53 protein-coding genes, 1 other RNA gene, 1 pseudogene and 2 riboswitches (1 of these 57 cut by a window edge) are annotated in these 57,671 nt (G+C 33.0%); of the genes and pseudogenes, 8 read left to right on the top strand and 47 right to left on the bottom strand.

What is annotated here, in order from left to right; all coding sequences use genetic code 11:
• The 7 genes and pseudogenes from HMPREF0072_RS07725 to HMPREF0072_RS07690 form a co-directional block, all read right to left on the bottom strand.
• Positions 1-497 carry the 5' portion of a DEAD/DEAH box helicase gene (locus HMPREF0072_RS07725; protein WP_004828910.1) on the bottom strand. 2,602 nt of this gene lie to the left of the window's left edge, so the window shows 497 of its 3,099 coding nt (coding positions 1-497); the start codon lies at positions 495-497; its stop codon lies beyond the left edge, outside the window.
• Positions 491-1,315 (bottom strand): Hachiman antiphage defense system protein HamA, encoded by an 825-nt coding sequence (locus HMPREF0072_RS07720; RefSeq protein ID WP_039931243.1) that lies wholly within the window; start codon positions 1,313-1,315, stop codon positions 491-493. The genes HMPREF0072_RS07725 and HMPREF0072_RS07720 overlap by 7 nt, the downstream gene beginning before the upstream one ends.
• A 12-nt stretch (positions 1,316-1,327) precedes the next feature.
• Positions 1,328-2,605, bottom strand: a complete 1,278-nt coding sequence (locus HMPREF0072_RS07715; protein ID WP_039931242.1) for an AbiJ-related protein — start codon at positions 2,603-2,605, stop codon at positions 1,328-1,330.
• A 390-nt stretch (positions 2,606-2,995) separates the two neighbouring features.
• Positions 2,996-3,358 (bottom strand): annotated as a pseudogene (locus HMPREF0072_RS07710) (nucleotidyl transferase AbiEii/AbiGii toxin family protein); the annotation flags it as partial.
• Between the two features lie 375 nt (positions 3,359-3,733).
• Complete coding sequence (locus HMPREF0072_RS07700; protein WP_004828900.1) at positions 3,734-4,321, bottom strand: type IV toxin-antitoxin system AbiEi family antitoxin domain-containing protein; 588 nt, start codon at positions 4,319-4,321, stop codon at positions 3,734-3,736.
• Between the two features lie 314 nt (positions 4,322-4,635).
• Positions 4,636-6,006 carry a 23S rRNA (uracil(1939)-C(5))-methyltransferase RlmD gene (gene rlmD, locus HMPREF0072_RS07695; protein ID WP_004828898.1) on the bottom strand — a complete coding sequence of 457 codons (1,371 nt, stop codon included), beginning with the start codon at positions 6,004-6,006 and terminating at the stop codon, positions 4,636-4,638.
• A complete protein-coding gene (locus HMPREF0072_RS07690; RefSeq protein WP_004828896.1) occupies positions 5,987-8,326 on the bottom strand; it encodes an ATP-dependent DNA helicase in 2,340 nt (779 codons plus the stop codon). The genes rlmD and HMPREF0072_RS07690 overlap by 20 nt, the downstream gene beginning before the upstream one ends.
• Positions 8,327-8,382: 56 nt before the next feature.
• Between HMPREF0072_RS07690 and HMPREF0072_RS07685 the strand changes: the two genes are divergently transcribed.
• Positions 8,383-9,135: a nitroreductase family protein gene (locus HMPREF0072_RS07685; protein WP_004828894.1), complete on the top strand. Its 753-nt coding sequence runs from the start codon at positions 8,383-8,385 to the stop codon at positions 9,133-9,135.
• Positions 9,136-9,173: 38 nt separating this feature from the next.
• A riboswitch (THF riboswitch) is annotated at positions 9,174-9,259 on the top strand.
• A gap of 21 nt (positions 9,260-9,280) precedes the next feature.
• Positions 9,281-9,796 carry a folate family ECF transporter S component gene (locus HMPREF0072_RS07680; protein ID WP_004828893.1) on the top strand — a complete coding sequence of 172 codons (516 nt, stop codon included), beginning with the start codon at positions 9,281-9,283 and terminating at the stop codon, positions 9,794-9,796.
• Between the two features lie 109 nt (positions 9,797-9,905).
• On the opposite strand, the gene HMPREF0072_RS07675 is transcribed toward HMPREF0072_RS07680, so the two are convergent.
• Entirely contained in the window at positions 9,906-10,607 is a 702-nt protein-coding gene (locus tag HMPREF0072_RS07675; RefSeq protein ID WP_004828891.1) for a class I SAM-dependent DNA methyltransferase, read from the bottom strand.
• Positions 10,608-10,676: 69 nt separating this feature from the next.
• Positions 10,677-10,764, bottom strand: a riboswitch (TPP riboswitch).
• Positions 10,765-10,848: 84 nt separating this feature from the next.
• On the opposite strand from HMPREF0072_RS07675, the gene tenA reads away from it, so the two are divergent.
• A complete protein-coding gene (tenA, locus tag HMPREF0072_RS07670) occupies positions 10,849-11,517 on the top strand; it encodes a thiaminase II (RefSeq protein ID WP_004828889.1) in 669 nt (222 codons plus the stop codon).
• Positions 11,518-11,575: 58 nt separating this feature from the next.
• Here the strand turns inward: tenA and HMPREF0072_RS07665 are convergent, their stop codons facing one another.
• The 9 genes from HMPREF0072_RS07665 to HMPREF0072_RS07625 all read right to left on the bottom strand — a co-directional run bounded on the left by HMPREF0072_RS07665 (position 11,576) and on the right by HMPREF0072_RS07625 (position 21,488).
• Positions 11,576-12,079, bottom strand: a complete 504-nt coding sequence (locus HMPREF0072_RS07665) for a nucleoside 2-deoxyribosyltransferase (RefSeq protein WP_004828887.1) — start codon at positions 12,077-12,079, stop codon at positions 11,576-11,578.
• A gap of 9 nt (positions 12,080-12,088) precedes the next feature.
• Positions 12,089-12,919: a TPM domain-containing protein gene (locus HMPREF0072_RS07660; protein WP_004828886.1), complete on the bottom strand. Its 831-nt coding sequence runs from the start codon at positions 12,917-12,919 to the stop codon at positions 12,089-12,091.
• Between the two features lie 31 nt (positions 12,920-12,950).
• Positions 12,951-13,538: a LemA family protein gene (locus tag HMPREF0072_RS07655; protein ID WP_004828884.1), complete on the bottom strand. Its 588-nt coding sequence runs from the start codon at positions 13,536-13,538 to the stop codon at positions 12,951-12,953.
• A 24-nt stretch (positions 13,539-13,562) separates the two neighbouring features.
• Positions 13,563-14,063 (bottom strand): anaerobic ribonucleoside-triphosphate reductase activating protein, encoded by a 501-nt coding sequence (nrdG, locus tag HMPREF0072_RS07650; protein ID WP_004828882.1) that lies wholly within the window; start codon positions 14,061-14,063, stop codon positions 13,563-13,565.
• A complete protein-coding gene (gene nrdD, locus HMPREF0072_RS07645) occupies positions 14,060-16,180 on the bottom strand; it encodes an anaerobic ribonucleoside-triphosphate reductase (RefSeq protein WP_004828880.1) in 2,121 nt (706 codons plus the stop codon). The genes nrdG and nrdD overlap by 4 nt, the downstream gene beginning before the upstream one ends.
• Before the next feature lie 187 nt (positions 16,181-16,367).
• Positions 16,368-18,944 (bottom strand): ATP-dependent chaperone ClpB, encoded by a 2,577-nt coding sequence (gene clpB / locus HMPREF0072_RS07640; protein ID WP_004828878.1) that lies wholly within the window; start codon positions 18,942-18,944, stop codon positions 16,368-16,370.
• Position 18,945: 1 nt separating this feature from the next.
• Positions 18,946-19,875, bottom strand: coding sequence for a J domain-containing protein (locus HMPREF0072_RS07635; RefSeq protein WP_037328555.1), 930 nt, complete (start codon positions 19,873-19,875; stop codon positions 18,946-18,948).
• A 183-nt stretch (positions 19,876-20,058) separates the two neighbouring features.
• Positions 20,059-20,577 carry an adenine phosphoribosyltransferase gene (locus HMPREF0072_RS07630; protein ID WP_004828873.1) on the bottom strand — a complete coding sequence of 173 codons (519 nt, stop codon included), beginning with the start codon at positions 20,575-20,577 and terminating at the stop codon, positions 20,059-20,061.
• Between the two features lie 38 nt (positions 20,578-20,615).
• Complete coding sequence (locus HMPREF0072_RS07625; RefSeq protein WP_037328557.1) at positions 20,616-21,488, bottom strand: LCP family protein; 873 nt, start codon at positions 21,486-21,488, stop codon at positions 20,616-20,618.
• An 86-nt stretch (positions 21,489-21,574) separates the two neighbouring features.
• Here HMPREF0072_RS07625 and HMPREF0072_RS07620 point away from each other — a divergent pair, with 86 nt between their 5' ends.
• From HMPREF0072_RS07620 to scfB, 3 genes are all read left to right on the top strand, one after another.
• The gene (locus tag HMPREF0072_RS07620) at positions 21,575-22,927 is read left to right on the top strand and encodes an aminotransferase class V-fold PLP-dependent enzyme (protein WP_004828871.1); all 1,353 of its coding nucleotides are present in this window, start codon (positions 21,575-21,577) and stop codon (positions 22,925-22,927) included.
• 45 nt (positions 22,928-22,972) lie between these two features.
• Positions 22,973-23,125 (top strand): six-cysteine ranthipeptide SCIFF, encoded by a 153-nt coding sequence (gene scfA, locus HMPREF0072_RS07615; RefSeq protein ID WP_004828870.1) that lies wholly within the window; start codon positions 22,973-22,975, stop codon positions 23,123-23,125.
• Positions 23,126-23,243: 118 nt separating this feature from the next.
• On the top strand, positions 23,244-24,626 hold the full coding sequence (scfB, locus tag HMPREF0072_RS07610; RefSeq protein ID WP_039931241.1) for a thioether cross-link-forming SCIFF peptide maturase: 1,383 nt from the start codon (positions 23,244-23,246) through the stop codon (positions 24,624-24,626).
• Between the two features lie 34 nt (positions 24,627-24,660).
• Here the strand turns inward: scfB and HMPREF0072_RS07605 are convergent, their stop codons facing one another.
• The 21 genes from HMPREF0072_RS07605 to HMPREF0072_RS07505 all read right to left on the bottom strand — a co-directional run bounded on the left by HMPREF0072_RS07605 (position 24,661) and on the right by HMPREF0072_RS07505 (position 45,577).
• A complete protein-coding gene (locus tag HMPREF0072_RS07605) occupies positions 24,661-25,290 on the bottom strand; it encodes an amidophosphoribosyltransferase (protein WP_039931239.1) in 630 nt (209 codons plus the stop codon).
• Positions 25,280-27,436 carry an SF1B family DNA helicase RecD2 gene (recD2, locus tag HMPREF0072_RS07600; RefSeq protein WP_004828867.1) on the bottom strand — a complete coding sequence of 719 codons (2,157 nt, stop codon included), beginning with the start codon at positions 27,434-27,436 and terminating at the stop codon, positions 25,280-25,282. The genes HMPREF0072_RS07605 and recD2 overlap by 11 nt, the downstream gene beginning before the upstream one ends.
• Positions 27,437-27,438: 2 nt before the next feature.
• Positions 27,439-28,716: a UDP-N-acetylglucosamine 1-carboxyvinyltransferase gene (murA, locus tag HMPREF0072_RS07595; protein WP_004828866.1), complete on the bottom strand. Its 1,278-nt coding sequence runs from the start codon at positions 28,714-28,716 to the stop codon at positions 27,439-27,441.
• 9 nt (positions 28,717-28,725) lie between these two features.
• On the bottom strand, positions 28,726-29,355 hold the full coding sequence (gene upp, locus HMPREF0072_RS07590; protein WP_004828865.1) for a uracil phosphoribosyltransferase: 630 nt from the start codon (positions 29,353-29,355) through the stop codon (positions 28,726-28,728).
• Positions 29,356-29,366: 11 nt separating this feature from the next.
• On the bottom strand, positions 29,367-30,401 hold the full coding sequence (locus HMPREF0072_RS07585; protein WP_004828864.1) for an L-threonylcarbamoyladenylate synthase: 1,035 nt from the start codon (positions 30,399-30,401) through the stop codon (positions 29,367-29,369).
• A gap of 9 nt (positions 30,402-30,410) precedes the next feature.
• Positions 30,411-31,340: a cation diffusion facilitator family transporter gene (locus HMPREF0072_RS07580; RefSeq protein ID WP_004828863.1), complete on the bottom strand. Its 930-nt coding sequence runs from the start codon at positions 31,338-31,340 to the stop codon at positions 30,411-30,413.
• Positions 31,341-32,417, bottom strand: coding sequence for a peptide chain release factor 1 (gene prfA, locus HMPREF0072_RS07575; RefSeq protein ID WP_004828862.1), 1,077 nt, complete (start codon positions 32,415-32,417; stop codon positions 31,341-31,343).
• Between the two features lie 3 nt (positions 32,418-32,420).
• The gene (gene prmC, locus HMPREF0072_RS07570) at positions 32,421-33,215 is read right to left on the bottom strand and encodes a peptide chain release factor N(5)-glutamine methyltransferase (RefSeq protein WP_004828861.1); all 795 of its coding nucleotides are present in this window, start codon (positions 33,213-33,215) and stop codon (positions 32,421-32,423) included.
• Positions 33,216-33,267: 52 nt separating this feature from the next.
• Positions 33,268-33,471, bottom strand: a complete 204-nt coding sequence (rpmE, locus tag HMPREF0072_RS07565; RefSeq protein ID WP_004828860.1) for a 50S ribosomal protein L31 — start codon at positions 33,469-33,471, stop codon at positions 33,268-33,270.
• A gap of 66 nt (positions 33,472-33,537) precedes the next feature.
• Positions 33,538-34,845: a transcription termination factor Rho gene (gene rho / locus HMPREF0072_RS07560; protein ID WP_004828859.1), complete on the bottom strand. Its 1,308-nt coding sequence runs from the start codon at positions 34,843-34,845 to the stop codon at positions 33,538-33,540.
• A 46-nt stretch (positions 34,846-34,891) separates the two neighbouring features.
• Complete coding sequence (gene fba / locus HMPREF0072_RS07555; RefSeq protein WP_004828858.1) at positions 34,892-35,755, bottom strand: class II fructose-1,6-bisphosphate aldolase; 864 nt, start codon at positions 35,753-35,755, stop codon at positions 34,892-34,894.
• A gap of 61 nt (positions 35,756-35,816) precedes the next feature.
• Positions 35,817-37,529, bottom strand: coding sequence for a proline--tRNA ligase (locus HMPREF0072_RS07550; protein WP_039931236.1), 1,713 nt, complete (start codon positions 37,527-37,529; stop codon positions 35,817-35,819).
• Positions 37,529-39,622 carry a Tex-like N-terminal domain-containing protein gene (locus tag HMPREF0072_RS07545; protein WP_004828856.1) on the bottom strand — a complete coding sequence of 698 codons (2,094 nt, stop codon included), beginning with the start codon at positions 39,620-39,622 and terminating at the stop codon, positions 37,529-37,531. Before HMPREF0072_RS07545 ends, HMPREF0072_RS07550 begins: the two co-directional genes overlap by 1 nt.
• Before the next feature lie 7 nt (positions 39,623-39,629).
• On the bottom strand, positions 39,630-40,379 hold the full coding sequence (locus tag HMPREF0072_RS07540) for a TraX family protein (RefSeq protein WP_004828855.1): 750 nt from the start codon (positions 40,377-40,379) through the stop codon (positions 39,630-39,632).
• Positions 40,380-41,537 carry a hypothetical protein gene (locus HMPREF0072_RS07535; RefSeq protein ID WP_004828854.1) on the bottom strand — a complete coding sequence of 386 codons (1,158 nt, stop codon included), beginning with the start codon at positions 41,535-41,537 and terminating at the stop codon, positions 40,380-40,382.
• Between the two features lie 438 nt (positions 41,538-41,975).
• On the bottom strand, positions 41,976-42,149 hold the full coding sequence (fdxA, locus tag HMPREF0072_RS07530) for a 4Fe-4S ferredoxin (protein WP_004828853.1): 174 nt from the start codon (positions 42,147-42,149) through the stop codon (positions 41,976-41,978).
• A gap of 123 nt (positions 42,150-42,272) precedes the next feature.
• Positions 42,273-43,082, bottom strand: coding sequence for a PSP1 domain-containing protein (locus HMPREF0072_RS07525; protein ID WP_004828852.1), 810 nt, complete (start codon positions 43,080-43,082; stop codon positions 42,273-42,275).
• Complete coding sequence (locus tag HMPREF0072_RS07520) at positions 43,082-43,870, bottom strand: DNA polymerase III subunit delta' (RefSeq protein WP_004828851.1); 789 nt, start codon at positions 43,868-43,870, stop codon at positions 43,082-43,084. The genes HMPREF0072_RS07525 and HMPREF0072_RS07520 overlap by 1 nt, the downstream gene beginning before the upstream one ends.
• Entirely contained in the window at positions 43,867-44,196 is a 330-nt protein-coding gene (locus HMPREF0072_RS07515; protein WP_004828850.1) for a cyclic-di-AMP receptor, read from the bottom strand. Before HMPREF0072_RS07515 ends, HMPREF0072_RS07520 begins: the two co-directional genes overlap by 4 nt.
• A 1-nt stretch (position 44,197) precedes the next feature.
• Positions 44,198-44,821 carry a dTMP kinase gene (gene tmk, locus HMPREF0072_RS07510; RefSeq protein WP_004828849.1) on the bottom strand — a complete coding sequence of 208 codons (624 nt, stop codon included), beginning with the start codon at positions 44,819-44,821 and terminating at the stop codon, positions 44,198-44,200.
• A gap of 105 nt (positions 44,822-44,926) precedes the next feature.
• Positions 44,927-45,577, bottom strand: coding sequence for a 50S ribosomal protein L25 (locus HMPREF0072_RS07505; RefSeq protein WP_004828848.1), 651 nt, complete (start codon positions 45,575-45,577; stop codon positions 44,927-44,929).
• Between the two features lie 159 nt (positions 45,578-45,736).
• On the opposite strand from HMPREF0072_RS07505, the gene tpx reads away from it, so the two are divergent.
• A complete protein-coding gene (gene tpx, locus HMPREF0072_RS07500; RefSeq protein WP_004828847.1) occupies positions 45,737-46,249 on the top strand; it encodes a thiol peroxidase in 513 nt (170 codons plus the stop codon).
• 56 nt (positions 46,250-46,305) lie between these two features.
• Here the strand turns inward: tpx and HMPREF0072_RS11350 are convergent, their stop codons facing one another.
• The 8 genes from HMPREF0072_RS11350 to dnaG form a co-directional block, all read right to left on the bottom strand.
• A complete protein-coding gene (locus HMPREF0072_RS11350) occupies positions 46,306-47,298 on the bottom strand; it encodes a lipid II:glycine glycyltransferase FemX (RefSeq protein WP_004828846.1) in 993 nt (330 codons plus the stop codon).
• Entirely contained in the window at positions 47,298-48,083 is a 786-nt protein-coding gene (locus tag HMPREF0072_RS07490; protein ID WP_004828845.1) for a bifunctional 5,10-methylenetetrahydrofolate dehydrogenase/5,10-methenyltetrahydrofolate cyclohydrolase, read from the bottom strand. The genes HMPREF0072_RS11350 and HMPREF0072_RS07490 overlap by 1 nt, the downstream gene beginning before the upstream one ends.
• A 56-nt stretch (positions 48,084-48,139) precedes the next feature.
• On the bottom strand, positions 48,140-49,447 hold the full coding sequence (locus HMPREF0072_RS07485; protein ID WP_004828844.1) for a C40 family peptidase: 1,308 nt from the start codon (positions 49,445-49,447) through the stop codon (positions 48,140-48,142).
• 255 nt (positions 49,448-49,702) lie between these two features.
• Positions 49,703-50,041, bottom strand: an RNA gene (gene rnpB / locus HMPREF0072_RS11125) — RNase P RNA component class A.
• A 36-nt stretch (positions 50,042-50,077) separates the two neighbouring features.
• On the bottom strand, positions 50,078-50,851 hold the full coding sequence (locus HMPREF0072_RS07480) for a Nif3-like dinuclear metal center hexameric protein (RefSeq protein WP_004828843.1): 774 nt from the start codon (positions 50,849-50,851) through the stop codon (positions 50,078-50,080).
• Entirely contained in the window at positions 50,833-51,525 is a 693-nt protein-coding gene (locus tag HMPREF0072_RS07475) for a tRNA (adenine(22)-N(1))-methyltransferase (RefSeq protein WP_004828842.1), read from the bottom strand. The genes HMPREF0072_RS07480 and HMPREF0072_RS07475 overlap by 19 nt, the downstream gene beginning before the upstream one ends.
• Entirely contained in the window at positions 51,526-53,328 is a 1,803-nt protein-coding gene (gene rpoD / locus HMPREF0072_RS11345) for an RNA polymerase sigma factor RpoD (protein WP_155811891.1), read from the bottom strand. It abuts the gene before it with no gap.
• Positions 53,315-54,982: a DNA primase gene (gene dnaG / locus HMPREF0072_RS07465; RefSeq protein ID WP_004828840.1), complete on the bottom strand. Its 1,668-nt coding sequence runs from the start codon at positions 54,980-54,982 to the stop codon at positions 53,315-53,317. Before dnaG ends, rpoD begins: the two co-directional genes overlap by 14 nt.
• Before the next feature lie 244 nt (positions 54,983-55,226).
• Here dnaG and HMPREF0072_RS07460 point away from each other — a divergent pair, with 244 nt between their 5' ends.
• Positions 55,227-56,075, top strand: coding sequence for an AraC family transcriptional regulator (locus HMPREF0072_RS07460; protein ID WP_004828839.1), 849 nt, complete (start codon positions 55,227-55,229; stop codon positions 56,073-56,075).
• A gap of 111 nt (positions 56,076-56,186) precedes the next feature.
• Here HMPREF0072_RS07460 and HMPREF0072_RS07455 read toward each other — a convergent pair whose 3' ends face one another.
• Positions 56,187-57,473 carry a putative glycoside hydrolase gene (locus HMPREF0072_RS07455; RefSeq protein ID WP_004828838.1) on the bottom strand — a complete coding sequence of 429 codons (1,287 nt, stop codon included), beginning with the start codon at positions 57,471-57,473 and terminating at the stop codon, positions 56,187-56,189.
• Between the last annotated feature and the right edge of the window lie 198 nt (positions 57,474-57,671).

Genomic DNA, 57,671 nt, shown 5'->3' with positions numbered 1-57,671 from the left:
TAATCAACTAATTGCACAATATAGTTTCTGTATTTTCCATCTATCTTACCGACGTCAAATTTATGATTATTATCTAACATCCACATTATTACATTTTCTAATCCAGAAGCAAAAAACTCAAAATCACTTAAATCTGGCATAATACTAATCATTACTTTTGAACTACCATTCATATTACAGAAGTAATAAGTAACCGCTCCCATTAAAATATAATATGGATTCATCTCTATACTCATTTTGGATTGGAAATATGAATCAAAAAATCTTGACACAAAGTATAACTCTTCTTCCTTTTCTTTTGGAAGAATTATAGGTGCTTGTTCCATATTCCATATTTCATTAGCGATGTCTCCAACTATTCCAATGCAAAGTAATATGAGATCATTGGCTTGATCTTCAACTTCAATATGAAGATTCTCTGGCACTCCATATTCATACATTTTTGCTTTTGCTCGAACCTTTTTCAAATAGTACTTTGAAGTACTTTCTATCAGCATAAGCAAGCCCTCCTATATAAATCCCTTAAGAAGAGCTTCAATTCTTTAGAATGAATTATCAATATATTCGTAGATTTTATATTTTCATGCTGACTATTAACCACATCCAAAACCACTTGGTCTGAATACAATTCATTATCCAATACAGCAACTGCAAAAAAGTCTAATGTAAATGGATTGTCTGTTTTATTTTGAAATCTTTCTACTATTTTTGCCTCGTCATTTCTTGAACGATTAAGTAATCTCCTTTTTTCGGCATTTAGTGACTCACCGATTCGAACCCTATCTTTAATAGAGTGTTCTATGGCATCTTTAACTGTTTTTTCACACAACCTGTTTTTATTTCCAACTTTGCTAGAACGAGTTTTTACTTCAGCAACTATTAAGTGATCAGACTTACTTGGTTTATTAATATTTTTAACTTTATATCCTATCACATCACTTCCGGATACTGGCATATCAGGATTGACTTTTTCCAAATACCTAGTTCTAGTAATATAGTGCTTTAGAACAAAATTTATATAGTCATATACCAATATCTCTCCGAATTCCCCAGACATAGTTGAAGCACCCAGTTTATTTTGATGATTGGGAAATATATTCTTCTCCAAAAACTCTTTTTGCGTTAATCCTGTTCCTCGGACTAGAGACTCTAATAGAATTTCTTCAACATAATTATCCCTTAATCCCAAAGCCCAATTATTCAAACTATTATCATCTAACAATTCACTATTAAGTTTATAGACCTGAATTTCTTCTCCACTTGAGGTAGGTATTAATTTATCAAATATAAAATATTTACTATTATCAAAAAACAAATTCATCCCCCATTACTGTAAATTTTCTAATAATACAGAAATTAATGCCAAACATCTTTTATAGAAATACTTATAATGTAATTCCTTGCTAATATCTATTTTATTAATTTCATGATGTCTTATACGATAATTATTCCCAATATCCGTCAATGTTTTGAATTCAACATCAAACATCATTTCGATATTTTCATTTTCAAAGCTTATATCTTTAATAATTTTTTCTGCTGATTTTTTCTTATTCAAGGCAGGATAATAATACGTTTTAATTCTTTCAAAAGCATCCCATATTTTTTCAACAGCATAGGAGTACTTCCCTTTTCTATACAAGTCATCAGCCGTTGCAATTAACTCTTCAATACCTGCTTCACTAATTCTTATAGAAGAATCAAGTTCTATTGCTATATTATTGATTGAGTGTATTTCTCCACTCTTAAGCTCTATATTAATATCATTTAATTTAAAGATAGTATTTATTTCTTTTTCAAATTTTTCATATTCAGTAGTGTGACGACTAAAACTTTCAATAACATCAAATACAGTTGAAGGTGAAGTTCCCTCCTGAAAATCTTTAAACCCTTTTATTTCAACAAGTTCTTTATTAACATAATGTTTCGGCAAATAAAATTTATTAATATCTTCCAGAACACATTCACTACTATATTTTGTATAATTCCAGTTAGTTTTATCGGTCAAGTAAAATATTTCATCATACTCATTCATTACCTTAAAAAGTTGATATCTCACCCCATTAGGAAGTTTAACGCTAATTTTTTTATTTAGTATTAGAGATTTATTTCTTTCTGAAAAAGGAATATACATATCCGGTATTATTCTATATATTTTCCAGCTATAGACATCTCTTCCTGACAATTTACTTGTGGCAACTATCTCATATCCATCTTCTTTTAGTAAAACATTTATTCTTTCTAAATATCTTTCCCAAACCCCATTTTCATCCCTAACTTCTGGATGAAACACTTCGCAAATAAAATCAAGTAAAATATTATCTTCGCCATCAAACAGTTGAAATCTTTCGTCTTCGAATATCCAATCGTCTGGATAATCTCCATTATGTGTATGCATTATAATTTCTTCTTCTGCATTATCAACTCTTGAATCTATACTTTTCAAATCTGCTAAGTTATACAATCTTTTTAAAAATTCAACAATATCAAATCGACCATAATAAGGGTAAAAAATATTCTCTATTGATAACCAATTATCTTCTGTTATTCCTTTCCTGAATAAATCAAAAATATCTCGTCTTGTAACTCCTGTGATTTTATTCAAAATATAATCTCCTAATTTTATATTTTCACACATTCTACTATTTCATAAATATCATAATCTAAAACATTGCAGATCCTAAGCAAAACATCTGTGGTTATGGTTTGCCATTCTTAATTTTATAAAGCTAAATTTTCCAAATTTTGCTATTTTCATCAATTTCTTTTTGTCATATCTAAATCTATTAGTTTTTTTAATAATCCTTTATGACTAAAAGTTCTCAATATACCAATGTTGAAGACTTATATTTATTATATTATACCATTAAATGTCCGCTTAATATAAAAACGTTCTCCTTGAAATAACATTTAAGTATTAAAAAAAGAAGTAGAATAATTCCACTTCTATACTTAATATTTCTTGTCTATGATTTCCTAGACAATGTCTGGAATATTACATCTCATTAATTCTATTTGATAAAATTGTAACTACACTAACAACCTTATCAAAGTTCAAATCTCCAATATACTTATTTTCACTGAGATATACATCCCACAAGGATCTTAGGTATGAATCTTCTTTTATGTCCTCGATTATTTCCTCATAGTCTTTCATTATCTCCTGACTTCCTCTTTTCTTTGAGGTTCTCTCTATTGCCTCTTTTAAAATTTTATAATCTATCTGGTCTTTTTTTAGTTTGTAGACGGTGTATAGGTCGTAAAAGTCTCTCATTCTTGTTGTTGCTATATTTCTTCTGATTATGGTTTCGTATTTTTCAGCTAAAATTGTTTCTAATGGATATGCCATTATTTTTATATTTTATCCCATCATCTACATCTATATTTATAATTTCTCCTACGATTATTTATTATATTATCCAATATCCCATCATTAATTTTCCGAAATCAAAAAAGCACCTATAATTTTGTAAAATAGGTGCCAAAATTTATTTTTTAACTTTTAACTTCGTAATAACCAATAATCCAATTACAACCGTTAACCAATAACAAACCTCACATAGAGATAATATTAATAATATTTCTTTTGTATGAGTCTTATTTATATCATATTTCAAAAAATAAGAAACACCAAAAATAAAAAGTCCAAATATATTATACTTTAAGGCTTTTAAGAACGTATTTTTCTTCTCTGCAAGACTTCTTATCTTGCCCTTTATACTCTCGATATTAATCACGATAACACCTCCATATATTTCCTAATTTCATTTTCTATTTTAAATAGTCTACTGTATTTTATGAGTCGTCTTAGATTTTTATTTTGTGATTTAAAGTATCTTTTTATGGCTTCTATGAAAATCTGCTTATCTATTTTTTCTCTGTCGATTATGATGTCACAAATTGTTCGATCAATATCATAAACTGGGATAAGGTTGCCTTGTGGTGATTTTATTTCTGTCTTTCCTAGTTCGTATAAGTCTTTTTTTACATAGTGAACTTGTAAATCTTCATATCTTTTCTTGATATGACTTGCATTGTAGCCTTGGGGTACAGATATATGAAATACATTTGGAGTCCTATCGGATAGGTCGTGGAGGTATAGGGCTGTTTGATGGGAAAATATAATTCGATTGCTATTTGATGATATTAAAACAAAATCGTCTATTACTTTTCCTTTTAATTGATATAGTCCTGGTCTTAATCTTTCTAATTGTCCGATTTTTGTTAATTCTGATAAATTATGCCTAGTATATCCAAGTTCTTCTGCTTCTTTGTTGGTGATTACTAAATTTTCTTTTATATAATTTTTAAGTGTATTCATAGTCTGCCTCCTCTCGTTTACGCTTTTATTATATGTTATAAAAGCGAATATGTAAAGTTGCTTATGAGTTTTCCATTTTTTGAAAAAGGATGTAACGATTCCTTACTCCCTTTAATAAAAAAAAGAGCAGCCTTTTAAGCCACTCTTGTAGAAAGTACAAAATGAGTTAAATATATTTTTTGTGTTTCCTCATACTAGTCTCAAAACAACTCTCACGTCCATGTAGTTTTTTTGAGTCTTTTTGACGTATCCTTCTTCATCTTTATCGAAGACAAAATGCTTATAAAACTCATTAAAATGCAGGATTTCTAAATTTACATCTTTTGTATCAACGCTATAGCCTCCAAATGTCTTGAATTAGGGAATTGATCATAGATTTCGTAATCTTTTATTTCATATCCCTTTTCTATAAAGGTTTTTAAATTTTCCATTTGGGTTTTTGGATTGCAGGAGATGTAGACAAACTTTTTGCAGTCTATGTTTAGGATTTTTTCTAGAGATGCTGGGCTAATTCCGGCTCTTGGTGGGTCTAGAACTACAACATCATACTTATTTCCAACTTTTTCTATCTCTTCAAGAACATCCCCACACAAAAAGTTTACATTATCAAGACCATTTATTCTTGCATTTTCTTTTGCTTTTTCTACCGCTTCCTCTACTATTTCTATGCCTGTTGCGCTCTTTGCAACACTTGCCATCAATTGTGTAATGGTGCCCGTTCCAGAATAAAGATCAAGAATATCCATAGTCTTATCAATTTCTGCCAAGTCAAAGGCTTTTTGGTAGAGTTTTTCTGCAGTAAATACATTAGGTTGGAAGAAGGAAAATGGTGATATCCTAAATTGAAGACCCATCATCTCTTCTGTGATGTATTCTTTGCCATAGATTAGTTTGATTTTTTCTGGTATTACTGCATCTGCTACAGAATCATTGATGACGTGGTAGACTGAAAATATTCTGCCGTCAAAATCTATATCTAATAACATATTTAAAAACAATCTAAGTCTTGTGTCGTCAAATGTAGAATCACTTGTAGTTACCAAAATCACCATGATTTGGTCAGTATGCATGGCTTTTCTAATGACAAGATGCCTTAATAGCCCTTCCTTAGCCATTTTGTGGTAGAAGTCTGTTTCTTTTTCCCTAAAATATTCCTGTACCTTAGACCTTATAGTGTTAAAGTCAGAATCCACAATATTGCAATTCTTACAATCAACTATTTCATAAAATCTTCTTTTTCTATGGAGGCCTAAAACAAGAGGTCCACCCTTAATCGAATCACCAAAGGTGTATTCCATCTTATTTCTAAATCCACTTGTTATCGGTGACCTATTTATGCTTATGTCATTATTATATTCAATACCGTTATCTTTAAATAGGTCTTTTATCATGCCGTGTTTAAGCATAAGTTCGGTTTCATAGGCAAGTTTTTGGTAAGCACAACCACCACAAATTGCTGCTTGTGGACAAAATTCCCTAGCGTTTTCAAGCTTTGATTCTTCAAGGAGTTCTATGTATTTTGCTTTTATCCTATCCTTGTTTTTCTTGCCTGCCTTAACTCTTACAGTTTGCCCCAATAGTCCACCTTTAAATTCAACTTTTCTATCATTATCATCAAAACCAATCGAAATATTTGGATATTTCATCTGAGTGATCTTGATATCTTTAGTTGGTCTTTTCTTCATCTATACTCCAAAATTTATTTATAATTTGTTCAAATTCTTGTTTATTATTAACCATTACTTGATTTGTCCAATGTTTAGGGAAAAGATTCATATATTTTTGCCAAGAATACCTATCATCTAAAAGATAAATTATTCCCCTATCTTCTTCCCCTCTTATAACCCTGCCAGCAGCCTGAAATACCTTATTTAGGCCAGGATAGGTATAGGAATAGTCAAATCCATTGTAACCTTCTTTGTCAAAATGATACTTAATCAAATCTCTTTCCTTTGATACACCAGGCATACCAACTGAGATAATCATAGACCCAATAAGTCTATCACCAATTAGATCAACGCCTTCAGAAAAAATCCCACCAAGAACAAGAAAACCGACCTTGTTAGATTCGTAGGTAAATTCATTTAGAAATTCGCTCCTAGATTCGCCTGTCATAATTCTTTCTTGATTAAGTATATCATTGGTAAAGTTATCCCTATAATATTCTGCCACATCTTCCATATAAGAATATGATGGAAAAAATATAAAATAATTACCTTTTTTGCAAGTAACAAATTCGTTAATAGCTTCTGCTACCAAGGCAAGGTTTCTATTTCTATCCCTATATCTAGTGGATAAATTTTTCTTCAAAATCAAAAGATGATCCTGATTAAAAGGCATTTCTAATCTCAGTTTTAGTGATTCTTCTCCTGCCAAGGCCTTCACAAAATAAGTCATAGGCGATAGGGTTGCCGAGAAAAATATAGCAGACCTAGCGAGTTTGTATTTATTTTTAAGTACTTCCCTCGGATCAACACACTTTATCTCAAAGCTTCTCTCCATACTTTCTGAGTCATAAGAAATCACATTATAAAAACCCTCAGTAAAATAATCTGAGATTTTCAAATACTTATTTATTTCAAAGTAAAGGTCAAGAACTAAATCATAAGCATCATGGTCAATTTTTTCTACCAAAAATCTCTCCATTATTTTGCTTAAAGATAATAAGTCCTTGTCTAAAGCGTCTATATAGTCACTTGTAAAATAATACTCCCTTTTGCTGATTTCGCCCAGCTTATAAAAATCATCGACAATTTGTCCTAACTTTTTTCTTAACTTTTTATCCTTCTTTTCATCTAAAAGTTCAATTAATGATGTGAATGTGGTATCTTTAAAAGAATAGGAATACATATCCCTAGTTCTATCTAAAAGGTTGTGAGCTTCATCTATCAAAAATACATAGGAATCTATAACTTCCTCAAAAAACCTCTTCAAAAATACATTTGGATCAAAAACATAGTTATAATCACAAATAATAAAATCCGAATAAAGGCTTATATCAAGCTCAAATTCCAAGGGACAAACCATATACTTTTTCGCATACTCAACAATTATATCATAATCTATGATATTTTCATTCTCTAAAATATCTTTTAATGCATCATTAACCCTATCGAAGTGACCCTTAGCATAAGGACAATCGACAGGATTGCATGATACTTCTTCATTTAAGCAAATTTTTTCCTTACTTGTTATGTGGAGAGCTTTTACAAAAAGTCCCTTATTTTTTAGAAGATTAAGAGTTTTTAAAGCTTCGTTGGCTATGGTGTTCTTGCTTGTAAGATAAAAAACCTTGTCTGTCAGACCCTCTGACATGGATTTTATAGTAGGAAATATTGCAGAAATTGTCTTTCCTATCCCCGTAGGTGCATCCACAAACAAATTTTTCTCATCTAAGATTGCAGTATAAACTGCCACAGCCATCTTTCTCTGGCCTTTCCTATAAGATTCATAAGGAAAATCTAAATCTTTTATGGACCTATCTCTTTTTTCTTTATTAGTTGCCAAAATTTTTGAGAATATTATATATTCATCCAACAGCTTAAAATAAAACTCATTAAGCTCTTCAAAAGTAAAAGATTTTTCAAATATTCTTGACTTGTAATCATCCACCGATACATAAGTTAAAGAAATAAGCATCTGAGCTTGTGACTTATCCAAAGCATAAAAATAGGCATAGCACATAGCCTGAGCCCAATGAAGTTTGTTATTATCATCTAACTCATCGAGCTTTCTTGATGTAGACTTAATCTCATCTATTAGGTAAATCCCATCTTTTTTCCCAAGCCCATCTGCCCTGCCTTCAACCTCAAAAACTACATCCTTATAGATAGTAGTATTTTTAAGTTTATATTCTTTTTTATAAGTCATATCATACTTTGATTGAATTTTTTGATGGGCCCTGATGCCTTCTATCATCCTAGTATTGTCCCTAAACCTGTTATCAATATCACCAGATCTCATTACAAATTCAATTAAGTTTCTAACAGATGTCCTTATTTTCATAACTTCTCCCAGGTTTATTATACTCCTTTGGGTATAAATAAAGAAAGGAGATAAAGATGAACCAGACAATTAAAAATCAATTAAATCACAGAACCATAAGAGAATTTACTGGTGAAAAGATAAATGAGGAAACTATAAAAACCCTACTTGAGGTAGTTAACATGTCTGCATCATCAAATGGCATGCAAAACATGTCCATAATTAGGGTGACTAATCCAAAAATCAAAGAAAAATTAGCAGAAAATGGTAACCAGGCCTACATGGCAAGGGCGACAGAACTTTGGATTTTCATTGTAGATTTAAAAAGAAACTATGAAATAGCTAGGGAAATGGGACTAGAAAATGATACAATGATAAGTTTTGATAAGTTTATCCAAGGCTTTACTGACGCTATTATAGCTGCCCAAAATCTGACAATAGCAGTTGAATCTTTGGGTCTTGGAGCGAATTATTTTGGCAATATCCATAACGATACAAAGAAAGTTATCGAGATATTAAAGATGCCAAAATTAACCTATCCTGCTGTTGGGGTCGGTTTTGGAGTTCCAAACCAAAATCCACAAATAAAACCAAGACTTGATATAAATTTAAAAACTTTCGAAAATTCCTATAAGATTTATGATTCTTACCTCAATTTAATCAAAGAATACGATGAGGAAATGACAACCTATTATGATCTGAGAGATTCTGGTAGAAAAAGTGAATCCTTTTCTAGCCAAATTCCTAAAAAGCAAGGAAGTATTGTAAAAAATAGAAATAAAATGTTTAAAACTCTTATGGATCAAGGCTTCGTTATAAATCCGGATTAAAATTTTGAAATTTTCCTCAAATAGTTTATAATTAACATATCAGAGTAGATAAAGAGCGATTAGTGCTGGAAAATGGGTTGTTGTTTCCAGACGAAACTTCCGATTCTTTATCGCAACCGCTGACCTCTGATAGAAAGGGGAAAAAATGAATAAAAAAATTAGTGTTGATTCACTCGTGAAGGCTGCAATGCTTACAGCTTTATCAATTATCTTTTCAAGATTTTTTGGTATTTTCATCACACCTTCAATTAAGTTTTCTTTTGGCCACTTGCCATTAATGCTAGCAGGTATTATCCTAGGCCCACTTTCTGGTGCCCTTGCTGGACTTGCTGCTGACTTAATAGGTGTTGCTATAAACGCTGGAGGCACACCACACTTTGGATTTACCTTAGTATCTGTTTTGACTGGTCTAATTCCAGGACTTATTACAGTATATGGTAAAAGAAAAAATATTTCTTTGAAGGTGCAAATAGGCCTTATGGTATTTTTTGTATTTTACATCTGCCATATGTTCTTAAATACACTATGGTTAAGCCAGCTATTTAACAATCCTTATAAGGTTATGTTAGCTACACGTTTTATAAAAGTTTTAATAGATGGAATCATAAACTACATCTTGTTGTATTTTATAGTAACTAAACTTGTACCAAAAATAAAATAAATATTTTAAAATAGGCGAGGAATAAATCCTCGCCTTTTTCAAGTGTTTATAATTTAAAGAGTAATAAATTTAATACCATATTTAAAATAATAAAAATGGGACTATAATTCTATTTTTGACCAACTATTGCAACATAAGATCCCTTATCATAGCCTTCTTGGGCTTCTTCTACATAATCATCAGAATAAGCAGGATCTGTGGTTAGGGTTTGATAAAATTTAAAATCTTTAAAACCAACCTTTTTAAGTACATCACGTTTATATGGAGTTGTTGTCATGACTGTATTTGTAACAAGTTCAATTGGGTATGGTGATTTTGGTAAAATTCCCTCAAAATTTGCTAAATCAAAAGTCTTTGCATGAGCAGCAAATTGGTAAAGGATACCGAAGGAACTTTCCTTAGGAACATCTATTACGACAATGTGTCCACCTGGTTTTAGGGCCTTGTAAACAGTCTTGTAGGCGCTTTCCAAATCTTCTATATAAGTTGATGAACCATTTAGGTAAATGCAATCATAGTATTCATCTTCTAATTTAGCATCCTCAATTATTCCAATTTTTACATTTAATCCTCTTTTTTCAGCTATTTCAGCCATATCTTTTGAAGGTTCCAAACCATCAGTGATTGTAAGCCCTCTATCTTTTAAAGAAACTTCGAATAAACCACTTCCACAACCTACTGAAAGAGATTTTTCTGTCTTGACACTTTTTAGAGCCATTTCTACAACATTTAACTCTGTTAAATACATATTTTCATTTTCCATAAACCATTGATCGTACTTATTGGCTAATCCGTCAAATTTTGCTTTCATCTTATTCTCCTAATTTCGTAATTTTTTTAATTAAAAAAACTCTTTTTTCTTATATTCGGAAAAAAGAGTTGAAATCGCTTTTTATTTCCCTACGAAACTACTAAGTTTATCAGGTTAGCGGGTATAATCTCAGCACTTGGCACCCCGAATATAAAAGAGATATTTAATTGTTAATTATATTATATCAGCTTTATGGTAAATTTAAAGTAAAAACGGGTATGATTTAGGTATTGGAGGACTTATGAAATTTATTGACTACTTATATGAACAAACAAAAGACATCTGGCAAGACCTTTATAACCACCCCTTCATAGAGGGTTTAATAAGGGGTGACCTTGAAATATCAAGATTCAAATACTATCTTGAAGAAGACTACATTTACCTATGGGAGCACGTGAAGATTTTTGCCATAGGTCTTGCAAAGACTAATAATAAGGAAATAATCAGAAAGTTTGCCTATCTCATAAACAATTGTATGGAAAATGAAATGGCAATCCACCGTGGCCTTATGAAAGATTTTGACATAGATATAAAAGAAATCGAAAATCGACAAGCAAACCTAACCAACCTTTCCTATTCAAATTACAGAATATCCCAATCCATACTAGGTGGTTATGAAGAAATATTAATGGTGCTTATGGCTTGTGATCTGGGGTATGTCAATATTTTTAGGCACATAGACAGGGTTAATCCTCAAGCCAAAAACCACGAAGTTTACGGGAAATTTATAACAGGATACCTTGATCCGGTTTATCTTTCATATGTAGATGGGACAGTTAATGAAATCAATGAACTCAGCAAAGAAATGACAAAAGAAAAAATGGATGCTTTAATAGAAATTTTTAAAAATTGTTTAACTTATGAGCTTAAATTTTGGGATATGGTCTATAATAAGGGCGATTTATTTTAAAAAAGAGTGATGCGAAGAATAGTTTTTTTATTCTTAAGCATCACCTTTTAAATTAAAATTAATTTTCTGCCATAAATTTATTTATACAATCTACAACTTCTTTCTTAAATGAGTCATCACCTGCGTAACCAACTACCAAGTGGCCATGCTCCTTTACTTTTCCAACAACCATCAGGTTTCTATAGAGTTTATTCTCACCTGTACCAAGATATCTCATATCTGTGATTATCCCGATAATCATCCTTGGAAAATCTATTCCATGGTCTAATTCAAGTTCTCTCATAACGCCATGGGCCATAATCTCAGCTGCTACTCCATCATCGATTGTTAATCCGTCAAGATTTGCAATTAAGATATTAGCTTCCTTAAGATGAGCAGTATCAGCCTGAGATATTTTTATATCAGTAATTATCGCATCGTTATTTTTCTTATCGTTTATATCTGCATTTCTTTGTGGAACATAAAGTTCAAGCGATGTATTATTTTCTATATATTGGGCCAAATCTTCTGTCCACCTAAACATTGCATCATTAAAAAAATGACTAGCTACGTATCCTTTCATTTATTCTCCTTAAAAACTTCTTCCAGCACCGCCACCACCGGATGAACCTCCACCACCCGAAAATCCTCCACCGAAGCCACCGGATGAACCTCCTCCAAAGCTAGAGCCACCCCAAGATGACCATCCCGGACCAAATCTTGGATAGGTGTAACGTCTTCTTCTGAAGCCGCCCCCACCTCCTCCACCAAAGTAATTATTTCTATTTATAATTGATGAGACTATTATAAAAATAATTAACAAGATGAATATTGTCTTAAGTGATAAGCCATCTTCTGAATTTTCATTCGATAGGTTGTTTTGGTAACTTGTATAATCTTTTTCTAGTTTTACATCATATTCTGCTGCTATTTCGCCAACAACAGCGTTAAATCCTTCATTAAGGGCTTGGGAGTAAGCTCCATCCCTAAGCCTATCAAGCATAAAATTATCGATTATTCTACCAATTTTACCATCATTCAGCCTACCTTCTATACCATAGCCTGTAATGATATTTATTTGGTTATGACCCTTTTGCTTAGACATCAATAGCAAAATCAGAACACCATTGTCTTTTTCCTGATCTCCTATCTTCCAAGCATTAAAAATTTCTGTGCCATAATAATTACCTTCAAGATCATCTGGATTAGGTAATGTCATTACCACAACTTGGCTTCCTGTCTTATCCTCTAACTGCTTATTAGTTTTGTTGATATTTTCCTTGGTGGGTTCATCTAGAAGATTCAACTTATCGAGGTAATAATTATCCGTTGGTGACGGTATGCTTGCGTATGTCTTGGATTGAAAAAGGCAGAAAAAAATTATTAGTAATAGCCAAAGCTTTTTGAATCTTGCCTTTCCCATAATAACTCCTTAGTCTTTTCTAGTAATAATCTTAATTGCCAAAGTTTACCTTTGGTGCTTCTTGTGCACTTGCATCTGCCTTGAAGTATTCAGCTGGTTTATAACCTGTGAATTTCGCTATTAAATTAGTTGGAAATCTCCTAATATCAGTATTATAAACTTGGACAGCCTCGTTGTATTTCTTTCTTTCTGTAGATATCCTATTTTCACTTCCTGCTAATTCATCCATTAATTGGACAAATTGACTATCAGCTTTTAGGTCTGGATAAGCTTCTACAACAACATTAATATCGCCAATAGCTCTTGTAAGTTGGTCGTTTGCCTCTGCAAGTTCTTTTGGATTTGTTGCATTTTGAACTCCAGCTCTGGCATTAGTCACCTTTGTTAGGGTGTCTGCTTCATGGTCAGTGTAACCCTTTACTGTGTTTACAAGATTTGGTATTAAATCTGCTCTTCTTTGAACAACGTTTTGTACCTGGGCATAAGCTTGATTTACATTCTCATTACTGCCTGCAAGTCTATTATAGGTTGGTACAATCATCAATAAGCCAATTACAATAACAGCTATTATTGCAATAAGTATCCCTGCTGCACCTGATCTTTTGTTTTGATTTATCATTTCTTCCTCCTAATTTATCTTTATCTATTTATACCCATTTAAAATGACTACTTCATTATTTTCCAAAGATTTCTTTACATCAATTACTCTTTGATTAGAAGATCCTCGAAATTTAAGGCTTAAATCTTTTAATTCTTCAATAAATTCTCCATCAACTAAGACATCAATTTCTTCAAGAATTTCCCTAGCTAATGAAATATTAACTAAATCATCATAGACAAAACCGGAATAAACCCAAATTGACTTACTGACTTCTTTTTTTATATTCCTAAGGGCTTGTAAAAGACCAACGGGATTTTCAAATGGCTCTCCTCCAAGTACTGTAAGCCCCTCTACTTGATTGAGTTTTAGATAAGAAATCACTTCTTTTTCAGCTTCTTCATCCCATTTTTTGCCATGATTAAAATCCATATAGTCAGTATTAAAACAATTTGGGCAATTTCTATCACAACCTGTGAGGAAAAAAGTGGTCCTGATACCAGGACCATTTGCTACATCATATTTTCTTATTTGTGCATAGTTCATATATGGAGCACTCTTGCTTTTATTTCCTTAGTTCTTCCTTCATTCCAGAAGTTTTCACCAAGGTAACCACAAGTTCTTCTTACAACTGTGAGAGTTGCCCTATCGTGGTTGCCACAATTTGGACAATACCATTGGTTGTTATCATCAAGAAGAATCTCACCATCATAACCACAATTGCCACAATAATCGCTCTTAGTGTTAAACTCAGCATATTGAATGTGGTCGTAAATATACTCAATCATAGTTAGAACTGCTTCAATATTGTTAGTCATATTTGGAATTTCTGCATAGGAAATACATCCACCTGTAGATAATTTTTGGAATTCTGATTCGAAGTCAAACTTATCAAATACAGAAATATTCTCCCTAACATCTACATGGAAGGAATTTGTGTAATATCCCTTGTCTGTAACATCTTTTATATCGCCAAATCTTTCCCTATCTATAGATGCAAACCTATGGGTTAAGCTCTCAGCTGGTGTACCGTAAACAGCAAATGCAATGCCGTATTCTTCTGACCATTCCTTTTTCTTGTCATTTAACATTTCCATAATTTTCATGGCAAAGTCATGGCCCCTCTTTGTAGTATGGCTTTCTCCTATAGTTAATTTTGTGGCCTCATATATTCCAATGTAGCCAATTGTAACTGTAGCATAGCCATTTTCTAACAGTGGTTTTATTGATTCATGCTTTTTAAGTCTTGCGATAGCACCGTGTTGGAAGTGGATTGGAGAAGAATCGCTTGTAACCTTGGCAAGGTGATCATATCTCAGAATCCCTACCCTTTTTACAAGGTCAAGTCTTTTTTCTAATATTTCAAAGAATAATTTTTCATCTCCGTGTGCCAAAATTCCAATTTGTGGAAGGTTGATTGTACAAACTCCCATATTAAACCTACCGTCAAACTTGTATTCTCCATACTTATCTTTGTAAGGTGGAAGGAAAGCCCTGCAGCCCATTGGAGCAAACACATTGCCTTCGTAGTTTTCACGCATCTTTTTAGCTGATATATAATCAGGATACATTCTTTTTGCAGTACACTTAGCTGCAAGACGAGTTAGGTCGAAATATTTAGAATCTGGATTTATATTGTTTTCATCAAGAACATAAATCAACTTTGGAAAAGCTGGTGTTACATATACGCCTTGATCGTTTTTGATACCTTGGATTCTTTGTTTTAAGATTTCTTTAATAATCTCAACAGTTTGATCAAGGTAAGGATCGTTTTCATCTGTGTGCATGAAAAGTGTAACAAAAGGTGATTGACCATTTGAAGTCATTAAGGTGTTTATTTGATATTGGATGGTTTGGATACCGCTTTCCAAATCTCTTTGGGTAAGGGCATCTGCCATCTTTTTGGCTTGGTCATCGTCTTTTAAAATTTCACTTGCGAGTTTTAAATTCTTTTCGAAAGACTTTTCTAAGTAAGGACTTAGGCACGCAATATTAATAGATTGTCCACCGTATTGGTTTGATGCAATCTGAGCTATAATTTGAGTCATTACATTGCATGCTACCTGGAAAGATTTTGGTGATTCAATCATCTTTTCATTTACAACTGTTCCATTATCAAGCATATCTTTCATATCTACCAAACAGCAATTGAAAATTGGTTGGATTAGATAATCAAGATCGTGGATGTGAATAGCACCTGAATCATGGGCTTCCACTAAATCTAGTGGGATAAGCTTTCTTTTTGCAATATCCTTAGCTACCTCACCTGCTATTAGATCCCTCTGAGTTGAAGCAATGATTGGATTTTTATTTGAGTTTTCATCCATTACATCTATGTTAGTTTGATTTAAAAGACCGATTATTTCATCGTCAGATGTATTTTGCTCACGTTTATAAGCCTGAACTGACTTATATGACTCGTAGGATTTAGCTGTAGCAGGATTTTTTCTATCTATTAGTTTATAGTAGACTAAATCTTCGATTTCATAGATAGAGATTTCTCTTTTATTTTTAGATCTCTCCTCGATTTCACTAGCTATTTCTGCTGCCTGACCTTCCACATAAATACCACTTGGGGAGTGCATGGCTTTTTCAATAGCTATGGTAATCTTATCTTTATTAAAATCGACTTTAGTCCCATCTCTTTTAATAACCTGTAACATTTTTACCTCCGAAATTACACTATAATCATACCATATTTCTTTTCTAAAGTAAAATAAATTATACTATATATAGTGGTCTATTTTCTCGTTTTACTACATATAGTATGAAATCGCACAAAATAGCCGAAAGAAAAACGGAGCAACCTATTAAATTACTCCGTTATTATTTCTACTTATCTATTCTTAGCTATTTAGTTTTAAACTCTAGTTGATTATCGACAAGGTCAAGAATTGCTGTATCCCTATCAGCAACTTTTCCTTCAATAATTAACTTACCAAGTTTTGTTTCTACATTCCTTTGTAGGTATCTCTTAACAGGTCTAGCACCATATTCTACATCATAAGAGTTAGCAAGGATATATTCCTTAGCTTCTGGTGTAATCTCAAGTTTGATATCCCTATCAGCAAGTCTCTTCCTGATATTATCAATTTGTAGGTCGATAATTTTATATACTTGATCACTTGTAAGTGGTGTGAACATTACAATATCATCAATCCTATTTAAGAATTCTGGTTTAAATGAACGTCTTAGAACTTCATCTACTTTCTTTTGATTTTCTTCTTTGATTGTACCATCTTTATTTAGACCATCTATCAAGAATTCTGAACCGATATTTGATGTCATAATGATTATAGTATTTTTAAAATCAACAGTCCTACCTTGACTATCTGTCAATCTTCCATCATCTAATACTTGTAACAAAATATTAAATACATCTGGGTGAGCCTTTTCGATTTCATCAAAAAGAATAACTGAATATGGTTTTCTACGAACTGCCTCTGTTAATTGGCCGCCTTCTTCGTAGCCAACATAGCCTGGAGCGGCACCGATTAGTCTGGATACAGAATATTTTTCCATATATTCACTCATATCTATCCTAATCATATTATGTTCATCATCAAACATTGCTTCTGTTAATGTCTTTGCAAGCTCTGTCTTACCAACACCTGTTGGACCCAAGAAGATAAAGGAACCTATAGGTCTGTTTTGTTCTTTTAATCCTGACCTAGCTCTAATTATCGCATCAGAAACGGCCTTAATTGCTTCATCTTGGCCTATTACCCTTTCGTGTAAAGTCTCACCAAGGTGGAGAATCTTTGTCCTTTCTGTTTCAACCAATTTTGAAACTGGAATATTTGTCCAACTAGATACAACATCTGCCACATCTTCATCTGTCACTTCCTCTTTGATGGAAGATTCGTCATTATTAGTTGAACTAGCTTCTTTTAATTTATTTTCAAGCTCAGCTAGCTTGCCGTACTTTAATTCGGAAAGTTTTTCAAAATCATAGTTTCTTTCTGCTTGGTCGATTTCTACCTTAACCTTGTCTATCTCTTCCTTGATTGATTTTACATCATCAATAGCAGATTTTTGTTCTTTCCATTTTAGGAAATCCTCATTAAAAGTATCCGAAAGATCTGCTAGTTCTTTTTCAAGATCAGCTAGTCTCTTCTTAGAATAATCATCTTCCTCTTTTTTAAGAGCTGTAATTTCTATTTGAAGTTGAAGAAGCTTTCTCTTTTGCTCATCAAGATAGGCTGGCATAGTATCAATTTCAGTCCTTACAGTTGCGCAAGCCTCATCCATAAGATCTATCGCCTTATCTGGCAAAAACCTATCAGAAATATACCTATCAGATAATTCTGCTGCAGCTATTACTGCCGAATCTTGAATTCTAATGCCGTGGAAGATTTCATATTTTTCCTTAATACCTCTTAGGATTGAAATTGTATCTTCAACACTTGGTTCTTCTACCATAACCTTCTGGAACCTTCTCTCAAGAGCTCCATCTTTTTCGATATATTCCCTGTACTCATTTAAGGTTGTTGCACCGATTACCTTGATTTCTCCCCTAGCAAGCATTGGTTTCATAATATTTGATGCATCCATAGCACCTTCGGACTTGCCAGCACCTACAATAGTGTGGATTTCATCGATAAACATTATAATTTGACCATCAGATTTTTTGACTTCCTCAATTACTGCCTTAAGTCTTTCTTCAAATTGTCCCCTATATTTCGCACCTGCAACTAAAGCACCCATATCAAGGGAGAAAATTCTCCTACCTTGTAGAGGTTCTGGTACATCGTTATTTACAATTCTTTGAGCAAGACCTTCTACAATTGCTGTTTTACCAACACCTGGCTGACCAATCAAAACTGGGTTATTTTTCTTACGACGAGATAGGATCCTTAAAGCATTTCTAATTTCTGCGTCCCTACCGATAACTGGGTCAATTTTTCCATCCCTTGCCTCTTGTGTTAAGTCTCTGCCGAATTTTTCAAGTGGGTTTGAAGTTTCTTCCGGATTATCAGTAGTAACTTTTTGACCATTTCTGACTTTTAAGACATAGTCTTTGAAAACCTTATAAGAAATGTTAAATTCCTTATTGATTGGTGACATTTCAGTATTTTCCTTAAGTAAGGAAAGGAATATATGTTCTACTGAAACAAAGGAATCTCCCATAGCATCTGCCTCATCTTCAGCCTTTAAAAATATCCTTTGAAAGACTTGCGATGGGTAGGTATTGGCATTACCTGATTGTTTTGGTAAATTTTCTATCTTATCTTCAATTTTCTTTTTATAAGCATTTACATCTACTCCCATTTTGGATAGGACCATTGATACATAGGAGCTTGGGCTATCAACTAAGCTTAGGGCTAAGTGAAATTCATTAACTTCTGGATTAGCATCTTTAATTGCCATGGAATTTGCATTGTTGATAGCTTCGATTGATTTTTGTGTTAATTTGTTATTATCCATATTATCCCTCGATTTCTTTTAATTTTTTATATAATTCTACTTGTTCTTCGTTTAGGTCTGGATTTTCTATCAAAACTTCTAGGATTAAATCACCTGTCTGATTTTTCCTATCAGTGTAACCAAGATTCTTAAGTCTAATTTTCTTATTAGAAGTGATTTTCTCTGGTATGGTTACTAAGATATTGCCCTTTATGGTTGATATTTTTTTCTTTGTACCAAAATAAGCATCCCAAGGACTAATCTTTACTTTTTTAATAAAGTCAATTCCATCTAATTTTAAATCTTCTGTTTCTTTTATCTTTACACAGACATATATATCAGCATTTAATCCGTATTTGGAGCCATCAATTTTAATCTTGTTTCTATTCTTAATTCCCTCTGGAATATTAACTTCTATATCTTTTATACCGGCTTCAGTTTTTACGGAAATTTTTCTTGTTGTACCCTTGATAGCTTCGTCGATTGAAATACTAACTTCAGTATCTAGTTTAGTCTTTGCTTTTTTACTAAATCCACTTCCAAATCCTTGATTAAAACCTCCAAAGCCTTGAGCTTTTCTTGAAGAAGTATTTCCAAAGCCGCCAAAAAGTGTATCAAAAAAGTCTGAAAAACCTGAACCATTTGAACTTGTATATGTGTAAGAGCCATTACCGAAGTTAGAAAAATCAAATCCAAAATCTCTTGGGTCAAAATTTTGTCCACCAGAGAAGTTCGCATTAGCACCAAAGGTATCATACTTGTTTCTCTTTTCTGGATCTGATAGAACCTCGTAAGCCTCATTTATTTCTGTAAATTTTTTATTTGCACTTTCATCATCTGGATGAAGGTCTGGGTGGTATTTTTTTGCTAGCTTCCTATAAGCTTTTTTTATTTCATTAGCACTAGCTTTTTTATCAACTCCTAGTACTTCATAATAATCCCTATATTGCATATCTACCTCCATCTTATTTCTTTGACCATCTCTGACCTTAATAGTACTATACGTTGTCCTACGACCATTTCAAGTGTAATTTTAAACTATTTAATGCAAATATTTATTTTTTTATCTATGTAAGGGCTCGTAAATTCAAGCATTTGAAAAGAGATTTCAATTTGAAATCTCTTTGTTTTTAGTTTAATGATCGTATTCAACTATAGATATAACATCATAGTCCTTTAGAACTTCCCTGCCCTTTAGAGATGTTAGTTCAATTAAAAATTCAAAGCATACTACATCTCCGCCTATAGCTTCCACTAGTTTAGCAGCAGCCTTTGCAGACCCACCTGTAGCTATAAGGTCATCGATAATTACAACCTTATCACCCTTTTTAAGGGCATCTCTATGAATTTCTAACTCATTTGTACCATATTCTAAATCATAGCTAACTTTTTCAATTTCACCAGGTAGTTTCCCAGGTTTTCTTATTGGAATGAACCCCTTGTTTAATCTATCAGCTAGGGGTGCACCAAAGATTAGGCCTCTAGATTCAACACCTGCTATATAATCAAAGTCATAGCCTTGAAGTTTTTGCTCTAATAAGTCTATGGTTTCTCTAAAACCATCCTTATTTTTTAATAGGGTTGTTATATCCTTAAAGGATATGCCCTTTTCCGGGTAATCTTCTATTACTCTTATTAATGATTTAATATCCATATCTCCTCCATCTTATACATATCTATTATACCCATTTCCTAATTTCTTAAAAATGAATTTAAGTAAGTAGTCCTTATATTTTCTATTGACTCTGGATAAATTTTATAATATGAGATGCCTCCCATATTAAAACCCTCACCCTCAAGCCTTACCGAATTTAATTTTGATGAATCGACTGATTTAAATTTCATGGCAAGTGATGATAGTTCTTTAAGACTCATGTTTGTTTTAATATATGGTTTCATAGCCTGATAAACTTTAGGTAGTTTTGGCAAATTTTCTATCTTGCTGGATTCTTTTATGAATTGCTTTAGAAAATCCTGTTGGGTATTAATCCTTCCAAGATCAGCATTTTGATAGCCTTTCCTAAATCTTACATAACTAAGCACTTGATCTCCTGTCATCTTGTGGACTCCCGGGCTTATACCCATAGCAGCACCGACTTTATCGCTTACATCTACATCCATACCACCAAGTGCATCAATTCCCTTAATAACAGCTTCAAAAGATATGACCATGTATTTATCCAAGTTAATGCCTAAGAAATTCCTAACAACATCCATAGTTAAATCAATCCCACCATAAGAGTGGGCTGCATTAATCTTATCCATTTTTCCGTTTATAGATACATAGGAATCTCTTGGAATAGAAATCATATCTACCGAATTATCTTTACTATTAGCCTTAATAAGCATGAGGGTATCTGTCCTTGTCCCTGTATCTTCACCAGTTGAATCAACACCTGCAAGCAAAATTAAAGACTCATCTTTTTGCCCTACTATATCAGCTAAAGGATTATCAATATTTTGGCCCTTAAAAAAACCTAATAAAAGAAAACCAGCTGCAAATACAACAACAAAAAGCAAAAATATAATTATTGATTTTATTATTCTAATAAATTTATTTTCCATTTTATCACCTAGACTTATCATACACCCAAAAGAATAATTTACCTTACAAAATTTTTAAGTTAAGCTATAATATTAGTGGAGGACATATGTTAAATAAAATTATTGACGATTACCTTAAAGAAAATTACTATCCCTTCCACATGCCAGGTCACAAGAGGTCAAAGCTTTTAAATCCAAAACTTGGCTACGGAAGAGATTTTACAGAAATAGATGGGCTTGACAACCTAAATGACCCCAAAGAAGTTTTTGTCGAAATGGAAAAGAAAATTGCAGAAATATACGATGTAAAAGATGCGATAATTTCTACAAATGGGTCTACTTCTGGAATCTTAGCTAGCATTAGATCCTTAAGCCAAAATAATAAAAATATCCTAATCCAAAGGTCATCCCACAAGGCGGTTTACAATGCTTGCCTAATTAATAAGTTAAAAGTCGACTACCTTGGCGTAAAGACAAATGATATCGGAGCCATAGTCGATATTTCTTTTGAAGACTTAGAAGATAAATTAAAAAATAAAACCTACTCGGCTGTTGTGGTGACATCACCATCTTATGAGGGATATATTTTAGATATAGAAAAAATTTATAAGATATGTAAAAAATACAAAGCAAAACTCATTTTAGATATGGCGCACGGGTCTCACTTATTTTTAACAGGAGCATATAAAAATGCCTTTGATATAGCCATAACTTCCTTTCACAAAAACCTACCGGCCCTCACTCCAGGAGCTGCAGTTTTAATTAACGATGACACTATGATAAAAGATTTGAGGTTTGCCATGGCCATCTTTCAAACTTCATCTCCTTCTTACCTAATTTTACAATCAATTGCTTATATTTTAGAAAATATAAGTGAATTAGAAAATTTGAACCAAGAATTAAAGCCTAGACTAAGAGATCTTTATAACCTAAAATTAAAAAACTTAAGCTTATATGATTCAACCAATAAAGACAGGTCAAAAATATTAATTTCAACTAAAAATACTAATATAAATGGAAAAACCCTAGGAGACTTATTAAAAAAGGAAAAAATCGAAATAGAAATGGCCTACCCTTCCTATGCTCTATTAATAGCAAGTATATATGATACTGATGAGGGCTTTATAAGGCTTAAAAATGCCCTAATAAAAATTGATAAGGCCATAGAAAAATCCGAAAATTCTTTCAAATTTACCTACCACAACCCTAAAAAAGTTTACGACCTATATGAGGCCATAGATATGCAAGCAAAATTAATTGATATAAAAAATTCTAAAGTCAGAGTCGCTAGTAATTTCATCTACGCCTACCCACCTGGAATTCCAATCCTAGCGCCTGGGGAGCTTATCGATTCTAAGGTCTTAGAGAATATGGAAAACCTACAAAAAAACAATATAAAGCTAAATCTTGATGGTACTTCTATTGCAGTCTTGATTGACAAAATGGATGAAAACTGTTAATATATTAGTTGAATAAGAAATTCTTATCGATAAGGAGATTTTAATATGAAAAGAATACTTACACTTAACACAAGAAATCTTCACAAGAGTCAAAAAGATGGTGGTTGTGGCGAATGCCAAACATCTTGCCAATCTGCTTGTAAAACATCTTGCGGAGTTGCCAACCAAGAATGTGTTAGCAAAAAAGAAAATAAATAGGAAAATCTCTATTTAATGACTTACTTACATATATGTAGGTAAGTTTTTTCTATTTAATACTTTTATAATCCTAGTAGATAAGTATAATATTATGGATTTTACATATGAAGGAGATTTTATGATACACCAATATAAAGCTAAGGGTTTTAATATTGTTTTAGATATATACAGTGGGTCGGTCCATTTAGTTGATGACGTCACCTACGATATTATAGAAAATTATAAGAATATAGAAATTGAAGAGCTTAAAACTAAGATAAAAAATAAGTACAATCTTGGTGATGAAGAGATTGAAGCAGCCTTTGATGAGGTTTGTGACTTAATTTCTACAGGTCAACTTTTCACTGATGATGCTTTTAAGGACCTAGCTATAGATGTTACAAAAAAACCAACTAATATAAAGGCACTTTGCCTAAACGTTGCTCACACCTGTAACTTCACTTGCGATTACTGTTTTGCCAAGGGTGGCAAGTACCACGGTCCGGATGCAATCATGACTAAGGAAGTTGCTAAAATGGCGATTGACTTTTTACTAGAAAATTCTGGTAGACACCACAACCTCGACATAGACTTTTTCGGTGGAGAGCCTTTAATGAATCTCAATGTCGTAAAATATACGGTTGATTATGCTAGAAGCAAGGAGGAAGAATTTAATAAACACTTTAACTTCACCCTAACTACAAATGGTCTACTATTAAATGACGATACTATCGATTATTTGAATGAAAACATGAAAAATGTTGTATTATCCTTAGATGGTAGAAAAGATAAGCACGACCACTTTAGAAAAACTCTCGCAGGTACTGGTTCTTTTGACCTAATCGTGCCAAAATTCCAAAGGCTAGTCGAAAAACGTGGTGATAAGGGATACTACATGAGAGGTACCTATACAGCAAACAACTTAGACTTTACAGAAGATATCAAAACCTACCTAGACCTTGGTTTCAAACGTACTTCGCTTGAGCCAGTTGTAGGCAGCCCTGATAATGAATACGCCCTAAAGGAAGAACATCTTCCTATTCTTTTTGACCAATACGAAAAACTTGCAGATATGATGATGGAAGCAATAGACAAAGACGATAAATTTATCTTCTACCACTATATGATTGACCTTGAAAATGGTCCTTGCATCCACAAGAGGCTATCAGGCTGTGGGTCAGGAACAGAATACATGGCAGTAACTCCAACTGGAGACCTCTACCCTTGCCACCAATTTGTAGGTAACGATGAGTTTAAAATAGGAAATATTTTTGAAGGAGTGAAAAATAAAGACCTTGTAAACCAATTTAAGACCTGCAATTGCTATTCAAAATCTGAATGTAGACAGTGTTGGGCAAGCATGTATTGTTCTGGAGGCTGTGCAGCAAATAACTACAATGCTACAGGCGATTTAAACCACACCCACGATTACTCATGCAAACTCTTTAAAAAAAGAATTGAAATGGCTCTTGCAATCAAAATATATGAATTTATGAAGCAAACCGAAACAGAACAAGCATAAAAATAAGCCAGGAAATCAAGTGATTTCTTGGCTTTTATAGTACCCTTCTTTCAGAAGCTAGGGCTAGGATCTTTATATCTTTTACATTCGCTTTTCCCAAAACTTTTATAATCTCTAATGAAGTATTGCCAGTTGTAACTAGATCATCAATTATCAATACCGATTTCCCAGTCAGGTCTTTGTCAAATTTAAAAGCACCTATTAAATTTTTAGACCTTTCTTCCTTACCCAAATCGTGCTGGGCCTTGGTATCCTTAACTTTTGAAAATCCATCCAGATAAACTGGGCCAATTTTTTCGATAAAATCATCAGTGATCATCCTAATATGGTCAAATCCCCTATGTAGTAGAGTTTTTCTTGAAGATGGAGCCGGCAAAATATAATCTACATCAAAAATATTTTTCTCTATCCCATAGTCGTAAATCATCTTTGAGAATATTTTTGAAAATTCTGTCTTTCGTTCAAACTTATAAAGACCAATAAGTCTTTTGAAAAATTCATTGTAAAAGTAAATAGAATAACAATCATAATCTCCAATTAGAAATTTATTATCTACGAAGTCTAATTTATCAAAACAATCCCTACAAAGTCCATACTTATAAATATATTCGCTCTGGCAAAAGGTGCAGGTATTTTTATCTAAAAATAAATAATCAATCAGCAAGGATTTTCTCCATTTCACTTATCCAATAAGAAAGATTTGAATTTCTGTCATTTGACCTATTGTTGTCAACCATTTTTTTAATATAAAGCTTATCCCCCAGCAAAATAACAAGCTTTTTAGCTCTGGTCACAGCAGTGTAAAGTTGGTTCCTGGTTAATAGCATAGGTGCAACTTGCATCATTGGAATGATTACACATTTAAACTCAGAACCTTGCGACTTATGCACTGTGATAGCATAGGATAAATCTAAGTCTTTTACATCTTCTTTTTTGTAATTAACTATTTTTCCATCATCAAATTCTACCTTGATACTCTCCTCATTTGTATCGATATCAATTATGATACCAATATCACCATTATAAACCCCATCATAGTTTGTAACGTTGTTTATGGCCTTTAAATCATAGTTATTTCTTATTTGCATAACCTTATCATGGAGTTTAAAGAGCCTATCATTTATTTTTAAAAATAATTTTTCTTTATTTATGACCTCTTGGATAGATTTATTAATTGAATCTACTCCCCAACTTGTCTTTCTTGATAAGGCAAGGACTTCTATATCCTTTACAGGGTCAAACTTATAAAAATTTGGCAACCTGTCCTTTATCAAACTCAATAAATCTTTTTTAAAGTCTTCTCCACTTGTATCTATAAAGAAAAAATCCTTATTCGGTTGATTCAATACCGGGTATTTGCCTTCGTTTATCCTATGGGCATTTATTATAATATTTGACTCTCCTGCCTGCCTAAAAATTTTTTTAAGTCTAATTGATTTTGCAGGCGAATCTAGAATATCAGATAAAACATTTCCAGGACCCACAGATGGTAACTGATCACTATCTCCAACTAAGATTAGAGCTGTAGATTCTCCAACAGCATCTAGTAAATTTTTCATAAGGAAAATATCAACCATGCTCATTTCATCTACTATTATGTAGTCTTTTTCAATTGGATTTTCTTCATTATATTCAGCTATTGGCATATCTGGCCTAATACCTACTAGCCTATGGATAGTGTTAGCTTCGCTGTCAGTAGCTTCTTGCATACGCTTAGCAGCCCTGCCTGTTGGTGCAGCTAGAGCAAAGGATAAACCATTTTTTTCGAGGATAGTTGTAATAGCGTTTATTATTGTAGTTTTACCTGTGCCAGGCCCTCCTGTTATAACTAAAAGCATATTGGCAAAAGCACCTTCAATCGCTTCTTTTTGCTCATCGGAATAAGCCCTTAAATCTTCATTTATTTCTACATCGAAAATATAAGCTTCACTTATTTTTTTTGCAAGCGACATTGCAACAGATTTTTCAGCCTTGTAAAGACTTCTGGAATAAACATAAGATTTGCCCTCAATTTCTACAAGTTCCAGTTTTCCAGATAATAAATCTTCTTGAATTTGATCTTCTATTAAATTTTTATCAGCTTTTAAAAGTTTTGATGCTTCATCAATGAGGTATGACATCTCAAGGCTAGTGTGACCGTTAAAATCAGCCTCGTTTTCAATTACATAAGTAAGACCAGCTGATATCCTAAAGGCAGAATTTATCTCCATTTGCATGTTTCTAGCTAAACTATCTGCCATTGTAAAACCGATACCTTTAATATCTTCTATTAGTTTATAAGGATTGGATTTAACAATATCAACTGTATTTTCACCATACTTATTATAAATTTTCATCGCTAAGTTATAAGAAATTCTAAGACCTTGGAGAAATTCCAAACTCCTCCTTGAATCTCTTGTTTCTTCTGCAGATAATTTTATATCTCCTAACTTCTTTCTACCTATGCCCTCAACCTTTAAAAGTTTATCAGGATTTTTATATAAAACATCTAAAGACTCATTGCCAAAAACAGCATAAATTGCCTCAGCTGTCTTCTTGCCTACCCCTCTGATATTACCACTAGAAAGATATTTAATTATAGATTCTTTGTCGGAAGGTTTTTTAAGTATAACGTTTTTTACATTTATTTGCTCACCATATTTATCATGGTAGGTAAATTCACCTTCAACTTCTATCCTGTCGCCTTCATTAAAAAAAGGCATAGTTCCAACAATAGTTATATCAGAATCAAGAGTTTCAAGCGTCATTACGCTATATCCGCTCTCATCATTCCTATACCTAATGTTAGTTACTATGCCTTCTAATTTCATTATTAATCTACCGTTACTCTCTTTATATCAGCGCCAAGCTTGGTCAATTTATCAACAAGGTTTGAATATCCCCTATCTATGTGATATATATCAAAGACTCTTGTTGTACCCTTAGCAACAAGACCTGCCATAACAAGGGCAGCGCCAGCTCTAAGGTCGGTTGCTCTTACATCTGCACCATGAAGTTGTTTAACTCCTGCTATAGTCGCCCTATTACCAGATGTAGCTATTACAGCTCCCATTTTCATAAGTTCTTCAACATGCATAAACCTATTTTCAAAAACAGTTTCTTGAATCCTACTTTCTCCCTCACAGACTGTCATAAGTGCCATGAATTGCGCTTGAGCATCTGTTGGAAAACCTGGATATGGGAGAGTTTGAATATTAGTTGACTTTAATCTTTTTGGAGCCTTGACAATTATCTTATCCTCATCCTCAATTTCTTCTACATCAACACCCATTTCTACAAGTTTTGCTATAACAGGTCTAATATGAGAACCGATAACATTATTTATTAGAACATCTCCCCTAGTCATAGCTGCAGCTGTCATATAGGTAGCTGCCTCTATCCTATCAGGGATAATAGTGTGGCGAGTACCAGTAAGTTTTTCTACACCTTCGATTACAATTGTAGATGTTCCTGCACCCTTAATATTTGCTCCCATCTTTGAAAGGAAAGATGCAAGATCGACTATCTCTGGTTCTTTTGCAGCATTTTCTAAGGTTGTCTTTCCCTTTGCTAGGCAAGCAGCCATCATTATATTTTGAGTAGCACCAACAGATGGAAAATCTAAGTATATCTCTGTGCCTACAAGACCATTCTTTGCAACGATTGCAATTTCATCATCATTTACAGTATTTACTGCTCCTAGGGCTTCGAATCCTTTTAAGTGGAGGTCTATTGGACGACTTCCAATATTACAACCTCCTGGTGCCTTGGTGTGAGCAGCATGAAATCTTGATAAAAGTGGACCCATAACTACAAAGGACGCTCTCATTTTATCCATTAATTCATAAGGTGTTTCGCAAGTGTTAATGCTTGCTGAATTAATACTTAAAGTATTTTGGTCAAGATATTTCACCTCACTACCCAAATGCTTTAAGACTTCCACCATTATTTCCACGTCCTTAAGCTCAGGAACCCCATCTAATATTATCTCTTCTGTACCTAAAACGCAGGCAGCAAGAATAGGAAGTGCTGAATTTTTCGCACCCGATATGCTCACCTCACCCTTGAGAGGTCCATTAGATTTAATAATTAAAATTTCTTTTTTCGCCATTTCTATTCCTTACTTAGTTCCAAACAATCTATCGCCAGCATCTCCTAGGCCTGGAACAATATAACCATTCTCATTTAATCTTTCATCTAGTTGAGAAATATAAATCTTAACATCTGGGTGCTTTTCTTCAAGTAGTTTAAAAGCTTCAGGAGCTGCTATAATTGACAATAATTTTATAGACTTGCATCCATATTCCTTTAACCTATCTATAGCATCGCATGCAGAACCACCTGTAGCAAGCATAGGATCAACAACTAGGATATCTCTATTTTCAACATCACTAGGAAGTTTACAATAATATTCTACTGGTTGAAGGGTTTCTTCATTTCTATACATACCAATATGACCAATTTTGGCTGCTGGCAAAACTTCAAGTACACCATCTACCATGCCAAGACCAGCTCTTAATATTGGAACTATACCAATCTTCTTACCTGTAAGCCTGTAGCCTGTTGTCTTTGCAACTGGTGTTTCTACATCATATTCTTCAAGCTCTAGATCTTTTGTTGCTTCATAGGCTAACATCATAGCTATTTCGGTTACCAAAGACCTAAATTCATTTGAGCCCGTGTTTTTATCTCTAAGAATTGAAATTTTATGTTTGATTACTGGATGGTCTAATACTGTTACGTTTTTCATATCTACTCCTATTATATAAAATTTACATCATTTGCTGCTGCTTTTTTCATCCTATTCATTATACTCTTACCCAAATGTTTTTCCTTAACACCTTCTGCAAGTATTAAATCAACTCCGAGTCTGTCCATTTCCCTCAAAGATGAAAATAAAACGTGACTCATAGTTGATAAATCTTTTCTTGATCCCAAGGAAATATAAGGATAAGAATTAAACTTCTCTTTATCTTCTTCAAATGCTAATATACCGACTTTTTTGCCATCAGACTTATATTTTTCAGCCTCGCTTAGTAAATGTGTAGGTACATCTTCTCCAATAAAAACCCTAAGTTTCGCCTTAGGCGCATAGTGCTTGTATTTTTGTCCAGGCGATTTCGGGATTTTTGATGAATCAACTAAACTATCATCAAGCCTCATGTCGCTGAGTATATCTTTTAGAAACTCATAGGTATAAAAACCTGGTCTTAGGATTATAGGTTCATCTCCTGATAAGTCAATAACAGTTGATTCAATACCTATATTTGATTCGCCACCATCTATTATTACTGGAATAATACCATCCATATCCTGGTAAACATCGCTTGCATTGGTAGGTGATGGTCTTCCGGAAATATTTGCAGACGGAGCTGCTATTGGTGTATCTGCTTCTGTAATTAAAGCTCTTGCTATTTGATCCGATGGAAACCTTATTGCCACAGTATCTCCTCCAGCTGTTACTGCATCTGGAATTGATTTTGACTTTTTAAAAATGAGTGTCATTGGTCCTGGCCAAAGTTCAAATAATTTCCTATGTTTATCGGTAATTTCCTCTACTAAATTATCTAACATAGATATATGGGAAATATGTAAGATAAGAGGATTATCGCTAGGCCTTCCCTTGGCCTTAAAGATTTTTCGACAAGCTTCATCATTTATTCCATCTGCACCAAGTCCGTAAACGGTTTCTGTTGGAAAGGCAACAAGCTGGCCACTTTTTATAAAATTTGCAGCTTTTTTTATAGCATCTGTATCAATATTTTCTCTGTCAATTTTTAAAATTTCAGTTTTCATTTAACCTTCTTAATCTACTATATTGTATGTTGGATCTGCATGAAGGGTAAGGATAACTCTAGTTTCTTTCCTAATCTTTTTTTCAATACGGTCTATTTCTTTGTGAAGTTCGGCAACTGTAAGGTTACCAGGAACTTCTACATGGCAAGACCCAGCTATATGCCCCTTCCCATATTGGTGAATATCTAGGTGGTGGAAACCTATTATATAGTCTCCACTTAAAAGAATATCTGATATTTTCTTTTCCACTTCTTCATCAATTCTTTCTCCCAGAAGGTATCTAACAGTTTCGTTAAATAAGTCTATGCCTGGTTTGGTTACGAAAAATGCTACCACAACCCCCATGGCTGCATCTAGGTTGAAATTAACATACCTTTGCAAGAAAACACCTAATATAATAGCAGTAGTAGAAATTATATCATTTCTAGCGTCAAGCAAAACTCCTAAATTTAAATCTGATTCTAAATCATTGTAGAGTTTTGAGTTTAGTAAATAAATGTATACCTTAAGCAATATGCCAGCGAAAAGTATGACAAAAGATAAAAGACTAAGTCCATTTGGATTTGGGTCATTAAAACTTTTTGCAGAATTAATAAATAAATTTATACCTACATATATAATCACTATAGATACTAAAAGCGCCATTATATATTCAACTCTTCCGTGACCGAAAGGATGTTCCTCGTCTGCTGGTTTTTTTGAAAAACTAGCACCAAATAGGGACATGATTGACACGACCGAATCTGAAAGGTTGTTAAAGGCATCATTTAAAATCGCTGTGGACCTAGTATATATTCCCAAAAATATTTTCGATAAGAATAGGAGAATATTCATACCTATCCCCATGATAGAAGATAGACTTATTAAATTGAGTCTAACATCAGGATTATCAATATTTTTATAATCTTTTACAAATTTTTTTGCTAAAAAATTAAACAATTATTCTTCCTTGCCTACTTTTTCAAGTTTTCTTGTTTGATCTTCCGCTATTAGAGAATTAATCATATCTTCTATATCTCCATTTAGAAAATCATCTAGCTGGTAAATTGTTTTATTGATTCTATGGTCGGTAATTCTTCCTTGTGGGAAGTTGTAGGTCCTAATTCTTTCAGACCTATCACCAGTTCCAACTTGGCTCTTTCTGTTGTCAGCTATTTCCTTATTTCTCTTTTGCTCTTCAAGTTCATATAGCCTTGCCCTAAGAACTCTCATAGCCTTTTCCTTATTTTTTATCTGACTTTTTTCATCTTGGATAGCTACTACAAGGCCTGTCGGAATATGGGTAAGTCTTACTGCTGAGTCTGTGGTATTTACAGACTGACCACCATTACCTGAAGACCTATAAACATCTGTCCTTATATCATTAGGATCTATGTGAAGCTCAACTTCATCAACTTCTGGTAGAACTGCAACAGTTGCAGTTGATGTATGGATTCTTCCACCAGACTCTGTCTCAGGCACCCTTTGAACCCTGTGCACTCCTGATTCATACTTTAACTTAGAATAAGCCCCCTCGCCTCTTACAACAAAGGTAGCATCTTTTATACCACCAACACCTTGGGTATTAACTTCTATTTCTTCTGTCTTAAAGCCAGCCTTATCAGCATACATGTTATACATCCTATAAAGATCACCTGCAAAAAGACCTGCCTCATCTCCACCAGCTCCTGGTCTAATTTCAACGATAACGTCTTTTTCATCATTAGGGTCTTTTGGGATAAGAAGAATTTGCATTTCATCCTTCAACACTTCTAATTTATCCTTATTTTCCTCAATCTCATCTTTTAGCATTTGGATCATATCTTGATCATCAGCTTCATTTATGAGCTCTTGGTTTTCAGCTATAGTATCTTCAGCATTTTTTATTTCTTCATATTTCTCAACGACAGGTTTTAAGGAATTATATTCCTTAGACACCTTCCTAAACTGATCCATGTCAGCTAAAACTGCTGGGTCAGCGAGTTTCGCTTCTAACTGTTTGTAATTTTCTCTAACATGTTCTAAATTTTCAAACATAATTTATCCTTTCTGTGCAATAATAAACCTATCAAAATCATTAAAATCTTTTATATTTTCTATATTCACAAAGCCTTGGTTTACTAGAAGCTTATTTAATATATCTTTTTGATTGTAACCTATCTCGAAAACAAGATGACCACCTTCACAAAGATAGGCACCTGCATTTTTTATAATTTCCCTATAAAAATCCAAACCATCTTCGCCCCCGTAGAGAGCTGATTTAGGCTCAAAATATAGTTCTTTTTCGAGAGATTCATAATCTTTTTTATCAATATAAGGCGGATTTGAAATAATCAAATCATAAGCTCCACTTATATCTTTAAACAAGTCAGATTTTATAAAATCGACATTTTTTGTTCCTGTAAAAACTTTATTTTCCCTTGCAAGACTTAGGGCCCTATCTTCAATATCAGAGCCAATAACAAAAGAATTTTCAATATTTTTTGCCAAGGCTAAGGCGATGGCACCTGTGCCAGTGCCTATATCTAAAATCTTTTCCTTTTTCATCGGGGATTTTATTAGGTAATCAACGATAATCTCTGTCTCAAATCTTGGTATCAAGGCTCTTTCGTCCACCTTCAATCTAAGATCATAAAACTCCCACTGGCCTATTGCATACTGGAGTGGATAAGAGACCTTTCTCTTATTTATTATATCATTTAATCGCTGATTTTGCTCGCTATTTAATTCTAAATTTTGATTCATCAGAATATAAGACTTGCTCTTGCCCAAAATATAAGTAAGGGCTATAAGGCTTGTATCATAATCTATTTTTAAAAAGTCTGATATTTTCATTATTTTACACAAAAATAAGGTAAGTTGCCTTACCTTATTATCTTTAATACTATTATTTTCTACCGTATTTCTTGTTAAATCTTTCTACCTTACCACCACGTTCAGCAGTTCTTTGTTTACCAGAGTAGAATGGGTGACAATTATTGCAAACTTCTACTTTGATTTCTTCTTCTGTTGAACCTACAGTAAACTCGTTGCCGCAAGACATGCAAGTTACTTTGGCTTGGTGATATTCTGGATGTAATTCTTTATTCATAATTCACCTCTATTTTCCATTTCAATAAGCAATATAAATTATACCAGCTGTGATATTAAAATCAAGTTATTTAAGTGATGAATTTACAAGTTCTACAAATTGTTTATTAGACTTAGTTCTTTTCATCCAGTCTATAAGCTCAACTATAGACTCGGTGTTGTTTAAATCAGATTTCCTAAGCTTATAAACAGCCTCCATCTCTTCGCTAGAAAGAAGAAGGTCATCACGTCTTGTAGATGATTTTTCGATATTTATTGCTGGGAAAATTCTCCTATTTGAAAGACGTCTATCAAGGTGAACTTCCATATTACCAGTTCCCTTAAATTCTTCAAATATCATATCATCCATCCTTGAGCCAGTGTCGACTAGGGCTGTGGCAAGTATTGTAAGTGATCCGCCATTTTCAATATTTCTTGCTGCGCCAAAAAATTGTTTAGGTCCAACTAGGGCGAGTGGGTCAAGACCACCTGAAAGGGTCCTGCCTGATTGAGGAGTCATAATATTGTAGGCCCTTGCAAGTCTTGTTAGAGAATCTAAAAGTATTACCACGTCTTTTTTCTCTTCTACAAATCTCTTGGCTCTTTCAAGAACCATTTCAGCAATGTCAATATGGTTTTGTGGTGGCATATCAAAGGTTGATGCGGCAACTTCTGTGCGCATTAAAACATTTTCCGGATCCCTATATTCATTTACAAATCTAATAAAATCTGTTACTTCTTCCGGTCTTTCATCTATTAAAAGGACAATTATCTTTAGGTCATCATAATTTTTTTCAAGTGACCTTTCTATATCCTTAATCAAAGTTGTCTTTCCTGCCTTAGGTTGAGATACAATCAGCCCCCTTTGACCACGACCTATAGGGCTTATTACATCGATAATCCTTCCTGAAATATTTTTAGGGTCAGTTTCAACACTTATCCTTTCATTTGGATAAATAGGTGTCAAATCTTCAAACAAGTCCCTATTGAACGCATCTGCTGGCTTAATTCCATTTACAGTCGATACAAAAATAAGAGGAGAAAATTTATCCTTGTCGTGTTTTTCTCTGGCTATTCCTTCAATAAAATCTCCAGTTTTTAACCTAAACATTTTTATTTGCTTAGGTGGCACATAAATATCATCATCACCTGATTCATAAAGTTGAGTTCTCAAAAAACCAAAGCCATCTGGTAGGATTTCAAGAATTCCATCACAATCAAATTTTGCACCAAGATCATTTTCTCTAGCTTCTTTGCTTTCTTCGTCCTTGTTTTTTTCTTCTTCTTCTATAAGTTTTATTAATTCGTCTTTTCTATATTTGCTAATAGAATCTATCCCAAGATTTTTAGCAATTTCTCTTAAGTCGACTAATTTTTTATCTTTTAAATTATCCATATTTTTGTACAATAAAGGGGCCCTTAAGCCCCCAATTAAATCTTTATTATTTAGCGCTATTTTCGCAACCGAACATGTCCATCTTCTCTTCTACTAAAGCTTGAACTGCATTTGTTCCTGGAAGAAGAAGTTTTCTTGGGTCAAAGCCCTTGCCTTGTTGGTCTTTTCCTTCTTCAATATATTCTCTGGTTGCCTTAGCAAAAGCGATTTGGCATTCTGTATTTACGTTAATTTTAGAAACGCCTAGGCTGATAGCTTTCTTGATTTGATCATCAGGAATACCTGTACCACCATGGAGTACTAATGGCATTTTTACTGCTTCAGAAATTTCTTTTAGTCTATCAAAGTTTAGACCTTGCCAATCAGCTGGATATACACCGTGGATGTTACCAATACCTGCTGCTAGGAAGTCAATTCCACAAGCTGCAAGATTTTTACATTCTTCAACGTCTGCAAGTTCACCAGCAGATGCTACACCGTCTTCTTCTCCACCGATGCCACCAACTTCACCTTCAACAGATATACCTTTTTCATGAGCAAGTCTTACGATTTCTTTTGTTTTTTCTAGGTTTTCTTCGATTGGGAAATGAGAACCATCAAACATTACAGAAGTATAACCTGCTTCGATACAAGCCTTTGCACCTTCATAAGTACCATGATCTAAGTGAATTGCAACTGGAACAGTGATTCCTAGTGCGTCATGTAGATTCTTTACAAGATTTGCAACAGTTTTGAAGCCACCCATGTATTTTGCTGCACCTTCACTTGATGAAATTATAACAGCAGTCTTTTTTGCTTCAGCAGCAAGTAGGATTGCCTTGGTCCATTCTAGGTTGTTGGTGTTGAAGTGTCCAATTGCATAGCCATTTTCATAGGCTAGGTCTAACATTTCTTTTGCATTAACTAACATATTATCTCCTCCGGGCAGTGCCCTATTTAATTCTATACTCTATATCATACCCATTCAGGGCTTAATCTTCCAAATCTTTTTGGATATTTTCGCAAACTAGGTTGATAGCTTCATTTGCATCTATATTTTTATTTTCCATTTCTGCCCTGGTTGAATATTCTACTATTGAATCCTTGGCATCTTTTCCAACTGTAATCCTATATGGAATACCAATTAGATCCCTATCATTAAATTTAACGCCTGGACGCTCTTTCCTATCATCAAGAACAACATCTATTCTTCTTGCCTTTAACTTTTTGTAAATATCCTCTGCAAGCTTAGCTTGATCTTCGTCATTTGGCTTAATTAAGGTAATAATGACTTCAAATGGAGCGACACTTGTTGGCCAGATAATGCCTTTATCATCATGATATTGCTCTACAATAGCTGATATTGACCTTGAAATACCTATACCATAAGAACCCATTTCAAAGTATTTAGAAACACCGTTTTGGTCTAAGAAAGTTGCATCTAAGGCTTTTGAGTATTTAGTTCCAAGTTGGAAAATATTTCCTACTTCAATACCTCTTGCAGATTTATAAGTTCCTGACCCATCAAAAGCTTGGTCGCCCTCTTTGGCTAAGATTAAATCTTCGGCTATTTCTCCTTCAAAGTCTCTGCCATAATTTGCATTTATATAATGATAGCCAGGCTTGTTGGCGCCCACTACCAGGTTATTTATCTTTGTTAGTGACTCGTCTACTATTACCCTAGCATCTTCTATACCGATTGGTCCAGTATAACCAGCTGGTGCCTTAGTATGTTTTTCAATTGTCTCATCATCAGCCATTTCAATTTCGTGCTCTGGGACTTGTAGATAAGATATAAGCTTTGCCATATTTAGTTCCCTATCACCTGGAATAAATACAAATACTGGCTCGCCTTGCACAATAAGGTCAATTGCCTTAGCACATCTTTTAGCCTCGGTATTTAAAAATGTTGATACATCTTCTATGGTCTTTTTGTCTGTAGTTTCTACAAGTTCGATATTTTTTAATTCTTCTTCAAGTGGGCTTATGAAAGATCTTGCTTTTTCGTCTGTGTAGGCTGAATTACTATTTTCTGTATAAAGAATTACTCCCTCACCAGATTCTGAAAGGGCAATAAATTCGTGAGATTTATGACCACCCATAGCACCTGTATCACCTTCAACAATTTTATAGTCAAGTTTCATCTTATCAAAGGCATACTCATAAGATTCCCACATATTCATATAGGCTTTCTCAAGACCTGCTTGGTCTTCATCAAAGGTGTAGGCATCTTTCATCAAGAAATCCCTAGACCTATTTATACCAAACCTTGGTCTCTTTTCGTCCCTAAACTTATCTACTATTTGGTAAAGATTTACTGGTAGTTGTTTATAAGAATTTAATTCATCTTTTATTAAGTCTACGAAAGCTTCTTCTGCTGTTGGTCCAAGGGCATATTCTCTTTCGTGCCTATCCTTTAATTTAAACATTTCAGGTCCAAAAGTCTCCCATCTGGTTGACTTATCCCAGATTTGTCTTGGTTGAAGGATTGAAGTAGCAACTTCAATAGCCCCATAGCTATCCATAGCATCTCTTACAATAGCTTCGATTTTATTTAAAACTTTTTTGCCAAGTGGCAAAAATGAATAAATACCAGATGCTTGTTGTCTAATAAAAGCACCTCTTACAAGTAATTTGTGACTAGCTGTTTCTGCATCAACCGGATCTTCTCTTAGGGTTGGCATATAATAGTTCGATAATCTCATTAATTTTCACTCCTCATTGAAAGACCAATTCTTTCTTTCTTCTTATCTATTTCTATAATTCTAACACTTACCACCTGTGAATTTGTTAATTCATCGTGTGGATTTTTTACAAACTTATCAGAAATTTCTGATACGTGGACCAGGCCGTCTATTCCAACTCCAATATCCACGAAGGCACCAAAATCAGTTATATTTCTGACCTTGCCCTTAAGGACCATTCCTACTTTTAGGTCGTCAATTCCCATTATTTCTTTCTTGGTTAGGACTTCTGGGTTATCTTCTCTAGGATCACGTCCTGGTTTTTTTAACTCAGCAATTATATCCTTTAAGGTAGGGATTCCTACTTCTAATTCTTCCGCAACTTTTTCTATATCTATTTTATCCAAATCCAAATCTTGAATCTTTTTTGCTATCTTATAGGACTCAGGATGTACCGCTGTATTGTCTAAGATTTCGGGCGATGATGGAAACCTTAGAAATCCTGCTGCAAGTTCGTAGGTTTTTTTGCCAAGGCCCTTAACATCTAACAAGTCCTTCCTATATACTAATTTGCCTTCTTTGAAATCTTCTTCGATTCTTTTAGCAAGATTTTGATTAAGTCCTGATACATATGATAGAAGTTTATAAGAAGCATTGTTTATTGCAACACCTACTTCATTTACAGCATCTTCTACAACCTTAGAAAGCTCTTCATCAAGCTTCTTGCTATCAAGATCGTGTTGATATTGACCAACGCCTATGTGTTTTGGCTCAATTTTTACAAGTTCAGCCATAGGATCTTGCAGGCGCCTTGCCATTGAAATTGCCCCTCTAATTGTTACATCAAGATCTGGAAATTCTTCTTCACCCAAACTTGATGCAGAATATACACTAGCACCAGCCTCATTAACTATGGCATAAGAAACTCCATCAACTTCCTTAATTAGCTTATCAACTACAAGCTCTGTTTCTCTAGAAGCTGTTGCATTTCCTAAAGCAATCAAGGTTACACCGTATTTTTTTATCAATGCTTTTAGTGTTGCTATAGCTTCCTTTTCTTTTTTGTGGGGTTCTACAGGATATATTACTGCTTGGTCTAAGTATTTTCCGTTTTTATCTACAACTGCCACCTTACAACCTGTCCTAAAACCTGGGTCAAGGCCCATAACTACCTGACCCTTTAACGGTCTTTGGAGCAAGTAAGGTTTTAAGTTGTTTCCAAAAACTCTTATCGACTCATCACTAGCTTCTTCTGTAAGTTTATTGCGAAGCTCTGTCGTAATTGATGGAACCATCAACCTCTTATAAGCATCATCTATAGTTAAGTTTACCAATTCTTTTTGGTAAGGGTTAAAATTCTTACCATCACTAACTAATTTGTAGATAAGGCTCTTGTTGTAGGCGTCTGAAAATTCTATTTTAACATTAAGTATATCTTCCTTTTCCGCCCTGTTAATAGCAAGAATCTGGAAAGACTTAAGATCTTTAAGTTTCTTAGAAAAATCATGGTAGGATTCGTACGAGCTATCCTCTTCTGCCTTAAGGCTTGTTATTAAAGATGCCCTTAAAAAACCATCGCGCCTAATAATATTTCTTGCATCAATTGTATTTGCAATATCTTCAGCAAGAATATCAAGAGATCTAGATATGACGTCCTTTTCATCCTCTAAACCTTCTTTTATGTAGGAAACCGCAGCTTGTAGCGCTTCATCTTCACTAGATATTTCTGTGAGAAGTTTGGTTAAAAATTCTTCCAAACCTAATTCTCTTGCTATGTCTGCCCTAGTCTTTCTCCTTGACTTGTATGGGGCATAGATATCCTCAAGGATGGTGAGAGAATTGCTAGCAAGAATTTCTTCCCTAAGTTCATCAGTCAATTGGCCTTTTTCGTCAATCAATTTGATAATCTCTTCTTGTCTTTTTTCTATATTGCGAAGTCTACCGAGATTTTTTTCAATTTCTCTTATCTCAACATCAGTTAGATTTCCTGTAACTTCCTTCCTGTATCTTGCTATAAAGGCTACAGTTGAGCCTTCATCAAGAAGTTTAATTACATTTTCGATTCTTTCTTCATTAATATTTAATTCTTTTGATAAAATTTCTATAATTTTCATAATTTCCTTAAAATAAAATAACTTTCAATAAGTAAATAACAAATAAGTGAGCTGGATAAAATCCATAAAAATACCATCTATTGTAGCTACCTCTTTTGCCATTATATAAAAGGATGAGAGGTATAGATAGGTAAACTATATAAGGAATTGTAAACTCCATCCCAGTAAAGTTTGCCTCAAAAGCAAAGCCAACAAAAATAGCTAGAGCAGTTAATAACCTGTTATCCTTGGCAAAATAAAGTAAAGCTATGGCGAAAATAACGTATGCATCATAGTCAGTCATAAACAATCTCGCAATAAACGATATAGCTAAAAATAATATGATACCACCACATAATTTCAAAGTATTATTAATGTCGCTAATTTGTATCCTCTCCCAAAAATATACCATCAAGGCTCCTAGAAAAAGGGAGAAAAAAACATTCTGACTATAGATATTAAAAAAACTATCGCTAAAAGCCAAGTCAAAGGGAATTTCTGAAATCAAAGCAAAAATGAAAAGTCTCTTTAGATATTTTTCCTTATTTTCACTTAGAATAATTCCTTGAACTACCATAAAGCAAAAAAGCGGCATGGCTATACGGCCTATGAGAGTGAAAAGATCAGCTAATTTTACACAGTCAAAACCATAAAGAAAACCAGACTGGGCAAGGTGACTTAAAAACATAGCCCCACAGGCTATAATTTTTAAATCTCCACTTGTAAAATGTTCTCGGCTAGTATGCCAAACATCTTTAAAATTTCGTTTATCAATCATCTAGTAATTCCCCTTGATAAAATTAATCTTATATCTAGGAAAATTCATAGAAATCTCTCTTCCAGTTTGACTTTTAGCGCCCTCTTTTTCCATATCTACTATTTGGCTCGGGTCAAAAAATACTAGCTTAAAATCTTCATTAAGCCTTGATATAATAGTAAGTTCAAATTTATAGACTTCTTTTTCTACCCCATATGCAATCAAAAGATCCATAAACCTACCATAGTCGTAATCATTGTAATCGTCAAAACTTAAGGTAATTTTATACTCATGATCCTCATCAACATGAAAATTCGCCTTCTTACTTGTATAAGAATGCTCATCTCCAGTTTTTAAATTAATTAAAGCAATCTTTGTAATATTTGGATTAGACTCCTCAACCAACTTAATCACGTCTTTATCAGTCAAGTCTTTCTCGATGTTTTTAAGCATTTTAATGTTTTTAACGTCTTTATTAATATCAGAAATAGAAATCGGACTAATTGTTTTTTTGTTAGTAGCCTTTTGAGTCTTGCTAATATTATTTGACTTACCATGATTTTTTAATTTTTTTCTTAATATTCTTCCATGATTAACGCTAGACTTGTCATCAGGATCATAGAGGTAGGCCTTAATATCTTCAAAATCCATATTATCATTAATTTTCAAACTTTCCTTTTCACTCAAGTATAGGTAGGTCGAATAAAGTGTCCTAAAGGCCATATACAAAAACGAAAGGCTTGTGAAAAGCGATATAATATTTTTTGGTATAAAAGAATTAAAGTTGATAACATTTATGATCAACATTATGAAAAATGGACGAATACCCGTAAAAGTCATGAAATTTTTAAGGCTTGACTGGTCTTCATCTTCATATTTTTTACTCGCCTTAACAAGCATTATTGTAACCCTAATTAAAAAATTAATAAAGCCTACAATATAAAGACCTGTTACCACCTTATAAGCTAAAGGAAACTGACTATAAATCCCAAAGGGTAGAGATCTTATTGTATAATCAACAAGAAAGGTGGTTGCCAATAAAAATAAACCTGACTTCCTAAAAGTTTTTGAGATAATAAAGAATAAAAATAAAACCACAAAAACTACCATAGCGTAACCTATGATTGGGTCATTTAATATTAAATTGTAAATTTGATTTATTAATATTTCTATATCCATAACATCTCCATTATATAATTATATCAAATTCCTTGATTTTAACAATGTTAATTTAATATATTTTAACTAGCAACCAATAGAAAAAACTCTTAACCTAACTTATAGATTAAGAGATATTTTATATAATTAAGGTTTTATTTTACATCAATCCTATATATTTTTTCAAGATTAATTTGTTTAATAATTAGGTCTTTAAAATAAATTTATCATCAATTGCTATGGATTTAGATAAAAAAGTTATCTTCTACTTTTATATCCTCAATCACTATAGCTAACCTCTTGACCCTAGACCTTAATAGATAATCACTGAAGTTATCTTCTTTTCTAGCAAATCAATTTGTTCATTTTCTTCACCATTTAGATTCTTTTTTCTAAACTTATTAAAAATCACAAAATAAAAAGACTCCCAAGGGGAGCCTTTGTCTTTATGTAATTAAATTATTCTTGGTCGATTGCTTCTACTGGGCAAACTGCTGAGCATGAACCACAATCTATACAAGCATTAGCATCTATTTCATAAGCTGCATCGCCTTGAGAAATTGCTCCTACTGGGCATTCACCTTCGCATGAACCACAAGAAATACATGTATTTTCATCTATTTTATATGCCATAATTTCCTCCTATAATTGTTATATGATTAGTATACAACTGTATGCAGCTTTTGTCAAACATTTTTATAGTTTTATACTTAATTACGGCAAATAATGATTATTTATACAAATTAATAATGATTATCAATTACATTTGACTAAGTCAGATGCCTTATAGTATTCCTCAATCTCTACATCATCTTCTGTCTTAACCCTAACCTTGCAGGCTTCTTTTACAAAATCATTTGTAAGTACGATTCCTACCCCATCTACAGTTTCCACTCTCGTTCCAGGTTTTGGCATATATTTTTTGGCCCTAAGATAGTTATCTTCCTCGAAAGATAGGCAACACATCAGCCTTCCACAAACACCAGAAATCTTTGCAGGATCCAAGGTAATGCCTTGATCTTTTGCCATTTTTATTGATAAGGGCGAAAAGTCTGTCATAAACCTAGAACAACAAGACTTCTGTCCGCAAGTACCATGAAAGCCTTTAAGTTTTGCGTGATCTCTAACACCAATTTGTCTTAATTCTATCCTATTTTTAAAAATTGAGGCTAAGTCCTTAACAAGCGACCTAAAATCAACCCTATTATCAGCAGTGAAATAAAAAGTGATCTTTGACCTATCAAAACTATATTCACTGTCAACTATTTTCATTTGTAATTTATACGAATAGGCTTTCTCTTGAGCAATTTTTATCGCTTCATTCGCATCTTCTAAATTTAGCCTGTATGTTTCTAAATCTATTTCTGTAGCCTTTCTTATAACTGGTGAAAGAGTTTTATCAAACTTTTTTTCATCTATTTCTATATTAGCAAGGGCTACTTCTGCTAGCTCCAAACCGTTTGAGCTTTCAACTATCACCCTATCCTTAAAATTCAGAATTAAATTGTTGGCGGAAAAATAATAAATCTTGCCCGCCCCTTTAAATCTTATTCCAACAACGTTCATTAACTATGCCTACCTTCTCTATATATGTTCAAAAATATATTATCAACACTCAATTCGAAATTTACATTATTCTTGAAAGACCCATATATCTGTTCAAATTTTGCTAGGAGCTTCTCAATTTTAGTCAGGTCTAACTTGCTAAGGTTTTCGATATTATAAGCATAAGTCGAATTACCAAGCTTATCTAAATATTTATTATCAACAATGTCAGACAATATTTTTATCAAAGCCTCCATAAAACTAGCCTTGTCTTCCTTAAAATTTAGCAAAAAATCCCTCTCCTTATAAAAGGTAGATAAGTCACCGTCATAAACTTTGGCGAAAATTTCAGACAACCTGTCCATATCAACATTAAGGTTTGTATTTACTGTGTTTAGTGAAATAAGCTGACATCTTGACCTTATAGTTGGGATGATCTTCCCCCTATTATCGACAGTAAAGATTATAAGACTATAGGATTTTAATTCTTCAAGGCTTTTTAGCATAGCATTGGACGCTTCTTGCCTTAAATTTTGAGCATTTTGAATAATATAGATTTTAATTTTATTATTAATCGGTCTTATTACCATGTCTTTGATAAGACTTCTAATAGTGCCGATGTCGATTATATCCTTATCTATTATTTCTAAATCTGGATTTATATCTATGTTTCCTGTAAATCCATAAGATGCAAATACTTTCTTCGCAAAGTCTTTTGCATATTCGAGGTTATAAGCTAGGTCCTCTCCTTCAATTATATAAGCATTAGATAAGCTATTATTTTTTAGCTGATTATCTAATATACTCATAGTTGTATATATCGTTCTACATCAATTATAAAAATAGTAGCCCCACCCACACTTATTTCTATAGGTACTGTTGAGCTTATTAGCGAACTTTCGCCAGTTGGATTTATAATTGTTGTGGTTGTATTTCTCTTCTTGCAATTTTTTTCAATTAAGGCTAGAGCATCATCAAGTTTAGCTTCTTCAACACCTATCAAAAGTGTAGTGTTTCCCTTCTTTAAGAAACCACCTGAGGTAGATAACTTGGTTATCCTGTACCCTTCTTCAGTAAGAGCATCAATTAAAAAATTCACATCTGCATCTTGTACTATAGCAACCAATAACTTCATCTCAATCCTCCAATAATTGGTATATAATGTTTATTACATCTTCTGTCAAATCTTCTATAGATTTTCTTGCATCTACCTTTTTGATTTCGTCTTTATAAAGATCTGCCATCTTCATATAGCCATCAAATATAGTTTTATGAAAAGAAAAATCTTCATTTTCTAACCTATCTGGTGAAAAATTGGCTCTTTTCCTCTCAAGTGCTGTTTTATAATCTATATTAAAAAATAAAGTCAAATCGGGTTTAAGTCCGCCTGTAGCAAAATCATTTATTGTTTTGATATTGTCAACTCCCAAGGCTCTGCCTAGACCTTGGTATAAAAGAGATGACATCACAAACCTATCGCAAATAACAATCTTGCCTTCCTTAAGGTCTGGGGTTATTTTTTCTGCTACAAGTTGGGCCCTAGATGATGCAAACAAAAGCGCTTCTGTCTTGGCATCCATCATGTAATTATCGTTATCTATTATTATAGACCTTATCTTTTCTGAAATGGATGTGCCACCCGGCTCCCTATAATAAGAAATTGAATAATCTTTATTTTCTAGTAACTCTTTAACTTTTTTTATTATTGTGGTTTTTCCAGACCCATCTGGTCCTTCAAAAACTATAAATTTTCCATTCATAATATCATTATACTATAAAGTTGCAAATTAAGTCTAGCTATTAGTAAGTTTAAAATAAGCAATAAAAAAACCATTGTCCTCATATAAGACCAATGGCTTTAAATATTATTCTGCGTCTTCTTCGTCTGCTTCAGTTTCGTTAACTGTTGGTACATCTGCTGCACTTGCTGCTTCAGCATCTTCATCAACAACTACTTCTTCAGAAACTTCTTGTAATGAGCAAACAACTTCATCTTCTTCTACAAGTATTGTGATGTTTTCGTTTGATGCTATGTCAAGATCTGCTACAGTTTTATTATCACCGATTTGTAACTCTTTAACATCAATTTCAGCTGTTTGTGGGATGTATTTTGGTAGACATTCTACTTCTACATTTTCAAGATTTTGTACTAGTACTCCATTAACTTCATTCATGTCATCTCTGTTAAGTAGAACTACTGGTACAGTAACTCTGATAGGTTGGTTTTGATCAATTGCTTGGAAATCAACATGTAAAAATTGGTTTTTATATGGATGGCTAGCGAATTCCTTTATAAGAACTTCCTTGCCCTCACCGTTGATGTCTAAAGTAATAATAGTAGATGTTCCAGCTTGTCTAAGTACTTTTTCAAAATCTCTAGCTGTAAATTGAACATTTACATTTTCTTGATTTTTAGCATAGATAACTCCTGGGATAAGTTCGTTTTTTCTAATTTTTTTAACTTGGTTTTTACCAGTAGCTTCTCTTTTTTCTGCTTGTAAAACTATTTTAGCCATTTTGCCTCCTTATTTATTCATACTTGCTAATTATACCTCATCCATGCCTTATTTACAATATCTATTAAATTAAATATTTTTAGATTTTAATTGATTAAATCTAATTTTTGTAATAAAATAGTATGAAGAGATGATTGAAGGAGAAGTAAGGAGATTATAATGGCAAGAAAAGGAAAATTTGGAACTGTTGATATTACCGTTCTCGGTAATGAATTAAGAATTGGCGATAAGGCGCCAGACTTTTATGCTGATAAGATGGATTTAACACCATATAATTTTTATGATGAAGAAGAAAATAAGATTAAAATATTGTCTGTAGTACCTTCTCTAGATACTGATGTTTGTGAACTACAAACAAAGATGTTTCAAAAAGCTACTGATTCATTTTCAGATAATATAGTTGTTGTCACAGTATCAAACGATCTTCCCTTTGCCCAACTTAGGTTTAAGGCTAATAAGAAAACTGATAAAATAAAGTTTGTTTCTGACTATAACCAAAGAGATTTCTCTAGTAAATATGGAACACTTATTGAAGAATTAAAACTATTGAACCGCTCAGTTTTCGTTGTTGATAAGGATAATACTATCAAGTACGTTCAATATTTAGAGCAAAATACAGACCTTCCTGAGTATGAGGAAGCAATAAAAATTGCTAGGGACCTTGATAGATAAAATGGATATGAAAAATCCCTCCACATGGGGGGATTTTTGCTTTTTTTAAATGATATTTATTTTGTAATCAAAAATTCTTCGTATTTTTCCCTATCATAGACTACATCCAATTCACCTATGAAGTTTGAATACTTATCCGGATAGCAGAATGATTGTTTAAACCTATATAGGCCGTCATTTGTATCAAGACTAAAAGTGCCACCAAGGTCCAGGTAATCAAAACCATTTTTGACTGCCCACTTTATTTCTTCCCAAATCATATTGTAATTTGGCATTTTATTTCTCATTTCGTTTGAGCTTGCAGCATATAGATAATATACTTTATTACCATATGGGATTAATAATGATGCTGATAGTGGTTTATCCTCAAAATAAGATACAAATATTTGACCACCTAAAAATTCTATTAATCTTTGATAATAATCCTTTGGTCTATGGCCTATACCTTGCCTTTCAGCCATGATTTTTGTAAGATCATAAAAAATATCTAGACTTTCATCATCTGTTTTACAAATAGTTTTAATTCCAGATTTAATAGATTTTCTTACATTATACCTACCTTTTGATGAAAAACTTTCAAAAATTGCTTCTTCATCATGGCTTGTTATATCAATTATCATATTATACCTAGGCTGTGTAAAAGAATGTGTATCAATTCCTACCGACCTAAAGTCGTAGCCCAATTTCCTATAATCATAAACTAATTTCTCATCAAAATTAAGCTCTGGGTCCATCCTTAAAAGAAAGGCATTATACTTATCCTTGAGTGGTTCAGCTTCCTTGATTAAAGATTCGACAAGCTTTGTGTCCCTAAAGTCACATACAGGTCCTCTTGGAGCGTATAAAAAATGTTTGCCATTGGTATTCTTGATACCTATCACTGACATCGCTGCTATTATTTGTTTGTTTTCCTCTATATAGACATTATCATGAGTCCAATTATTTTTTATTTTTGACCAATTTGTATCTTGCATTGGTCTTGAATATTCTGATTTTCTCACAAAATCATTGTATCTTTTTAATTCTTGGTCATTATTTACTATAGGCATTAATGCATAAGTCCTTCCACTAAAGTTAATGTTGTAATCAATCCAATACCATTTTTGCTTCCTAAGTATTTAACATCAAGGTCTGTAATTGAATCAATATTTATATCACCTATTATCTTACCGTTTTTGTAAGAAGTTCCCACATCTATTATCAAAGTACCTTTACTAAAAAAAGACTTGTCATAATATTCAGCTTTTCCTATAGCAGATATAAATATATCAGCATTTCTAATATAGTCTTTAGGATTTTTTGTCACACTGTTTATAATTGTTACGCTAGCTCTTTTGGAAGCCAAATACATGGCAAGTGGCCTACCTATAATATTGGTATTGTTAGCTATAACTATATTTTTACCCCTATAGTCAACTTGCTCACTATCCATAAAATTTACGACAGCCCTAACTGTAGCAGGTAAGGCTTCTTTATTACCTTCAAAAATCCTACCAAGACTTTTGTAAGTAAATGAGTCTAAGTCCTTAAGGATAATTTTCTCCTTCAAAAGACACAAGTCCTCACCATCACCAAAGGGCGCGAGCATGATAAAACCATCATTTATATCAAACGAATTTATAAAATCTAAAATTTCCTCTTGACTTTCCTTAGTAAATACCTTATCTATAAAATCAATGCCAAAATCCATACATCTTTTTATAATTACTTGCTTATAGTGGTTTACTTCTTCATTTGGATTCTTGCTTAAAAGTAGAATTTTGTTTTTAAACTCGTAGTTTTCTAGTCTTTCTATTATTTCTCTTCTTAAATTTGTTGTATTTAATAATTCCATAATTTTCCTACTAAAAAACGCCCTAAGCTTTTGCCATGGGCGTCATATTTATAAAATTAGTATATTCTTCTTGCACCTCTAAAGGCTGTTTGGAATGAACCGTTAAAAATATTATCATACCTAACACCTGTTTGTGGAGTAGATGCGTGAATGAATGATCCGTCTGATCCAGTTATCATACCAACGTGGTCGATTCCACCACCACCGAATGAGAAGAATACAAGGTCTCCTGGTTTTAGATTATTAGTATCTACAGCATAACCGTTATTAAATTGAGCTTGTGAGCTATGTGGTAGGTTAACACCAACTTGTTTGTAAGCATATGATGTTAGTCCTGAGCAATCGAAACCAACATTAGGATCTGATGCACCCCATACATAAGCAGAACCTACAAATTGGCTAGCAACATTAACAGCACCTTGGCCACCTTGACCAGCTTGAGCATTTGTGCTTACAGCTTGTTGTTGAACAACTTTTTCAACTTGTTTAACAGTTTGTTTAACTTGTTGTTTTTGAGCTTCTTTTGCTCTAGCTTCTTCAGCTTTTCTTGCTTCTTCAGCTAATCTAGCTTCTTCGGCAGCTTTAGCTTCTTTTGCTTTTATAGCTTCAGCTTCTGCTCTCTTAGCTTCTTGTTCTGCGTTAATTTTATTAACTAAGTCTTGTGGATAATAGTTTGTTAGGTAGTCTACGCTAACATAACCTTCATTAGTAACAAACCAGTTACCTTCAGCATGACCTACTAGCTTATCTCCAGCCTTTATAGTTCTAACTATGTTAGATGTAGATGTAGCATCTTTTGATGCTCTTATATATAAGCTTGGTGTATTTACAAATTTGTTAGAAATTACTGGTGCTTCTTTGGCAACTGCTTTTGGGGCAGCTTGAGCTTGTTCAGTAGTTTCTTGATATGTAGTAGCATCATCTATTTTTTTGTTATCATAGCTAACTACATCCTTAACTTCTGCTTGAGCCTTTTCTTCAATTAGGTCATCAAGGTTTTTAGAATCATATTTAACAACTCCATCTAGATCTTGCTTGTTATAAGCAACAACCTCTTGGGCCTTTTCTATTTGTGGCTTTACTAGAGTTTTAGCTGTTTTTTCTATGATTATATCTTTTTTAATCTCTTGGCTAGCTTTTTTTGAGTTTCTCTTGCTGCCAGCGATTTTTGTATTTTTAACTTCTTTTGTATAGTTAGACTTAACGAAAGAATATGAAGAATCAACTTCTTTATTCTCCTCAGTAATTAATGAATTTGTATGTTTATCATTTTCTAAATCTGTTACAGTAGTAGCATAAGCTGTTGCAACTGCCGCTGATGCAGCTATAACTGTTAATGCTGCTCCTATATTTTTTTTACTCATTTTAAATTACTCCTCCATAATTGTCATGAATTGTAAATCTTTTCTTGTCTATTGTTTTTGAAATCTAAATTAATTTTATATCTTTTTAACAAAAAAGTCAATAATTAGTTACAAAAAAATTACACTTATCGGAGGGTTTTTATATATATTAGAGTTTCGCCAAAAATCTTCCCAATATATATAAACAATTACCCGAATAAATGTAATTTAAAATACAATTAATTATAATTTTGTAACTAATTGTGTAGCAATTATGTAAAGAGTAAACCTATAAGCCGTGTTCTGTCGTGGATAATCATCTATCTAGACTTACTATTGCTAGCAAGTTCAAGCGAACTACCATTTCCGGACTGGGCCGAGCAAGCCTCCTAATGTCCATTTTGTTCTTGCACCGGATGGGGTTTACATAGCCTGCCTATCACTAGGACAGCTGGTGAGCTCTTACCTCACCATTCCAACCTTACCAAATTTGGCGGTATACTTTCTGTTGCACTTGCCTGAGGATCACTCCTACTTGACGTTATCAAGCATCCTTGCTCTGTGGTGCACGGACTTTCCTCGTTGCTATTGCCCCGCGATTATCTGATTTACTCCCTAGTTAAGATACCCCTTTTTATTGTAAATGTAAAATTAAATAAAATGTCTAAACCTATCTGTTTTAGAAAACGTATAAACTTCTTGTCCAATTATCTGTTCTATTTCTTTGGCTAGTTTGTAGATAATGTGGTTCTCACTTGCAAAATGCCCTACATCAGCGATAATTATGCCCTTATTAGCCATATCCATAGCTTCATGATACTTTACATCTCCTGTTATTATTAGGTCACAGGATTGGTTTAAAGCGTCCTGTATAAGAAAAGAACCTGCGCCCCCACAAAGGCCAACTTTTTCAATCATTTTGTCACAATTACCATAAACAACAATTCCACTAGCTTCCAATTTTTCTTTTACATCTTCTAAAAATTTATGGCAAGGTTTCCTATCGATGTAGCCATATCTTCCAAGTCCAAGTTCTTTGCCTGATTCTAGGCTTTTAACATCCCTAAGTCCTAAAATATTGGCTAAATTATCATTGACTCCACCCTTTGCTATATCTAAATTTGTATGAAAAGCATAAACTGTAAGGTCATTTTTAATGCATCTTTTAAGTCTATTGTAAAAACCATCCCTAAAATCAATTGAATTTGTTGGATTAAATAGATATGGATGGTGAGTAATGATTAAATTTGCATTAGCTTCTCCAATGGCGTAATCTATGGACTCTTCTTCTAGGTCTAAAGATAAGACTACTCCCTTTAATTCCTCATCTGGGTTTCCCACTTGTAGGCCAGAATTATCCCATTCTTCTTGTAGATCAAAAGGATATTTTTCTTCTAGTTTCTTTATTAGTTCACGAATTCGCATCTTTCTTCCACCTTTCTTATAGCTAATAGCCTGTCAGATATTTTTTTAATAGCCATTTCATCCTGAGATTTTTTCTTGATTTCTTCTAAAAATCCTTGGTTCTTTTTCTTATCTATGGCTAATTTTTCTTTTAATAAATCACTTCTATTTTCTATATCAGTTAAACCGTAGTAATGTTCTTCAAAGGTTAGAGTTTGTTTTTTACCATAAAAAACTTTTAAAATATCATAATACTTTCTATTTTCATAGGATAAAAAATCTTTTTCTATAAAAAATCCCTTTTCATTTAAAAAATGTCTTAGTTCATAAGTGTTCACATTAGATGCAAGGACCATGTAATCAAGATTTTTGGCAAAGTCTAAGCTTCCTTCGATTATTTCTATTATGGTATTAGCTCCCATGCCAGCAATTATGGCTACTTGGTTAGGTTCACTTTTAAGACCTTTAAAACCATCAGTGACCTTAGTTTTTATTATCATTTTTAATTCATCATCTAATCTGTCAACGAGTTTTTGTAGACTAGGCTTTGAAATATCTGTAGCTGTTATGTCGCTAGAAATTTTGTTTTTTGCCAAATATAAAGGAACCAATCCATGATCGGTTCCTACATCTATAATTTTTTTATCTGAATCTAAGATATTAATAATATCTAATAATCTTTTCTTATCTTCCATCTATAAAAAATCTTTCAATAATTCACTTTTGTTAGGAGATTTTAATTTTCTTAAGGCCTTAGCCTCAATTTGTCTAATCCTCTCCCTAGTTACATCAAATTCTTTACCAACTTCTTCGAGGGTGCGTGGAGTACCGTCAATTAAGCCAAACCTTAATTGTAGGACACGTTTCTCCCTAGCCCCTAGGCATGATAAAACATCATTGAGTTGTTCTCTTAACATAGTATAGTTAGCAGCTTCTCCTGGATCTATAGCAGTATCGTCTTCTATAAAATCTCCCAAGTGGCTGTCATCTTCTTCTCCAATTGGAGTTTCTAAACTTACAGGCTCTTGAGCGATCTTTCTTATCTCAGAGACTTTTTCAACCTCAATACCCATGATATCTGCAATTTCTTCATTTGATGGATCTCTTCCCAGGTCTTGAACAAGTTGCCTTTGGATGCGAACTAACTTGTTTATTGTTTCTACCATATGAACTGGTATTCTAATAGTCCTAGCTTGATCAGCTATGGCACGAGTTATGGCTTGTCTAATCCACCAAGTAGCATAAGTTGAAAATTTAAAACCCCTATTGTAGTCGTACTTGTCAACAGCCTTCATAAGACCCATATTACCCTCTTGGATTAAGTCCAAAAAGCTCATTCCACGACCAACATATTTTTTTGCAATTGAAACAACGAGCCTTAGATTAGTTTCGGCGAGTTTTTCCTTAGCTCTTTGTGATTTTAATACATCAACCTTAAGTTTTTTAAGTTCGTCCTCATTAAATTCTTCCCTATTTAACATTTTCAAAGACATATTTCTCTGATCTATTATATATGAAAGATAAGAAGCCTCATCATCAGATAAGATTTTCCTATTTCTGATAGATTCTGCAAATTCAGAAGTCTTCAAAAGATTATCAATAATCATCTGATCATTAGTCTTTATAGCATCCTTATTAGCAGCCTTCTTCAAGAGGTCATTAAAAGAAGAATAAACCATGCTGACTACTTCATCATTCTCGATGATATTTAACATATGATCAAAGGAATCGAATAAATCACAAAGGATATTGGCGTCCTTTCTAGATAAATCATCATCATCTATAGAATTTTGAGCAATATTACAAATTATTATCTTCGCATTTAACTGGTCCAATTGATCCTTATCAAGGTCATCTTCCATAATTTGTTTGAAGAGAGCTCCCATGTTTATAAGACCTTCAAGGTCTTTGATTGTATCTTCACTTAACTTTCTATCATCAAGTAGAGAGCTGTTCGCTTCTTCTAATACCCTAGCTAAGTCTCCAAAGAAAACATCATTTGCCAGTTTATTTTTGTTTTGTTTGCTAAACTTATAACCGTGTAAAGATTTATGTGCAATCTCGCCAGTTTCCATGCGTCTAGCGAGAATAATCTCTTCTGTAGCAGTAAGCAAGTCTACCTTACCAATTTCTTTAAGATACATCTTTACTGGGTCATCAAGTTTAATGCCGACTAGGTTATCTACGGTCTTATCTATTTCTTTTTCTAATTCTTTTTCGTCAATCTCTTCTTCTTGCTCTTCTTCTTCGATGTCATCTTCAATTTCTTCTTCTTGGTCGAGCTCAGTTTCCGATCTCTCAACAATTTCTATCCCAGAACTTGCGATTCTAGCAAGAATTAGCTTTTGACTCTCTTTATCCATATCTTTAAAATCATCGAAATCAAAAATTTGGCTATAAGTAATCATACCATCTTGACTCTCGCTTAAAGATTCAAACTCTTCGATAATCTCATTTAGAACATCATCTTCGAGCAATTTATTATCATCGCTGTTCATCATCTCTCCCCTTACTATTTATAGGACTCCTTCTAAGGTTATTTCTCTTTTGAATCCTTTCATATAGGTTTATCTTATCTTTTAACTCACTAACTAAAATTGGATTATTATCATCCATTACATAGTCAAGCATATATCTATAGTCACTATCAGCTTTATTAAATTTATCAACTTCTTTATTTATAAGGAAATCCCTAAAATTTTTAGCCTTGGGACTAGTCAAATACTTATCAAAATAATCAGAGTTTTCTTTATAATCTTCCTGCTGATTAAAGATAAGTCTTAATATTTCAAGTTCATGAGCGTTTATATCAGTCTTTTTTTCTTCAACAACTATATTTGGCTCAGGAAAATTATCTTTATATATTTTTTCTTTATGATGTTTGTTATTATACTTTGAAATAGCACCTTTTAAAGTCTGTTTGTCAATATCAAAGAGGTTTGAAACCTTGTTGATAAAAATTTCCCTAGTCAAATCTTGATTAATAGAAGCTAAAAAACCAATAAATTGATTAAGTTTTTCAAGTTTTTCATTTTCACTAGCTTGAGAATAGCCATCCAAAATTTGCTCGTAAGTGTAGTTATACTCATCAACAGCTTCATTAATTTTATTTTCAAAAGCCTCTTTGCCATATTTTTTTACATACTCATCAGGATCAAGACCCTCACCTAGCTGTATTATACTTACCCCAATTTCAGCTTCTTTAAATATTTCTATAGCTCTTTTTGTAGCTTTTATACCAGCAGAATCTGAATCATAACAAATATAAATATTATCAGCATATCTTTTTGCTAGTTTTGCTTGCTCAACAGTTAGGGCTGTACCAAGGCTTGCAACTGCAAGGTCAATTCCATTATTATTTAAAGCGATGACATCCATATATCCTTCTACAAGGATCAAATCACGCTTAGATTGCTTCTTAAAAATATTTAAGCCATAAAGATTAAATCTTTTTTTAAATACATCTGATTCAGGTGAATTTAGGTACTTAGGCATGGTATTATCAATTGACCTTCCGCCAAAACCTATTATCCTCCCATAAGTATCAATGATTGGAAAAATAATTCGATTTCTGTACTTGTCATAAAATTTGCCATTTTTAGATTTAGCTATTAGCCCAAGTTCAAAAAGGTCATCTTCATTTATATTTTTTGATTTTGCAAAAGATAGCAAATCATCCCAACTATCTTTGGCATAGCCCAACATAAATGTATTTACAATATTACTCCTAAGCCCTCTCTTAAGAAGGTAGTCTTGAGGTGCCTTAGTTGTAAGTAAATTTTTATAAAAATACATCATTATTTCTTTATTTATTTCATAAAGCCTAACTTTCTTCTGATTAACTTCAGGATTTTCAGTAAAAACTATATTTATACCAGCCTTATGAGCTAAATATTTAAGGCTTTCTGGATAGGACAAGCCTTCTTTTTGCATTATAAAAGAAACAACGTCTCCACCTGCTCCGCACCCGAAACAGTGAAATAATTGTTTCTTCTTATCTACTGTAAAAGATGGGGTTTTCTCATTATGAAAAGGACATAGACCCTTATAAGATGAACCTGCCTTCTTAAGGTCGACATATTCACCAATTATATCTACTATGTCTGAATTTTCTTTTATTTGATTAATCATGTCATCTGATATTAAACTCATCTTCTCACCTAATAAAATTATACTTTTCTTGTAATTTTAATCAATTAACCCCAGCTTAAAACAAAAATCAAAAAATATTTCCTATCTTTATTAAAAAAAATATATATTTTCTTATAATAATTAGAAAAATATTTCAAATAATGTCTTATTATTGTTAAAATTTTTCCTGAAATATAGTATAATATATGTATAAATATAATTACGATACAATATAAAGTTTAGCAATAATACAGAGGCTTAAAAAATGGAAAAAAATAATGAACAAATTATAGAAGAAGAAAATAGTCTAAATAATCTCGAAATAAAAATTCTCGATGCTCAAAAAAATATTAATGATTCAAAAATTTCAAGCAGAATTCAATTTCATCCTTTTACATATTTTTATTACCTAGATGAAGGATTTGGAAGACTTACTATAGAAAACGATAATATCGAAGTTAATGCTGGCGACCTTATAATTATTAATTCAAATGTAGGCCATACTCTTCACCTAGATAAAAGTATTTCTAATGTTAAATACTTAGGTTTTGGTATAGAAAGTGTTTCTATAGCAGGACTTGATGATGACGAATCTAAATCAATCAACTATTTTCATATAGATAATAGAAATAAGGCTTTAAGATTTGAAGATTATTTTGAAGATATCCATAGGGAATACAAAAGCAATGATATCTTTGCCAGATCGCTTGCAAATGCTACTGCCACAACCTTAGTTATCAATCTTCTTAGAAAATACAGAAAAGATATAACAATCAAACGTGACAAGAAGGTTAATAGGCAGATCGACTATATTAAATCTTACATTGATTCAAATTACAGTGAGGATATAAAACTCGAAGACCTTTCTGCTATGGCCTACATGAATAAGTTCCACCTTATTTCTGAATTTAAACAGTCATATAGGATTACACCAATCGAATATTTAATTCTTAAAAGAATAGAAATTGCGAAGAGTTTGCTAATTTCAACTAACCACTCTATGGAAGAAATATCTGCTATGGTAGGTTTTAATTCCCAATCATACTTTAACCAAGTTTTTAAAAAGAAAGCCGGACAAACTCCTTCTCAATTTAGAAGAAAACATAGGCTATAAAATTTTACCACCTAAGCTTAGGTGGTTTTTTTTGTACAAAAAAACAGGTAATTTGACCTGAACCCCAAAATCCGGAATATGGATGGAGGGGTTCAGGTAAATTTCCCTGTTTTAATAATCAACACCCTCTGTATAGGTGCTATTTGAATTCCAAATCAAATATTCTCTTTGACCAGACTCATATATCGCATCAATTTGAGCTTGGACAGCATCTGCGTCATATACCATCCAATTTCCGTCACCCAGCCAAGATGCTGTAAAATCCTGAATCCATGGACGTGATTGTGGACTATGATCTAGAGACTTAAATATTGCTTGTTCTTCCTTAAGATATCTTTTAACAAGTTCATAAGGTTCTAAGTCGGGTTTTTCTATGTCAAAAGAATACGCTCCCCAGTGAGAAGGATAAATCATTGAACTCATTATATCTGCCTCGTTGGATATTTCTGAAAAATCTTGTCCAATACCACTAGCCCTGCCTGCTTGAAGGGCATAACCAAATACATCCACAGACACTGGTAACCCATAGGCTGAGATAGATTCTCGGGCCTTCCTAACAAATCCTGTTATTGCAGCAACCCTCTTATCCCCCTCTGCCATTGGCTTATTTTCATATTCACCTCTTGGATAGGAAAGAGTATCTCCAAAAGTTTCAAAACCTTCAGCAAACCTTACATAGTCATATTGGATTTCATCAAAACCTGCCTCAGCAGCAAGCTCGCCTATCTCAATATTATAATCTTGGACTTCTTTTAGGAAAGGATTGACAAAAACCTCCCCGTTAGCATTCGCCCACAAACTTCCATTTTCTCTTTTAAATCCCCACTCAGGATGAAGTTTTGTGATGACTGAATCTTTAAAGGTAGTAATCCTAGCTATAACATAAATCCCCCTAGCATGAAGGTCTGTAATAAGAGTTTTTGCGTTAAGCAATTTACTATTTGCATATTTAACTTCTTCGTTATCAGTATTAAAATTTACAGTAACATTGCCCCAGTCGTCCTTAACATCAATAACAACCGTATTTAAATTAGAATTTTCAATTAGACTAATTATCTTATTATAAACTTCAGGATTATTTACTAAACCAGAGTTGAGATATAAACCCCTAACGCCGTCTTTTGGATAATACTTACTCTTCTTATCCTCAAATGATAGGAGTCTTGATGTGTCATAATCCATATTGTAATCATCTGGCGTAATACCTATTTCGTAAGGCACTCCTATTTTCTTTTTTGAAGATTTCTTTTTCTTAGATATTTTTTTCTCGATATTTTCGCTACTCTCAAGAGCCTGCTGTAACTTTTCTTTTTCAGCTAGCTTATCCTTTTTAGCACAAGCCGTAAAAACAAGCATTAAAATCAGAAAAATACTAAGAAAAGTTTTTTTCTTTAACATAGCTTCTCCTAAACAAAAAAGCGAGCCAGGCCCGCTTTTTTAAATTTAATAAGATTCTTTGAAAGATGATTCTTTCTTATAAAAATAATTTATTATTATTTTAAAATCTATTTTCCAGAAGAAGCTTTGCTCCTTCTTGGCATTTGCTGGACTATCTATTGATTGTCTCAGTTCTACGAGATTTTCCCGTTGTTTTTC

The organism is Anaerococcus lactolyticus ATCC 51172 (assembly GCF_000156575.1).
GTDB lineage: Bacteria > Bacillota > Clostridia > Tissierellales > Peptoniphilaceae > Anaerococcus > Anaerococcus lactolyticus.
This window is presented reverse-complemented; position numbering and strand designations above follow the sequence as displayed.

Coding starts and splice junctions, on each gene's coding strand:
- HMPREF0072_RS07700 (WP_004828900.1), bottom strand. CDS start 4,321: ATGAATACACTTAAAAATTATATAAAAGAAAATTTAGTAATCACCAAC.
- rlmD (WP_004828898.1), bottom strand. CDS start 6,006: ATGAAGAAAAGACCAACTAAAGATATCAAGATCACTCAGATGAAATAT.
- HMPREF0072_RS07690 (WP_004828896.1), bottom strand. CDS start 8,326: ATGAAAATAAGGACATCTGTTAGAAACTTAATTGAATTTGTAATGAGA.
- HMPREF0072_RS07685 (WP_004828894.1), top strand. CDS start 8,383: ATGAACCAGACAATTAAAAATCAATTAAATCACAGAACCATAAGAGAA.
- HMPREF0072_RS07680 (WP_004828893.1), top strand. CDS start 9,281: ATGAATAAAAAAATTAGTGTTGATTCACTCGTGAAGGCTGCAATGCTT.
- HMPREF0072_RS07675 (WP_004828891.1), bottom strand. CDS start 10,607: ATGAAAGCAAAATTTGACGGATTAGCCAATAAGTACGATCAATGGTTT.
- tenA (WP_004828889.1), top strand. CDS start 10,849: ATGAAATTTATTGACTACTTATATGAACAAACAAAAGACATCTGGCAA.
- HMPREF0072_RS07665 (WP_004828887.1), bottom strand. CDS start 12,079: ATGAAAGGATACGTAGCTAGTCATTTTTTTAATGATGCAATGTTTAGG.
- HMPREF0072_RS07660 (WP_004828886.1), bottom strand. CDS start 12,919: ATGGGAAAGGCAAGATTCAAAAAGCTTTGGCTATTACTAATAATTTTT.
- HMPREF0072_RS07655 (WP_004828884.1), bottom strand. CDS start 13,538: ATGATAAATCAAAACAAAAGATCAGGTGCAGCAGGGATACTTATTGCA.
- nrdG (WP_004828882.1), bottom strand. CDS start 14,063: ATGAACTATGCACAAATAAGAAAATATGATGTAGCAAATGGTCCTGGT.
- nrdD (WP_004828880.1), bottom strand. CDS start 16,180: ATGTTACAGGTTATTAAAAGAGATGGGACTAAAGTCGATTTTAATAAA.
- clpB (WP_004828878.1), bottom strand. CDS start 18,944: ATGGATAATAACAAATTAACACAAAAATCAATCGAAGCTATCAACAAT.
- HMPREF0072_RS07635 (WP_037328555.1), bottom strand. CDS start 19,875: ATGCAATATAGGGATTATTATGAAGTACTAGGAGTTGATAAAAAAGCT.
- HMPREF0072_RS07630 (WP_004828873.1), bottom strand. CDS start 20,577: ATGGATATTAAATCATTAATAAGAGTAATAGAAGATTACCCGGAAAAG.
- HMPREF0072_RS07625 (WP_037328557.1), bottom strand. CDS start 21,488: ATGGAAAATAAATTTATTAGAATAATAAAATCAATAATTATATTTTTG.
- HMPREF0072_RS07620 (WP_004828871.1), top strand. CDS start 21,575: ATGTTAAATAAAATTATTGACGATTACCTTAAAGAAAATTACTATCCC.
- scfA (WP_004828870.1), top strand. CDS start 22,973: ATGAAAAGAATACTTACACTTAACACAAGAAATCTTCACAAGAGTCAA.
- scfB (WP_039931241.1), top strand. CDS start 23,244: ATGATACACCAATATAAAGCTAAGGGTTTTAATATTGTTTTAGATATA.
- recD2 (WP_004828867.1), bottom strand. CDS start 27,436: ATGAAATTAGAAGGCATAGTAACTAACATTAGGTATAGGAATGATGAG.
- murA (WP_004828866.1), bottom strand. CDS start 28,716: ATGGCGAAAAAAGAAATTTTAATTATTAAATCTAATGGACCTCTCAAG.
- upp (WP_004828865.1), bottom strand. CDS start 29,355: ATGAAAAACGTAACAGTATTAGACCATCCAGTAATCAAACATAAAATT.
- HMPREF0072_RS07585 (WP_004828864.1), bottom strand. CDS start 30,401: ATGAAAACTGAAATTTTAAAAATTGACAGAGAAAATATTGATACAGAT.
- prfA (WP_004828862.1), bottom strand. CDS start 32,417: ATGTTTGAAAATTTAGAACATGTTAGAGAAAATTACAAACAGTTAGAA.
- prmC (WP_004828861.1), bottom strand. CDS start 33,215: ATGAAAATATCAGACTTTTTAAAAATAGATTATGATACAAGCCTTATA.
- rpmE (WP_004828860.1), bottom strand. CDS start 33,471: ATGAATAAAGAATTACATCCAGAATATCACCAAGCCAAAGTAACTTGC.
- rho (WP_004828859.1), bottom strand. CDS start 34,845: ATGGATAATTTAAAAGATAAAAAATTAGTCGACTTAAGAGAAATTGCT.
- fba (WP_004828858.1), bottom strand. CDS start 35,755: ATGTTAGTTAATGCAAAAGAAATGTTAGACCTAGCCTATGAAAATGGC.
- HMPREF0072_RS07550 (WP_039931236.1), bottom strand. CDS start 37,529: ATGAGATTATCGAACTATTATATGCCAACCCTAAGAGAAGATCCGGTT.
- HMPREF0072_RS07545 (WP_004828856.1), bottom strand. CDS start 39,622: ATGAAAATTATAGAAATTTTATCAAAAGAATTAAATATTAATGAAGAA.
- HMPREF0072_RS07540 (WP_004828855.1), bottom strand. CDS start 40,379: ATGATTGATAAACGAAATTTTAAAGATGTTTGGCATACTAGCCGAGAA.
- HMPREF0072_RS07535 (WP_004828854.1), bottom strand. CDS start 41,537: ATGGATATAGAAATATTAATAAATCAAATTTACAATTTAATATTAAAT.
- fdxA (WP_004828853.1), bottom strand. CDS start 42,149: ATGGCATATAAAATAGATGAAAATACATGTATTTCTTGTGGTTCATGC.
- HMPREF0072_RS07525 (WP_004828852.1), bottom strand. CDS start 43,082: ATGAACGTTGTTGGAATAAGATTTAAAGGGGCGGGCAAGATTTATTAT.
- HMPREF0072_RS07520 (WP_004828851.1), bottom strand. CDS start 43,870: ATGAGTATATTAGATAATCAGCTAAAAAATAATAGCTTATCTAATGCT.
- HMPREF0072_RS07515 (WP_004828850.1), bottom strand. CDS start 44,196: ATGAAGTTATTGGTTGCTATAGTACAAGATGCAGATGTGAATTTTTTA.
- tmk (WP_004828849.1), bottom strand. CDS start 44,821: ATGAATGGAAAATTTATAGTTTTTGAAGGACCAGATGGGTCTGGAAAA.
- HMPREF0072_RS07505 (WP_004828848.1), bottom strand. CDS start 45,577: ATGGCTAAAATAGTTTTACAAGCAGAAAAAAGAGAAGCTACTGGTAAA.
- tpx (WP_004828847.1), top strand. CDS start 45,737: ATGGCAAGAAAAGGAAAATTTGGAACTGTTGATATTACCGTTCTCGGT.
- HMPREF0072_RS11350 (WP_004828846.1), bottom strand. CDS start 47,298: ATGCCTATAGTAAATAATGACCAAGAATTAAAAAGATACAATGATTTT.
- HMPREF0072_RS07490 (WP_004828845.1), bottom strand. CDS start 48,083: ATGGAATTATTAAATACAACAAATTTAAGAAGAGAAATAATAGAAAGA.
- HMPREF0072_RS07485 (WP_004828844.1), bottom strand. CDS start 49,447: ATGAGTAAAAAAAATATAGGAGCAGCATTAACAGTTATAGCTGCATCA.
- HMPREF0072_RS07480 (WP_004828843.1), bottom strand. CDS start 50,851: ATGCGAATTCGTGAACTAATAAAGAAACTAGAAGAAAAATATCCTTTT.
- HMPREF0072_RS07475 (WP_004828842.1), bottom strand. CDS start 51,525: ATGGAAGATAAGAAAAGATTATTAGATATTATTAATATCTTAGATTCA.
- rpoD (WP_155811891.1), bottom strand. CDS start 53,328: ATGAACAGCGATGATAATAAATTGCTCGAAGATGATGTTCTAAATGAG.
- dnaG (WP_004828840.1), bottom strand. CDS start 54,982: ATGAGTTTAATATCAGATGACATGATTAATCAAATAAAAGAAAATTCA.
- HMPREF0072_RS07460 (WP_004828839.1), top strand. CDS start 55,227: ATGGAAAAAAATAATGAACAAATTATAGAAGAAGAAAATAGTCTAAAT.
- HMPREF0072_RS07455 (WP_004828838.1), bottom strand. CDS start 57,473: ATGTTAAAGAAAAAAACTTTTCTTAGTATTTTTCTGATTTTAATGCTT.